This is a genomic window from Agrobacterium sp. 16-2014-1-2a (genome assembly GCF_053522705.1).
The window spans coordinates 113,782-162,775 of record NZ_JBNWBX010000012.1; the positions used below are offsets into that span (position 1 = coordinate 113,782).

Annotated in this window: 41 protein-coding genes (1 of these 41 cut by a window edge); 23 read left to right on the forward strand and 18 right to left on the reverse strand. The window is 58.6% G+C overall.

Annotation, left to right across the window (positions count from 1 at the left end):
• A protein-coding gene (locus tag ACQZ45_RS25345; RefSeq protein WP_111802023.1) for a glucose/quinate/shikimate family membrane-bound PQQ-dependent dehydrogenase crosses the window boundary here: on the forward strand, nucleotides 1-2,250 show its 3' portion. The gene continues 87 nt to the left of window position 1, outside the view; only the last 2,250 of its 2,337 coding nucleotides appear in the window; its start codon lies off the left edge, out of view; the stop codon is at nucleotides 2,248-2,250.
• A 79-nt stretch (nucleotides 2,251-2,329) separates the two neighbouring features.
• Here the strand turns inward: ACQZ45_RS25345 and ACQZ45_RS25350 are convergent, their stop codons facing one another.
• The 4 genes from ACQZ45_RS25350 to ACQZ45_RS25365 form a co-directional block, all read right to left on the reverse strand.
• Nucleotides 2,330-2,830 carry a YciE/YciF ferroxidase family protein gene (locus ACQZ45_RS25350; protein ID WP_004431986.1) on the reverse strand — a complete coding sequence of 167 codons (501 nt, stop codon included), beginning with the start codon at nucleotides 2,828-2,830 and terminating at the stop codon, nucleotides 2,330-2,332.
• A gap of 150 nt (nucleotides 2,831-2,980) precedes the next feature.
• On the reverse strand, nucleotides 2,981-4,207 hold the full coding sequence (locus tag ACQZ45_RS25355) for an NAD(P)/FAD-dependent oxidoreductase (RefSeq protein WP_448742589.1): 1,227 nt from the start codon (nucleotides 4,205-4,207) through the stop codon (nucleotides 2,981-2,983).
• 145 nt (nucleotides 4,208-4,352) lie between these two features.
• Nucleotides 4,353-4,913: a type 1 glutamine amidotransferase domain-containing protein gene (locus ACQZ45_RS25360; RefSeq protein WP_025595199.1), complete on the reverse strand. Its 561-nt coding sequence runs from the start codon at nucleotides 4,911-4,913 to the stop codon at nucleotides 4,353-4,355.
• Nucleotides 4,914-4,930: 17 nt separating this feature from the next.
• Complete coding sequence (locus tag ACQZ45_RS25365; protein WP_004431991.1) at nucleotides 4,931-5,158, reverse strand: hypothetical protein; 228 nt, start codon at nucleotides 5,156-5,158, stop codon at nucleotides 4,931-4,933.
• A 44-nt stretch (nucleotides 5,159-5,202) separates the two neighbouring features.
• Between ACQZ45_RS25365 and ACQZ45_RS25370 the strand changes: the two genes are divergently transcribed.
• The 4 genes from ACQZ45_RS25370 to ACQZ45_RS25385 are packed head-to-tail and all read left to right on the forward strand — an operon-like array spanning nucleotide 5,203 to nucleotide 9,215.
• Nucleotides 5,203-5,466 carry a hypothetical protein gene (locus tag ACQZ45_RS25370; RefSeq protein ID WP_333704555.1) on the forward strand — a complete coding sequence of 88 codons (264 nt, stop codon included), beginning with the start codon at nucleotides 5,203-5,205 and terminating at the stop codon, nucleotides 5,464-5,466.
• A complete protein-coding gene (locus ACQZ45_RS25375) occupies nucleotides 5,447-6,277 on the forward strand; it encodes an N-formylglutamate amidohydrolase (RefSeq protein WP_035199962.1) in 831 nt (276 codons plus the stop codon). The genes ACQZ45_RS25370 and ACQZ45_RS25375 overlap by 20 nt, the downstream gene beginning before the upstream one ends.
• On the forward strand, nucleotides 6,274-8,151 hold the full coding sequence (locus ACQZ45_RS25380) for a flavohemoglobin expression-modulating QEGLA motif protein (RefSeq protein ID WP_333704556.1): 1,878 nt from the start codon (nucleotides 6,274-6,276) through the stop codon (nucleotides 8,149-8,151). Before ACQZ45_RS25375 ends, ACQZ45_RS25380 begins: the two co-directional genes overlap by 4 nt.
• Before the next feature lie 17 nt (nucleotides 8,152-8,168).
• On the forward strand, nucleotides 8,169-9,215 hold the full coding sequence (locus tag ACQZ45_RS25385; protein WP_004432010.1) for a glutathione synthase: 1,047 nt from the start codon (nucleotides 8,169-8,171) through the stop codon (nucleotides 9,213-9,215).
• Between the two features lies 1 nt (nucleotide 9,216).
• Here the strand turns inward: ACQZ45_RS25385 and ACQZ45_RS25390 are convergent, their stop codons facing one another.
• Entirely contained in the window at nucleotides 9,217-10,239 is a 1,023-nt protein-coding gene (locus ACQZ45_RS25390; protein WP_333704557.1) for an NAD-dependent epimerase, read from the reverse strand.
• Between the two features lie 86 nt (nucleotides 10,240-10,325).
• Nucleotides 10,326-11,657, reverse strand: a complete 1,332-nt coding sequence (locus tag ACQZ45_RS25395) for a UDP-glucose dehydrogenase family protein (protein ID WP_013762121.1) — start codon at nucleotides 11,655-11,657, stop codon at nucleotides 10,326-10,328.
• 376 nt (nucleotides 11,658-12,033) lie between these two features.
• On the opposite strand from ACQZ45_RS25395, the gene ACQZ45_RS25400 reads away from it, so the two are divergent.
• Complete coding sequence (locus ACQZ45_RS25400) at nucleotides 12,034-12,921, forward strand: DMT family transporter (RefSeq protein ID WP_333704558.1); 888 nt, start codon at nucleotides 12,034-12,036, stop codon at nucleotides 12,919-12,921.
• Between the two features lie 105 nt (nucleotides 12,922-13,026).
• On the forward strand, nucleotides 13,027-14,007 hold the full coding sequence (locus tag ACQZ45_RS25405; protein ID WP_333704559.1) for a glutathione S-transferase family protein: 981 nt from the start codon (nucleotides 13,027-13,029) through the stop codon (nucleotides 14,005-14,007).
• A 4-nt stretch (nucleotides 14,008-14,011) separates the two neighbouring features.
• Here the strand turns inward: ACQZ45_RS25405 and ACQZ45_RS25410 are convergent, their stop codons facing one another.
• Nucleotides 14,012-14,914, reverse strand: coding sequence for a LysR family transcriptional regulator (locus ACQZ45_RS25410; RefSeq protein WP_004432029.1), 903 nt, complete (start codon nucleotides 14,912-14,914; stop codon nucleotides 14,012-14,014).
• 215 nt (nucleotides 14,915-15,129) lie between these two features.
• Here ACQZ45_RS25410 and amaB point away from each other — a divergent pair, with 215 nt between their 5' ends.
• The 4 genes from amaB to ACQZ45_RS25430 all read left to right on the forward strand — a co-directional run bounded on the left by amaB (nucleotide 15,130) and on the right by ACQZ45_RS25430 (nucleotide 19,510).
• On the forward strand, nucleotides 15,130-16,659 hold the full coding sequence (gene amaB, locus ACQZ45_RS25415; protein WP_013762124.1) for an L-piperidine-6-carboxylate dehydrogenase: 1,530 nt from the start codon (nucleotides 15,130-15,132) through the stop codon (nucleotides 16,657-16,659).
• Nucleotides 16,660-16,917: 258 nt separating this feature from the next.
• Complete coding sequence (locus tag ACQZ45_RS25420) at nucleotides 16,918-17,871, forward strand: aliphatic sulfonate ABC transporter substrate-binding protein (RefSeq protein ID WP_333704561.1); 954 nt, start codon at nucleotides 16,918-16,920, stop codon at nucleotides 17,869-17,871.
• Between the two features lie 23 nt (nucleotides 17,872-17,894).
• The gene (locus tag ACQZ45_RS25425; RefSeq protein ID WP_013762127.1) at nucleotides 17,895-18,674 is read left to right on the forward strand and encodes an ABC transporter permease subunit; all 780 of its coding nucleotides are present in this window, start codon (nucleotides 17,895-17,897) and stop codon (nucleotides 18,672-18,674) included.
• Nucleotides 18,675-18,682: 8 nt separating this feature from the next.
• Nucleotides 18,683-19,510: an ABC transporter ATP-binding protein gene (locus ACQZ45_RS25430; RefSeq protein WP_111828528.1), complete on the forward strand. Its 828-nt coding sequence runs from the start codon at nucleotides 18,683-18,685 to the stop codon at nucleotides 19,508-19,510.
• Between the two features lie 43 nt (nucleotides 19,511-19,553).
• Here the strand turns inward: ACQZ45_RS25430 and putA are convergent, their stop codons facing one another.
• A complete protein-coding gene (putA, locus tag ACQZ45_RS25435) occupies nucleotides 19,554-23,240 on the reverse strand; it encodes a trifunctional transcriptional regulator/proline dehydrogenase/L-glutamate gamma-semialdehyde dehydrogenase (RefSeq protein ID WP_333704562.1) in 3,687 nt (1,228 codons plus the stop codon).
• A 175-nt stretch (nucleotides 23,241-23,415) separates the two neighbouring features.
• Between putA and ACQZ45_RS25440 the strand changes: the two genes are divergently transcribed.
• Complete coding sequence (locus ACQZ45_RS25440; RefSeq protein ID WP_004432060.1) at nucleotides 23,416-23,886, forward strand: Lrp/AsnC ligand binding domain-containing protein; 471 nt, start codon at nucleotides 23,416-23,418, stop codon at nucleotides 23,884-23,886.
• A 66-nt stretch (nucleotides 23,887-23,952) separates the two neighbouring features.
• On the opposite strand, the gene ACQZ45_RS25445 is transcribed toward ACQZ45_RS25440, so the two are convergent.
• Nucleotides 23,953-24,519, reverse strand: a complete 567-nt coding sequence (locus ACQZ45_RS25445) for an RNA polymerase sigma factor (protein ID WP_004432061.1) — start codon at nucleotides 24,517-24,519, stop codon at nucleotides 23,953-23,955.
• Complete coding sequence (locus ACQZ45_RS25450) at nucleotides 24,519-24,725, reverse strand: NepR family anti-sigma factor (RefSeq protein ID WP_004432062.1); 207 nt, start codon at nucleotides 24,723-24,725, stop codon at nucleotides 24,519-24,521. The genes ACQZ45_RS25445 and ACQZ45_RS25450 overlap by 1 nt, the downstream gene beginning before the upstream one ends.
• A 137-nt stretch (nucleotides 24,726-24,862) precedes the next feature.
• Here ACQZ45_RS25450 and ACQZ45_RS25455 point away from each other — a divergent pair, with 137 nt between their 5' ends.
• Both ACQZ45_RS25455 and ACQZ45_RS25460 read left to right on the forward strand, forming a co-directional pair.
• A complete protein-coding gene (locus ACQZ45_RS25455) occupies nucleotides 24,863-25,657 on the forward strand; it encodes a response regulator (protein ID WP_004432063.1) in 795 nt (264 codons plus the stop codon).
• A gap of 95 nt (nucleotides 25,658-25,752) precedes the next feature.
• A complete protein-coding gene (locus ACQZ45_RS25460) occupies nucleotides 25,753-26,742 on the forward strand; it encodes a sensor histidine kinase (protein ID WP_333704563.1) in 990 nt (329 codons plus the stop codon).
• A 300-nt stretch (nucleotides 26,743-27,042) separates the two neighbouring features.
• On the opposite strand, the gene ACQZ45_RS25465 is transcribed toward ACQZ45_RS25460, so the two are convergent.
• Entirely contained in the window at nucleotides 27,043-28,767 is a 1,725-nt protein-coding gene (locus ACQZ45_RS25465) for a sensor histidine kinase (RefSeq protein WP_333704564.1), read from the reverse strand.
• A gap of 238 nt (nucleotides 28,768-29,005) precedes the next feature.
• On the opposite strand from ACQZ45_RS25465, the gene ACQZ45_RS25470 reads away from it, so the two are divergent.
• Nucleotides 29,006-29,581, forward strand: coding sequence for a PRC-barrel domain-containing protein (locus ACQZ45_RS25470; RefSeq protein ID WP_004432071.1), 576 nt, complete (start codon nucleotides 29,006-29,008; stop codon nucleotides 29,579-29,581).
• Between the two features lie 100 nt (nucleotides 29,582-29,681).
• Here the strand turns inward: ACQZ45_RS25470 and galE are convergent, their stop codons facing one another.
• The 4 genes from galE to ACQZ45_RS25490 all read right to left on the reverse strand — a co-directional run bounded on the left by galE (nucleotide 29,682) and on the right by ACQZ45_RS25490 (nucleotide 31,955).
• Entirely contained in the window at nucleotides 29,682-30,665 is a 984-nt protein-coding gene (gene galE / locus ACQZ45_RS25475) for a UDP-glucose 4-epimerase GalE (RefSeq protein ID WP_065702975.1), read from the reverse strand.
• 197 nt (nucleotides 30,666-30,862) lie between these two features.
• A complete protein-coding gene (locus tag ACQZ45_RS25480) occupies nucleotides 30,863-31,300 on the reverse strand; it encodes a hypothetical protein (protein WP_004432075.1) in 438 nt (145 codons plus the stop codon).
• 9 nt (nucleotides 31,301-31,309) lie between these two features.
• Nucleotides 31,310-31,654, reverse strand: a complete 345-nt coding sequence (locus ACQZ45_RS25485) for a DUF883 family protein (RefSeq protein WP_004432077.1) — start codon at nucleotides 31,652-31,654, stop codon at nucleotides 31,310-31,312.
• Nucleotides 31,655-31,721: 67 nt separating this feature from the next.
• Nucleotides 31,722-31,955, reverse strand: coding sequence for a hypothetical protein (locus tag ACQZ45_RS25490; protein WP_004432079.1), 234 nt, complete (start codon nucleotides 31,953-31,955; stop codon nucleotides 31,722-31,724).
• On the opposite strand from ACQZ45_RS25490, the gene nspC reads away from it, so the two are divergent.
• Together nspC and ACQZ45_RS25500 are read left to right on the forward strand one after the other, a co-directional pair.
• Nucleotides 31,954-33,051, forward strand: a complete 1,098-nt coding sequence (gene nspC, locus ACQZ45_RS25495; protein WP_013762135.1) for a carboxynorspermidine decarboxylase — start codon at nucleotides 31,954-31,956, stop codon at nucleotides 33,049-33,051. The genes ACQZ45_RS25490 and nspC overlap by 2 nt on opposite strands.
• A 59-nt stretch (nucleotides 33,052-33,110) precedes the next feature.
• A complete protein-coding gene (locus ACQZ45_RS25500; RefSeq protein ID WP_013762136.1) occupies nucleotides 33,111-34,349 on the forward strand; it encodes a saccharopine dehydrogenase family protein in 1,239 nt (412 codons plus the stop codon).
• Between the two features lie 121 nt (nucleotides 34,350-34,470).
• Here the strand turns inward: ACQZ45_RS25500 and ACQZ45_RS25505 are convergent, their stop codons facing one another.
• Nucleotides 34,471-36,318, reverse strand: a complete 1,848-nt coding sequence (locus ACQZ45_RS25505) for a DEAD/DEAH box helicase (RefSeq protein WP_112191980.1) — start codon at nucleotides 36,316-36,318, stop codon at nucleotides 34,471-34,473.
• A 390-nt stretch (nucleotides 36,319-36,708) separates the two neighbouring features.
• Between ACQZ45_RS25505 and ACQZ45_RS25510 the strand changes: the two genes are divergently transcribed.
• From ACQZ45_RS25510 to clpB, 6 genes are all read left to right on the forward strand, one after another.
• Nucleotides 36,709-37,986 carry an aspartate kinase gene (locus tag ACQZ45_RS25510; RefSeq protein WP_004432098.1) on the forward strand — a complete coding sequence of 426 codons (1,278 nt, stop codon included), beginning with the start codon at nucleotides 36,709-36,711 and terminating at the stop codon, nucleotides 37,984-37,986.
• 176 nt (nucleotides 37,987-38,162) lie between these two features.
• Complete coding sequence (ptsP, locus tag ACQZ45_RS25515) at nucleotides 38,163-40,430, forward strand: phosphoenolpyruvate--protein phosphotransferase (protein ID WP_004432101.1); 2,268 nt, start codon at nucleotides 38,163-38,165, stop codon at nucleotides 40,428-40,430.
• Between the two features lie 28 nt (nucleotides 40,431-40,458).
• The gene (gene prfA / locus ACQZ45_RS25520) at nucleotides 40,459-41,541 is read left to right on the forward strand and encodes a peptide chain release factor 1 (protein ID WP_013762139.1); all 1,083 of its coding nucleotides are present in this window, start codon (nucleotides 40,459-40,461) and stop codon (nucleotides 41,539-41,541) included.
• On the forward strand, nucleotides 41,538-42,407 hold the full coding sequence (gene prmC, locus ACQZ45_RS25525) for a peptide chain release factor N(5)-glutamine methyltransferase (protein ID WP_025595184.1): 870 nt from the start codon (nucleotides 41,538-41,540) through the stop codon (nucleotides 42,405-42,407). Before prfA ends, prmC begins: the two co-directional genes overlap by 4 nt.
• 395 nt (nucleotides 42,408-42,802) lie before the next feature.
• Nucleotides 42,803-43,609 carry a DUF4167 domain-containing protein gene (locus tag ACQZ45_RS25530; RefSeq protein ID WP_004432110.1) on the forward strand — a complete coding sequence of 269 codons (807 nt, stop codon included), beginning with the start codon at nucleotides 42,803-42,805 and terminating at the stop codon, nucleotides 43,607-43,609.
• Nucleotides 43,610-43,980: 371 nt separating this feature from the next.
• Nucleotides 43,981-46,605: an ATP-dependent chaperone ClpB gene (gene clpB / locus ACQZ45_RS25535; protein ID WP_025595183.1), complete on the forward strand. Its 2,625-nt coding sequence runs from the start codon at nucleotides 43,981-43,983 to the stop codon at nucleotides 46,603-46,605.
• Nucleotides 46,606-46,673: 68 nt separating this feature from the next.
• Here the strand turns inward: clpB and ACQZ45_RS25540 are convergent, their stop codons facing one another.
• Nucleotides 46,674-48,620, reverse strand: coding sequence for a M23 family metallopeptidase (locus ACQZ45_RS25540; protein WP_004432116.1), 1,947 nt, complete (start codon nucleotides 48,618-48,620; stop codon nucleotides 46,674-46,676).
• A gap of 193 nt (nucleotides 48,621-48,813) precedes the next feature.
• A partial coding sequence (locus ACQZ45_RS25545; RefSeq protein ID WP_448742590.1) for a hypothetical protein occupies nucleotides 48,814-48,994 on the reverse strand: 181 nt, incomplete at its 5' end.

Genomic DNA, 48,994 nt, shown 5'->3' on the forward strand with positions numbered 1-48,994 from the left:
AGCTTCTATTACGTCCTTTCCGGTATGGCTTTCCTGTTGACAGCCATTCTGCTGTTCAAGCGTAACCGGGCAGCCCTCCACGTCTATGCCGTCTTCATTGTCGCGACACTCGCCTGGGCACTCTGGGAAGTAGGTTTCGACTGGTGGCAGCTTGGGCCGCGGGGTGGCATCGTCATTCTTATCGGCCTGTGGTTACTGGTGCCCTGGGTCAGGAAGCCTCTCGGTTTTTCAAGCCCGACAGGGCTGAATTACGGCCCGAATGCCTGGCCACTCGCCCTCTCGGTTCTCGCCTCCATTGTGGTGGCGGGATATTCGATGGCGCAGGATCCGCATGACCAGGCAGGGTCCTTGCCTGAGGAGAAGGTGGCGTCAGCTCCGATCTATGGCGGCGACGTGCCGGATGGCGATTGGCATCAATACGGCCGCACGCCTTATGGCCAGCGCTATTCGCCGCTGACGCAGGTCAATGTCGATAATGTTTCGCAGCTGAAGGAAGCGTGGCGGTACCAGACCGGCGACGTGAAGCTACCGGATGATGTGGGTGAAACCACCTATCAGGTAACGCCGCTCAAGATCGGCAATACGCTTTATATCTGCACGCCGCACAATTGGGCGATCGCCATCGATGCCGCCACCGGCAAGGAAAAATGGAAATACGACCCCAATGTCGGTCTTAACCCGGACCGCCAGCATCAGACGTGCCGCGGTGTTTCCTATTATGCCGAACCCAATGCCGCACAGGGCACCGCCTGCGCCCAGCGCGTTTACCTGCCGACCTCGGATGCGCGGCTGATTGCGCTTGATGCAGCGACCGGTCAGATCTGCACATCCTTTGCGGATCAGGGCGTGCTGCATCTGGAACAGGGCATGAAATACAATCCTGCCGGTTATTATTATTCGACCTCGCCGCCCGTGATCGCGGCGGGCAAGATCATCATCGGCGGTGCGGTGAACGATAACTACTCCACGCAGGAACAGTCCGGCGTCATCCGTGCGTTCGATGTGAACAGCGGCGCACTCATCTGGAACTGGGATTCCGGCAATCCGGAAAAGACCGAGCCGATTGCCGCAGGCGAAACCTACACTACCAACTCGCCGAACAGCTGGTCCGTGTTGAGCTACGACGAGGGGCTTGGCCTCGTTTACGTACCCCTCGGCAATCAGGTGCCGGACCAGCTCGGTATGGGTCGCAGCGAGAATGTGGAGAAATATTCCTCCTCCATCGTGGCGCTCGATATCAATACCGGCAAGGATCGCTGGGTGCGCCAGACGGTTCATCACGACCTCTGGGATATGGATGTGCCGGCCCAGCCGGTGCTGCTCGACATCACCAAGAACGGTCAAAGCGTTCCTGCACTCGTCGGCCCTACAAAGCAGGGCGATATCTACGTTCTGGACCGGCGCACCGGTGAGCCGCTTCTGCCGATTACGGAAGAACCGGCACCGGGCGGTACAATCCCTGAGGACTTCAGCTCCCCGACTCAGCCAACCACCGCGCTGTCGTTCAAGCCGGAGCCGCTGAAGGAAAAGGACATGTGGGGCGTCTCCATGTTCGATCAGCTCGCCTGCCGCATCCGCTTCCATCAGCTGAACTATCAGGGCCGCTATACGCCGCCCTCGCTGAACGGCTCCATCATCTATCCCGGCAATTTTGGCACGTTCAACTGGGGCAGCGTCGCGGTCGATCCCGAACGTCAGGTCATGTTCGGCATGCCGACATACCTTGCCTTTACCTCGCAGCTCGTGCCGCGCGCCGACATCCCGCCGAAGGGCCAGGACGAGAAGGGCAGTGAGCAGGGGCTGAACCGCAATGACGGTGCGCCCTATGGCGTCTTCATGGGACCGTTCCTCGGTCCGCTGAAAATCCCCTGCCAGGCACCGCCGTGGGGTTATGTCGCGGGTGCCGACCTGCGCACCGGCGATATCGCCTACAAGCACAAGAACGGCACGGTCCATGACATGACGCCGCTGCCGTTGCCCTTCAAGGTGGGCGTACCGGGCATTGGCGGGCCGATGATCACCAAGGGTGGTGTGGCCTTCCTAGGTGCTGCCGTCGACAACTATCTGCGCGCCTACAACCTCACCACCGGCAAACAGCTCTGGGAAGCACGTCTGCCGGCTGGCGGGCAGGCAACGCCCATGACCTATGCGCTGGATGGCGGCAAGCAATATGTTGTGATGGTTGCGGGTGGTCACGGCTCGGTTGGAACCAAGCCGGGCGACTATGTGATCGCCTATACCCTGCCGTAAAACGAGGCGGATTCAATCAAACAAAAAAACCGGAATGGGTGACCATTCCGGTTTTTGCTTGTGCAGTTGGAAAAGGCGATCAGGCCGCCTTTTTTTGTGCTGCGGCATTGATCGATGTCTTGGCAAGCGCGCTCAGCGCATCGTCCGTTTTGGACTCTTCCTTCAGCGTCGCATCCAGCAGGGTAACGGCATTGGCGTGACCAAGCTTTTCGGCCCATGCCTTCAGGGTGCCATAACGGGCGATTTCGTAATGTTCGACCGCCTGAGCCGAGGAAATGAGACCGGCATCGAGAGCTGCTGTGCCCTTGAAATCGTCCATGATCTCTTCACCCTCGGCAATGATGCCCTGGATGGCCTCGCAGGTCTTACCCTGCGCCCGCTTGCCGATGATCTCGAACACTTCCTGCAGGCGTTCGATCTGGCCCTGCGTTTCTTCCTTGTGCTTTTCGAAGGCCTGTTTCAGCTTCGGGTCTGTCGCTGCCCGCGCCATTTTCGGCAGAGCTTTCAGGATCTGCCTTTCGGCGTAATAGATATCCTTCAGCGTATCGTAAAACAGGTCGTCGAGTTTTTTCTCGGCCATTGGTTCTTCTCCCATGGTGTGAAAGTGCGTGATGTACGCCATTGCGCACTGGAGACAAACCTTTCGGAGCCCCTATGGTTCCGGCTCTGTTGCGCGCAACGTTTTATATTCCAGCAGACGCTCCGCCGCATACGGGATGACGAGGGGGCATCAGTCGAAACGGAAGAGATCGGCGTCGGGGTCCTTGCCACCATTAACGGCGGCGGCGACTATTTCGGCGGCGATCTGGCTGAAGGTGATGCCGTTGCCGCCAAAGCCCATGACGGCATAAACGTTCTTCATGCCGGGAACCGCGCCGATCAGCGGCAAGCCCGTGGTGGTCGTGCCGAAGCCGGCCGCCCAGCGATATTCGGGTTCGCCGATGTCGACGCCAAGAAGCTTTTCGGTCTTGCGTTTGATTGCATCCGCCTTGTAGGCAAGCTTGCTCTCAGACAGGTAGGATGTGGAGTTCTCTTCATCCTCACCACCGGCAATAAGGCGCCCGTCCCGGTCGGTGCGCAGGTAGAGATAGGGATCTGAAGCCTCCCAGAGGATATGGTTACTCAGCCAGTCCGGCAGATCGGTACCCTTCGCACTCGCCAGCGCCCAGGTGGAGATGATCTGGTGTTTCGGGCTTTCGAGCGATTTCAGGAATTCGTATCCGGTGCAGAAAACGATATTGCGCGCGGAAATGATTTTGCCCTGTGCTGTGGCGACGACCACCTCGTCACCGAGATTTCGAAGATCGGTGATTTCAAGTTGTGAAACGATCTCCGCGCCGGCGCCTGCTGTGTGGCGCAACAGGCCCGCCGTCAGCTGCGCCGGATTGGCGGAAGCGGAGATATCGCTGAGGATCGCCCCTGTCCGCTCAATCGCATAGTCGTTTTTAAGTTCTGCGGTGTCGAGAAAGCGGGCTTCGATCCCGGCCTCTTCGCGCGCTGCCACTTCGGCCTTCAATGCACGCAAACCCATCTCGTCTCCTGCAAGATAAAGCGCCTGTTTGCGCTCCATGCTGCAGGTAATGCCAAGCGAAGAAACGATTTCCTCCAGCCGCAGCACGGCGCGCGCGGAGCGCTGCCACGCCCGATCAGCAGCATCCTTGCCGATCATCGTTCTCAGTTCGATCAGGGGTGTGTCGATCTCGTGCTGTATCATCGCAGTGCTGGCGACACTGCTGCCCATCACCGGATCACGCCGGTCGACGATCAGCATGGATTGCCCCGGTCTCTGCAACGCATGGGCGGCAAGCGCGCCGCTGATGCCGGCGCCGACGACGATCGTATCGTAATGGTCGGAACTCGGGGTGTTTCTGGTGCGGAGGCCTATGCGTGGCGTGTCGGCCCAAAGGGGTTTCGATTCCCTGAGGTCGCGTTCCTTCGTCAGTTCCGATGTGGGCATGGAGTTTTCCTGAAAGGTGCAGGGCATTTACGGTGGAAACGCCTGGCGGGTTACGTCTGGAAAATGCGAACAAACAAAGACAGAGAGCGCATCCGGCCATTTTGAATAGGCCGGATGCGCTCTGGTTTTTTCCGCTTTACTGCCCTTAGGCAGCGCGGCGCTCGTGGTTGCCTTCTTCGACCTCCTCGATGATTTTGGCGACGAAGGCGTCCAGATCATCGGGGCTGCGAGACGTGATGATGCCCTTATCGGTCACAACCTTTTCGTCCTTCCAGTTGGCGCCGGCATTTTTCAGGTCGGTTTTGATCGACCAATAGGAGGTCGCGTCGCGACCGCGCAGGGCATCTGCTTCAACCAGAAGCCAAGGGGCATGGCAGATGGCAGCCACGACCTTGCCGGATTTGACGAAATCTCGCACCACGCGCATTGCATCTTCGTCATGACGCAATACGTCCGGATTGATCTGGCCGCCGGGCAGGACGAGTGCATCGAAATCATTGGCGCTGACGTTCTTCGCGGAAATATCGACGGCGATGCTGTCGCCCCAGTTCTTTTCGTCCCAGCTCTTGATCTCACCATCCTTGATCGAGGCGATCTTGACGTCCGCGCCCTTGGCCTTCAGCTGATCATAGGGCACACGCAGTTCCGAACGCTCATAGCCGTCCGTTGCGAGAATGACGATTTTTGCAGTGTTGATGGCAGTCATGTCTGTTTCCTTCCTGTTTATCTGTTTTCGTCTTTGTCCGAATTCACGGAGGGCAGAAAAAACTCCACATCCTCCCGGCGCTCCGGATCGAGCTTTTCGATATTCGTTTGCCAGAAGGTCTCGGCTTCTGCCGGTTCGTCTTCCCATTGGCGCACGAAGGTCTTGTTGTCGTCGATCATGACCTGACGGGTGCCGCCGAGCCGCAGATATTCTTCTGCAAGTTTACGCGTTTCGGTCTTTTCCATGTCGCGGTTCCTTGTGCGTGGAAAGCGGGGACGGAGGGCGCCGGATGGGTAAGAAGCTCGGCTGCCATTTCGTTGGCCACCGGGAGAAAACGGAAAAATCCCGATGTTCTTCAGCGCCATCGTGTCCGTTTGACACGGCGGCCCTCCTGCCAGAACAACGTAAGCTTTCCGGTATGGTTCCGCATTTTTTCAGGCGGATTCTTGCCGAGGACAAATGTATCGCGCGCAATTTTTATCGGAACAAACCGGCAAGTCGTGCTGTTTTACCCCAGACGCAGGGGAGGCAGCATGACAGCCAGACACAGTGACGGCGAGTGCCGCGGCAACGACGAAAACAAGGGTTTCTGGTCGATCGACTTCGGCAATTCACCGATCATCGGCACGGCCATTCATGATGGTCATCTCATTCGCCCGGACATAGCCTCGCTGATGGCTCTTTCCGCCGACCAGCGGCTGAGAGAGGAAGACCCTTTTACCGGCGAGATGATCGCGGGGATGACAAACCGCATTGTCGTTCACCATTCACGTTTCGAAATCGATCTCAACCGTTCCGCCGATCAGGCAGTTTATCTGAAACCGGAACAATCCTGGGGGCTGGAGGTCTGGAAACAGGAGCCGCCGGAAGAAGCCACCCGACAATCGCTCGATTTTCACGCCGACTATTACGCAATGCTCGAAGCAGTTCTTTCAACCGTCGAGCGGCGGCATGGAGCTTTTGTCGTGCTGGACATACACAGCTACAATCATCGCCGGCAGGGCGCTACAGCGCCGCCAACGCCACAGGCGGAAGCGCCTGATATCAATATCGGCACATTTTCCATGGATCGCAGCCGCTGGAGTGACGTCGTCAGTGCGGTGGGCCATCATTTCGCGACAGCCACCATCGGCGGACGCCGCCTTGATGTACGCGAGAACGTCGCCTTTCAGGGCAAGGGTGAGCAGACCCGGTTTATTCACGAGCGTTTTGCGCAGAACGGCTGCGCCATCGCAGTGGAGTTCAAGAAATTCTTCATGGACGAGTGGACCGGTAAGCCGGATAAGCGCGTTGTTTCCGATATTCGCGACGCTATCACCGCACTTCAGCCGGTACTCGAAGAGTGCCTGAGGGCGCGGCGATGAACGTCTCCGCGGCGCGTAGTGAACCGTTACCGGTTATCGAGCTGGTAGACGATGTCGTCGCCTGCCTTGAGGCCGGCAAAGCCGTCCGTCGTGATGTCGGAAAGAACGGCCGGCTGCATATCGACCGGCCGCTGCCGTTTCTTTGCCTGCATCTGACCGGTGGCACGAAGGACCTTGCGGCCCGCGATATCGCCTCTGCGCATGCATCTTATCTGATCGCATCGAGCATTCAGGAGGCTGCACCCCTGATTGCAGCCGTCGGCATGGCCATGCGCGAACGTTTCGGCGCCTTCATGGTTCTCGATGTCGGCGAACTGGAACATGACATTCTGCTCGCTGACGATTCACCTTTCCTGCCGCATTATGAGGTTTCCGTCTCGGCAACATCTGAGCCGGAAACGCAAAGTGCCCGCCGTGTTTTCATTAAGGCGGTTTGTGATGCCGAAGTGCGTTTCCGCACGCCCCGCATAACCCGGCCGGAACCGGATGCCGATCCGATCCTCAGATTTCAAAATGCCGGGCTTGATTTTCCCTGCATCAGCGTGCGTTTCGCGCCGATCTACCGACAGCCTGAATCCGGCGCCGATTATCCCGGCCTGCGCGAGACGATGATTGCGGATATTTTCGATGCCGGCCTTCAGGCCTTCTCGTCATTCGCTGCCGGTAAAGATGCACTCAAGGTTACCAGCCATCGCGCGCTCGGCCGCAAGGCCTTCGTTGATGCCGTCAGACGCGCCGATCGCTCAATAGACGACATCGTCTCGTCCTTTGATTTTCTTCTGTCCGTGACGCCGATCAATGCCCGCCGGGCCTTCGAGGAATTTCGCGACGGCAGCTTCCAATATGCGCCGCGCCTGCTTTACCGGCCGCTCGGCGTTGACGTCGAGGAGCAGAAACGCAAGCTCTATTCCGTCGTTTTCGATCATCTGGAAGACCCGGTGCTCTATCATCTCTACCGGGAGAAACAGCAGGAGATCGATCTGCAACTGACCATGCTCGCCAATCTGCATCGCCGTACTTTCACCGATTTCTCCCGCGCCCTTTACGGTGCCGTCGAACCCGCGCTTCTGACGCTGGCGCTCAAGGTGCTTGCCGATTGCCCACGCAAGGATGAGAGCGGCGAAATCGCCATGGTCGATTGTTATGCGGTCGCCAAAAAATCGCGCGAGATGATCGAGACCTATCTGGCAGAGGAGCCCGAATTCAAGGCGCGTGTCGAGATCAGGGATGACCTGCCGCCTGGCCTGATGGTGACGGGCGAGAAGCTCCTGATTTCTCGCCACACCGTCATGGAACAGCGCCGGGTCGAGGCGCTGCTGTCGCATGAGATCGGCGTGCATCTCCTCACCTATTTCAACGGTTCGTTTCAGGGCCTCCGGCTCTTCCGCACCGGCCTTTCCGGTTACGAGGGCGTGCAGGAAGGGCTGGCGGTGCTGGCGGAACATCTGGCCGGCGGCATGACGCGCGAGCGCCTGCGGCTGATCGCCGGCCGTGTCGTCGGCTGCGCCGCCATGCTGGACGGCGCGACTTTTGTTGAGACGTTCCGGACTATGACCCGCGATCATGGTTTCGACGAGGCTGGCGCCTTCAACATGGTTTTGCGCATCTATCGTGGCGGCGGTCTTTCCAAGGACGCGATCTATCTGCGTGGGCTTGCGGAGGTGCTGGAGCATCTGCGCAAGGGTGGCGCGCTCGATCCGTTCTGGATGGGCAAGATTGCCGCTGCCCATTTCCCGGTGATGCAGGAGCTTGCCTTGCGCGGCCTCTTGCGTCCGCCGGGCGTACGTCCCGCTTTTCTGCTGCCGGCCAAGGCCAATGAGCGGCTGGAAAAGATACGGGCCGGATTATCCATCGCTGAACTGGCGACATTGTAATATTACAGGAGGGGCTTATGCGTATCGCATTTTTCGTCAATTCCATCGAAACTGAGGGGCCTACTTTCGCAACCGGCCTGCTGGCCATGGCGGCGCTCAATCGCGGTCACGAGGTGGTGTATCTGACGCCTGGCGATTTTACCTTGCGCTCGGATGATAGCCTGACCGTACACGCCACCGTTCTACCGAAGGCCAAATACAAGAAAGCCGATGCTTTTCACGCTGCACTTCAGGACAAAGCACTGGAACGGCGTACCATGGATGTAGAGGAAATCGACGCGCTGATGCTGCGCAACGATCCCTCGCTGGATCAGACGACGCGGCCATGGGCGGTGCATGCCGGCATTCTGTTCGGGCGGCTGGCAGAACAGCGCGGCGTTGTGGTTTTGAACGACCCGGAAGGATTGGCGCTGGCGCAGAACAAGCTCTATTTCCAGAGCTTTCCGGAAATCGTACGCCCGACCACGATCATCTCGCGCAATGTCGATGAAATCCGCGCATTTGCGGATACCCACCCTAAGGGTGTTATCGTCAAGCCGCTGCAGGGTTCAGGCGGCAAGAACGTCTTCAAGATCGGCTCCAGCAAGGAGGCCAATCTCAACCAGATTTTCGAGGCGGTCAGTCTCGAAGGTTACTTAATCGCACAGGCCTATCTGCCGGCCGCCAAGGATGGCGATATTCGGTTCTTCATGATGAATGGCAAGCCTCTAATGCGCGACGGACAATACGCGGCTTTGCGCCGCGTTCCGGCAAAAGGCGATCTGCGCTCCAACATTCACGCCAAGGGCACTGCCGAGGCCGTGAAGGTGACGGACGAGATCGTGGCGCTTGCCGAAATGATGCGGCCCAAGCTGGTGGAAGACGGTATGTTCCTGGTCGGGCTTGATATTGTCGGCGACAAGATACTGGAGGTGAACGTGTTTTCGCCCGGCGGTCTTTCCAACATTCGCGACCTCACCGATGTCGATTTCAGCGATACGATCATCGAAGCCGTGGAAACCAAGATCGCCATGCAGAGCGCCTCCGGCGGTATGCTTTCCAATCGTCTTCTAGCGACGCTTTGATTTATTCGCGCAGCTCTGTCGACTGCATGTCACGATACCAGGCGACGAGGGCCTTGATGCCCTCCTCGACCGGGGTTTGCGGCACATAGCCCGTCAAGGCTCTCAGAAGATCGGGTGAAGCGAAGGTGCGGGGGACGTCTCCCTGCTGCATCGGCAACATGTTGCGGATTGCCGGCCTGCCGACCGCCTTTTCGACCGTTTCGACAAAGTGCATCAGCTCTACCGGCTGGCCGCCGCCAATATTGACGATGCGGAACGGTGCGTGGTGCGACAGCGTGTCGGTGACGCCTTCCTCAGTTACCCGGTTTTCCTCGGACGGAATGACCTGGCTCAGCCGGACGATACCTTCAACGAGGTCATCGATATAGGTGAAGTCGCGGCTCATATTGCCTTGGCCGTAAATATCGATCGGCTCGCCGTTCGAGATGGCGTCGACGAATTTGATTGGCGCCATGTCCGGCCGTCCCCACGGCCCGTAAACCGTGAAGAAACGGAAGGCTGTGGTGGGCAATTTGTGGAGATGAGCGTAGCTGTGCGCCATCAATTCCATCGATTTTTTGGTGGCCGCATAAAGCGTCATCGGCTCGTCGGCCTTGTCGCTTTCCGCAAAGGGTATTTTTTCGTTGGCGCCGTAGATGGAGGAAGTCGAAGCCAGCATCAGGTGTTTGACACGCAGGTTCTTGGCAAGCTCCAGCATGTTCCACGATCCGATGAGATTGGAATCGATATAGGCGCGTGGATTTTCGAGGCTGTAGCGAACACCCGCCTGCGCGGCGAGGTGAATTATGATTTCCGGTTCGGCAGCCTCTGCCGCGCGCTTCAGCGCATCCGTATCTTCCAGCATGCCGATTTCGGCCCTGAAACCGTTGGAGCGGGAAAGGATCGCATGGCGTTTTTCTTTCAGGCTGACATCGTAATATTTCGTCATGCCGTCAAAACCGGTTACGAAATGGCCGGCATCGAGCAGCCGTTTGGTAACGTAAAAACCGATGAAGCCCGCGGTGCCGGTAACCAGATAACGCATGATGACTATATCCCAAATCCGTTGGTGCGTTTGCGGCCGAACCGAAGCGCAAAAACCGTTTTAATGAAACTTCGAAGCCGAAACCGCTATTGGCCCTTGTCGGAACTGCTGTCGTGTGGGCGGCCAATGCCGGCATAAACGAAGCCGTGCCCGGTGACCTCGTCCGTGCGGTAGATATTGCGCAGATCAACCAGAACGGGGTTTTTCATGATGGCCTTCAGGCGCGGCAGATCGAGTGCGCGGAACTGGTTCCATTCCGTCACGATCACGACGGCATCGGCGCCTTCGGCAGCCTCGTAGGGACCGCTGGCATAGTCGATATCCTCGATGACATGGCGGGCATTCACCATTCCCTCCGGATCGTAGCCGACCACCTTGGCGCCGCCGTCCTGGAGGGTCTGGATGATGGCAATCGCCGGGCTGTCGCGCATATCGTCGGTATTGGGCTTGAAGGTCAGGCCAAGGACGGCGATCTTCTTGCCGCGCACGTCGCCACCCACTGCGTTGATGACCTTGCGGCCCATGGCGCGCTTGCGGTTGTCGTTGATGGCGATGGTGGTCTCGATCAGCCGCACAGGCGCGTCATAGTCCTGTGCGGTCTTGGCAAGCGCCAGCGTATCCTTGGGGAAACAGGAGCCGCCATAACCGGGGCCGGCATGCAGGAACTTCGCGCCGATGCGGCCATCGAGGCCGATGCCGCGCGAAATATCCTGAACATTGGCGCCGACCTTTTCGCACAGATCCGCCATTTCGTTGATGAAGGTGATCTTCATCGCCAGAAAGGCGTTGGCGGCATATTTGATCAGTTCCGAAGTGCGCCTGGTGGTGAAGAGCAAAGGCGACTGGTTGAGATAGAGCGGACGGTAAACCTCCGTCATCACCGGGCGGGCGCGCTCGTCGGAAAGACCGACGACGATGCGGTCCGGTCGCTTGAAATCCTCGATGGCCGCGCCTTCCCGGAGAAATTCCGGATTGGAAACCACGGCAAAATCGGCCGAAGGGTTTTCTTCGCGGATGATGCGTTCCACCTCGTCCCCCGTGCCGACGGGAACGGTAGACTTGGTGACGATGACGGTGAAGCCTTCAAGCGAATGGGCGATTTCTTTCGCCGCCGCATAGACATAACCGAGATCGGCGTGGCCGTCGCCGCGCCGCGAGGGCGTGCCGACCGCGATGAAGACGACATCGGCATTGGCAACCGCGGAGGAGAGATCGGTGGTGAAGCTCAATCGGCCCGCCTTGGCGTTGTTGGCAACGATGACCTCCAGACCCGGTTCGAAGATCGGGATATGGCCGCTTTTCAGCGCTTCGATCTTCTCCGGCATCTTGTCCACGCAGATCACGTCATGGCCGAAATCGGCGAAACACGCACCGGAAACAAGGCCGACATAACCGGCACCGATCATCACTATCCGCATTCTTCTTCCTTTCGGTTCGTGAGGCGATGTTCGCGCAGCAAGCTTCAGGCGAAATCAGCGGGTGCAATCACACCACATTGTTTAGCCGCCTTCACGCTTGCCGCCAAGCGCCACGATCAACACGGGCTAACCTCTTTCCGTGACGGTGATATGATGGCGTCGGCGGGACAAATTTGCCGCACCTTGCGGCCATCTGCATCGATGCGGTCGGATCGGGTGTTTTTGCGGCTTTTGCGGCTTGCACTCATAGGTAGCCGGGTCTAGCCATAGGGTGAGGATCAAATCTGCCAGACTGTCTGTCCCTTAAGGGGCGTCCGGGTTGCTTTAAGCGACCGGGGTGCGCTTTGCGTTGCGGTCGCTGTTCGGGGAAGTTCAAATGCAAAAGGGTTTTCTGCTCGGTCTGTTCGCTTATGCGACCTTTTCCCTGGGCGATGCCACGATCAAGTCGCTTGGATCACAGATCAGCGTTTTCGAGATCGGCTTCTTCAGCATCCTGTTTTCCGGCATCTTCATCTTCTTCAGCAAGCCGCGTGAGGAAAGGTGGCGTGAATTCTGGCGCATGAGCCGTCCGTTTGCGGTGCACGGGCGGGCGATTTCCGGCCTGTTCGCCGGTATTCTCGGTATCTATGCCTTCACAACCATTCCGCTGGCCGAAGCCTATGCGCTGATCTTTCTCTCACCGCTGTTTGTGACAGTGCTGTCGGCTGTCGTATTGAAGGAAGATATAGGGCCATGGCGCTGGGCGGCCGTTCTGGCCGGCATCGTCGGTGTTCTGCTCGTCGTGCGGCCCGGCTTCCAGGCGCTGGAACTCGGGCACGTCGCAGCCATCGGTGTCGCATTCCTGGCGGCGATGACCATTGTGCTGCTCCGCTCGCTTGCGGGCAAGGAGAAGCGCACCTCGATAATGGGCGTGCTTTTGGTCTACGGCCTCACCTTCAACGGGATTGCCTCGATTCCCGAGTTCGTCATGCCCAATCTGCACCAGTTCGCCGCCTTTGCCTTCATCGGCCTCTGCACGGCGACGGGACAGATAACGCTGCTCGTCGCAACACGTATCGCGCCGGCCAGCCAGATTGCCCCCTCGCATTATTCTCAGATCCTCTGGGCCGTGGCGATCGGCATGACTTTCTTCCACGAATATCCGGATGCGATCGCGGTGCTTGGGCTGGGTGTCATCGCCGCATCGGGACTTCTGACGATGATCCGCGAAAGGATCAGGCTCGGCACGGTTCGCTGGAATCCGTTTTTCCGCAATCGGCTTTGAAGTCATCCATCGATCGGAAACAGTGCGTCAACCGAAGCGCGGCTTGCGGGGTGGGTGCAGACGGCCCCATTAGCTTTTCATCGATAGATGAATGGAGAGCCCAAAATGCTCGTGGATGGAAAGTGGACCGCCGAATGGCACCCGGTGCAGGCGACCGACAAGAAGGGTGGTTTCGTTCGCCAGACATCCGGGTTCCGCAACTGGGTAACGCCTGATGGTTCAGCAGGCCCGACGGGAGAAGGCGGCTTCAAGGCCGAGGCCGGGCGCTATCACCTCTACGTCGCGCTGATTTGTCCATGGGCCTCACGCACGCTGATCGGCCGCAAGCTCAAGAAGCTCGAGGATGTCATTTCGGTCTCAATTGTGGAGCCGGCGCTCTCCGACGAGGGTTGGAAATTCGGCGATTATCCAGGTTCGGATCGCGACGGGCTGAACGGCTTCGCTTATATGCACGAAGCCTATACCAGCGCCGATCCGCATTATACCGGCCGTGCCACCGTTCCGGTTCTTTGGGACAAGAAGACGAAAACCATCGTCAACAACGAATCCGCCGACATTCTCCGCATGCTGAATTCCGGTTTCGGCGATCTGGCCGATAACGACATCGATCTTTATCCGGAAGATCTGCGGGACGCGATTGATGCGCTCAACGACCATATCTATCCCCGCCTCAACAACGGTGTCTACAGAACCGGTTTTGCCACCACTCAGCTTGCCTATGAGGAAGCCTTTGCCGACGTCTTCGCGACACTTCAGGAACTTGAAACTCGCCTGGCATCAGGCGGTCCCTTCCTCTTCGGCGATCGCCTGACGGAAACGGATGTCAGGCTTTTCGTGACGCTGGTGCGTTTCGATGCCGCCTATTACGGCCTCTTCAAGTGCAACCTTCGCCGCATTGCCGACTATCGGGCCCTGCAGGCCTATATGATGCGGGTGCTGAACATTCCGGGCGTGCGTGACACGGTCAATATCGACCACATCAAGCGCGGTTATTATTCGATCAAGGCGCTCAATCCGACCCGGATCGTGCCGGTCGGCCCCGATCTGCCGGGGCTTGACGAGGTTTCCATCGGCGGCACTGTGTGAATATCTAGGCCGGCTTGCCGACCTGATCGAGAAGCCATGCCTGGAAGGCGCGGGCAAGGACATTGTCCTGCCGCCCTTCCGGCAGGGCGACGTAATAGCTCTTGTCGGTTTGCAGTGGAATGTCGAAGACGATTTCGAGACGGCCGGAGACGAGTTCCGCCTCGATCAGATATTTCGGCAGAAGGGCAAAGCCAATGCCGCTTATGGCTGCTTCAATGATCATCGAAAACTGGTCGAAACGGCTGCCTCTATAGGCATTCTCCGCCGTTACCCCATTCATCTCCAGCCACTCAGTCCATAGTTTCGGCCGTGTGGTCACGTGCAGCAACGGTTGGCGGTTAAAATCCTCCGGCTCTCTCATTCCCGCGCGCTGAAGCAGAGCGGGGCTGGCGACCGGCACGATCACTTCGTTGCATAAAAAGGTGCAGGTGCCGTGCGCCCAGACCGGCTGGCCGTAATGGATGGCGAGGTCGAAACCTTCCTCATCGAAATCGAAGGGGTGCGAGCGCGAGCCTATGGTGATGGTCATTTCCGGGTTGGCGTCGATGAAGCGGTGCAGACGCGGCATCAGCCAGCGGCTGCCGAAGGTTGGCAGGGTGGCGACGGAAAGTGATGCATGAGATGTTCCGGCCGAGACCGCGCGCACCATCAGCTGTTCGGATTGCTGCAACAGGCGCCGCACGTCTGGCAGGAATTTGCGACCCGCTTCCGACAGGACGACGCGCCGGCGGATGCGTTCGAAAAGCTGCATTCCGGTCTGCGCCTCGAGTTCGCCGATCTGCCGGCTGACCGCACTTTGCGTGAGGTTGAGTTCTTCCGCCGCACGGGTAAAATTCCCATGCCTTGCGGCACACTCGAATGCTTGCAGGGTTACGATATCAGGGACCAGTCTTCTGCGCGGATCCATACCATTCTCGCATCAACTTACCCGCTTTCCTCATTGGAAAAGGGTCGTTATGGCCATATATGATTACGGGAAAGAATGGAATGGTGTTTTGCCGGCTTCGACGGAGGCCCCGTTTCACAAAATGATAAATTCGGGGAAAGAACAGCGACGGGAGTTGAAAGCGACGTATCAAAAACGGCCTTTCCTCCCCTTTGAGCCAAAAAGGATAATTTGACATGGATGCGACCACGAAGCTTGACGTGAAACAGGAAGCCGCGGCCCTGCTCGACAGAATGGGCGTCGCCCGCGATCTTTATACCGGCGGCGATATGGCGTCGTTCAGCCCGGTAACGGGTGAACAGATCGCTAGCCTCAAGACCATTTCGGTCGAGGGTGTCGCAGCCGTGGTCGACAAGGCCGATGCCGCCTTCAAGATTTGGCGCAACGTGCCTGCTCCGCGCCGTGGCGAACTGATCCGGCTTCTGGGCGAAGAACTGCGCTCCTTCAAGGCAGATCTCGGTCGGCTCGTCTCGCTGGAAGCGGGCAAGGTCCCGTCCGAAGGTCTCGGCGAAGTGCAGGAGATGATCGATATCTGCGATTTCGCGGTCGGTTTGTCCCGCCAGCTTTACGGCCTCACCATCGCCACCGAACGCCCCGGCCACCGTATGATGGAAACCTGGCATCCGCTCGGCGTTGTCGGCGTTATCTCCGCCTTCAATTTTCCGGTCGCGGTCTGGTCGTGGAACGCGGCGCTCGCGCTAGTCTGCGGCAATTCGGTGGTCTGGAAGCCATCTGAAAAGACCCCGCTGACGGCACTTGCGGTTCAGGGCATCTTCGAACGTGCCGTAGCCCGTTTTGGCGATGCGCCGGAAGGGCTGTCGCAGCTTCTGATCGGCGACCGCGCCGTTGGTGAAGCATTGGTGGACAACCCCAAGGTTCCCCTGGTTTCTGCCACCGGTTCCACCCGCATGGGCCGCGATGTCGGCCCGCGTCTGGCGAAGCGCTTCGCCCGCGCCATTCTGGAACTGGGCGGCAACAATGCCGGCATCGTCTGCCCGTCTGCCGATCTCGACATGGCGCTGCGCGCCATTGCCTTCGGCGCCATGGGCACGGCCGGCCAGCGCTGCACCACGCTTCGCCGTCTCTTTGTGCATGACAGTGTTTACGACCAGCTCGTGCCGCGTCTGAAAAAGGCCTACGCCTCCGTCTCCGTCGGCAATCCGCTCGAAACATCGGCGCTTGTCGGACCGCTGGTGGACAAGGCGGCTTTCGACGGCATGCAGAAGGCGCTCGAAGCGGCCAAGGCGCATGACGGCGTGGTGAATGGCGGCGGGCGAGTGGATACGGGTGCGCCGGATGCCTATTATGTAAAGCCGGCACTTGTCGAAATGCCTGAACAGGCGGGGCCGGTGTTGGAAGAGACCTTCGCGCCGATCCTTTATGTGATGAAGTACAGCGATCTCGATCAGGCGATTGACGCGCATAACGCCGTTGCCGCTGGTCTGTCGTCGTCGATCTTCACCCGTGACATTCAGGAATCGGAACGTTTCCTGTCCTCGGAAGGCTCGGATTGCGGCATCGCCAACGTCAATATCGGAACCTCGGGCGCGGAAATCGGCGGCGCATTCGGTGGTGAAAAGGAAACCGGCGGTGGCCGCGAATCCGGTTCGGATGCATGGAAGGCCTATATGCGCCGCGCCACCAACACCATCAACTACTCCAAGGCGCTGCCTTTGGCGCAGGGCGTTTCCTTCGATATCGAGTAAATCGCTTCGCAAGTTTGCGCATTCGATAGCGATATTGATCCATCATGCCGGTGCGGCCAGTCCGCACCGGCATTCGTCTGTTAAGCAGGCTTGGTAATGCCTCCTGCGATGATTTGCGGGAAAGAGGCGTCTCTGCGGAATTTTATTCCCGCAATATCGCTCATATTGAATTATCCTCTCTCTATCGTTTTCATCGAAAACCCTAGCATTGCTCCATATCGCAAACCGGCCCCAGGGGGTCGGCGACAAGGAGCTAAGATGCCAGCCATTACCCGTCGTGCCCTCTCCGCCAGTTTTCTTGTTGCCGCTGCATTATCCGTGCTGCCCTTGCAGGTGCAGGCGGCGGAAGAGCTGAAGATCGGTTATCAGAAAACCGGCCTGCCGGTGATCGCGAGGCAACAGGGCGTCATCGAAAAGGCGCTTGAGGCCAAGGGCGTCAAGGTTTCGTGGGTCGAATTCACCGCAGGCCCGCCGCTGGTGGAGGCCTTGAATGTTGGCTCCATCAATGTCGGCTGGACGGGCGATGCGCCGCCAATCTTTGGTCAGGCGGCCGGTTCGGCCATCGTTTACGTTGCGGCTCTTCCCTCGAACGGTAAGGGTGAGGCGATCTTCACCAAGCCCGAGAGCGGTATAAAGTCGGTTGCCGATCTGAAGGGCAAGAAGGTCGGCGTCGGCAAGGGCACAAGCGCCCACAATCTGCTGGTGGCGGCAATTGAGAAGAACGGCCTGAAATTTAGCGATATCGACGTGGTCTATCTCAGCCCGGCTGACGCGGCGGCAGCCTTTGCCAGCGACAAGATCGACGCCTGGGCCGTCTGGGATCCGTTCTATGCAATTGCCGAGACGCGCTATAAGCCCGTCACTCTGGCCCGCACCAGCGAGGTTCTCAATGTGAGTACCTATTTCCTCGCCAACCGCGACTATGCCAAATCCCATGCCGACACCATCAATATCACGCTTGATGCCCTGGGCGAGGCGGCCAAATGGTCCGCCGCCAACCGCGACAAGGTTGCGGCAGCCCTGCATGAGGTGACAGGTGTACCGCTGGAAGCGCAGACGCTGGCTGCGAACCGTTCAGAATTCGGTATTTCGAAAATCGATGACAAGATCATTGCCAGCCAGCAGGAAACTGCCGACCGCTTTTATCGCCTGGGCCTGATCCCTAAGCAGATCAGCATCAAGGATGCCGTCTGGTCAGGCGCCACCAACTGATCCCGGATACGGAGGGCTTCGCGATGAGCATCAGAAGGCGTATCGAGGCTGGAAGCATCACGGGCTGGTTGCTTCCTGCCATCATTCTTGCCGGCTGGGAGCTTGCTGCCCGCGTCGGTCTCATTTCGGCAAACGTCCTGCCGGCTCCCTCTGCCGTCGCGGAAGCCTTCTGGCGGCTTTTGCTTTCAGGGGAACTCATCGCCAATATCGGTGTCAGCTCCGCTCGCGCTCTGGCCGGTTTCGCCGTTGGCGGCGCGATTGGTTTCATCTTCGGGCTGGCCAACGGACTGTCGCGGTTTTCCCGCAGCTTTACCGACACGACGCTGCAGATGATCCGCAACATCCCTCATCTGGCGCTCATTCCGCTCGTCATCCTCTGGTTCGGCATCGACGAGGAGGCAAAGCTTTTCCTCGTGGCACTCGGAGTGTTTTTCCCCATCTACATCAACACGCTGCTCGGCATTCAGGGGGTCGATCCGCAACTGGTGGAGATGGGGCGTACCTATGGCATGTCGTCCTTCACCCTGTTCCGGCGGGTGATCCTGCCCGGCGCGCTGCCGTCCATTTTCACCGGCCTGCGTTATGCGCTCGGCATCATGTGGCTGACGCTTATCGTGGCGGAAACGATTTCCTCCTCTTCCGGCCTCGGCTACATGGCCATGCAGGCGCGCGAGTTCCTGCTGATCGATGTCGTCGTGCTGTCGATCCTTATTTACGCGCTTCTTGGCAAGCTGGCGGACAGTTTCGCCCGCTTCCTCGAAAGCATCTTCCTGCAGTGGCATCCAGCCTTCAAGAAAGTCTGAGGTAACCCATGTCGACCAGCAATGTTACGACGTTGAGACGCCCCGATGCCCCATCATCCTCCCCTTCCGGGGCAGAGACCAAGGTTGAACAGCGCGGCAAGCAGAACGACAGCAAGGTCGCTTTCAGCTTCCGCAATGTGACCAAGGCCTTTGGCGATAAACCGGTTCTGCGCGGCATCGATCTCGATGTGCGGGAAGGCGAGTTTCTGGCTATTATCGGCAAGAGTGGATGCGGCAAGAGCACGCTTCTGCGTATCTTGGCCGGTCTTGATGCGCCCACAAGCGGCACCGTTTCGAAAGACGCATCGAGCCGCACTCGCATGATGTTTCAGGAGCCGCGCCTTCTGCCATGGGAGCGGATCGCAAACAATGTATCCGTGGGACTGACCGGCATCGCCAAAGGTGAGGCGGCCAACGAGCAGGCGCTTGCCATTCTCGAAGAGGTTGGGCTAAAGGACCGGGCGGGCGAGTGGCCCTATGTCCTGTCTGGAGGCCAGAAGCAGCGCGTGGCGCTGGCACGCGCGCTGGTGGCGCATCCGCAAATTCTGGCGCTGGATGAACCCCTCGGGGCGCTCGATGCGCTCACCCGCATCGAAATGCAGCTTCTGCTGGAGCGCATCTGGCGCAAGCAGAAATTCACCGCCGTTCTCGTTACGCACGATGTTTCGGAAGCCGTCGCACTTGCAGACCGCATCGTCGTGATTGATGAGGGGCGCATCGCCCTTGATCTCGATGTGAAACTGCCGCGTCCGCGCCGACACGGCACCCCGGAATTCGCGCGGCTTGAAGAGCAGGTTCTGAACCAGCTTTTCGGTCGTGGTGAAATCGGTGGGTGATGTGATGGACCGGCAGGGTCGAGACCCTGCCGGAACCAGATAATCAGCCGATGCTCATCAGGCTGGCATTGCCGCCGGCAGCCGTTGTGTTGACGCTGACGGAGACTTCTTCCACCAGCCAGTCGAGATTGTAGGGCTGGGTTTCACGGTCAAGCGCTTCCGTCGTGGCGGCCTGAACCAGAACCAGAGGACCGGGCAGGGCGGCGATTTTCTTGTTGATCGCAACGACACGTTCCGCATCGCCCTCGATCAGCGCGCCGGCGAAGGGGGCGGATTTTTCCCAGCTGTCAGCCCAGGTGATACGCGAGGTGACGGTTGCCGGCAATCCGTAAATCGACTTTTCCAGCCCCGACGCATTATCGATAACGACCGAGTTGCCGGTGGCAAGCGCTGCCGCAAGTTGGCGATAGAGCCCTTGCTCGGTGGCCGGAATAAGCAGCACCTTGCCGCGCGGATGCAGCGCATAGACGTTGCGTTCGCCGACTGGGCCTGCCAGTTCGGTTTCGAAACCGAGGCCGGAGAGGGCTGCGGCCTGTCTTGCGGCTTCGGCTGCAACGCTCTGGCCGTTTTCATCCAGCCAGCGGGCGAGATCGACAGCCGCCTGGTCCTGCTGGCTGGCAACGCGGTCGATCTTCGGCGCGGTTTGTGTGACGCGGCCGAGATAGAGCGGGCCGCCCGCCTTGGGGCCGGTGCCGGAGAGGCCTCGCCCGCCAAAGGGCTGGACGCCGACCACGGCGCCGATGATGTTGCGGTTCACATAGAGATTACCGGCCGCGACGCGCGACAGGACATGCTGGATGGTATCGTCAAGACGCGTATGCAGGCCGAAGGTCAGGCCATAGCCGGTGGCGTTGATCTCGTCGATCAGCCGGTCGAGATTGTCGCGCTTGAACCGGATGACGTGCAGCACCGGCCCGAAGACCTCCTTCTTCAGATCGGCGAGCGATTTCATCTCGATGATTGTCGGTGGCACGAAGGTGCCCTTGCCGGTTTCGCCGGCAAGCGAAATCTGCTCGATCCGGTGGCCGAGTGCGCGCATGCTGTCAACGTGTTTTTCGATAATGCCTTTAGCTTCAGCGGTGATCACGGGGCCGACATCGACGGAAAGGCTATCGGTGCGCCCGATGCGCAATTCGTGCAGCGCGCCTTTCAGCATCGTCAGGGTGCGGTCGGCCACATCTTCCTGCAGGCAGAGAATGCGAAGCGCCGAGCAACGCTGGCCGGCACTGTCGAAGGCAGAGGCGATGACGTCGGCGACGACCTGCTCGGCAAGCGCTGAGGAATCGACGATCATGGCGTTCTGGCCGCCGGTCTCGGCAATCAGGGGAACGGGCTGGCCGTTTGCGAGAACCCGGCCTGCGAGTTGACCCTGGATGAGGCGCGCCACTTCCGTGGATCCGGTGAACATCACACCCGCCGTGAGCGCTGAGCCGACAAGTGCCGCACCGGTCTTGCCGTCACCTGGCAGAAGTTGCACGGCGTCCTGCGGAACGCCTGCCTCATGCAGCAGGCGCACACCCTGCGCGGCGATCAACGGGGTTTCTTCGGCGGGCTTTGCCAGTACCGGATTACCGGCAACCAGTGCTGCCGTTACCTGACCGATGAAGATGGCAAGCGGGAAGTTCCACGGGCTGATGCAGACGACCGGGCCGAGCGGTGTCTCGTTGGCCTTGAAGGTCTTCCGGGCTTCCGCTGCGTAATAACGCAGGAAGTCAATCGCCTCGCGCACCTCGGCAATGGCGTTTGGCATGGATTTTCCGGCCTCGCGCATGATGAGGCCAAGCAGGGCCGGCATCTCGGCCTGCATCCGGTCGGCAGCGCGCTCCAGGCAGGCGGCGCGCTCCTCGACCGGCGTGGAAGACCAGTTGGAGGCTGCGGCCCTTTGCATTGCCGCCTCGACATCGGCCTCTGTCGGTTCGGTTACATAACCGACGACATCATTGTGGTCGCCGGGATTGAGGACCGGGCGTGTCTTTCCGCCTGCATGCGGTGCTGCGGCTTTCCATTCCGTCGTCGCACCTGCCTTAAGGACGTTGTCCAGCGCGGCAAGTGCCGTTTCATTCGAAAGATCGAGGCCGGCGGAATTTGCCCGTTCGGGGCCGAAGAGACCAGCGGGTGCAGCAATGCGGTCGTGCCGTGCGCCGGGAACGGGGTAAGCCTTGACCACGGTGACCGGATCTTCCAGCAGGGAAGCCACCGGCACGGCGGGATCCGCTATGCGGTTGACGAAGGAGGAGTTCGCGCCGTTTTCCAGCAGACGGCGGACAAGATATGCAAGCAGCGTCTCGTGGGTGCCAACAGGCGCATAAAAGCGGCAGGGACGATCGAGCTTCTTCTTGCCGACGACTTCGCTGTAAAGCGGTTCGCCCATGCCGTGCAGGCACTGGAACTCATAATCACCGAGTTTGAAGTCCGGACCGGCGAGATGGTAGATGGTAGCCATGGACTGGGCGTTGTGGGTCGCAAATTGCGGGAACACGACGTCACGCGCGGCAAGCAGCTTGCGGGCGCAGGCGATATAGGAGACATCCGTGTGCACTTTGCGGGTGAAAACCGGGAAGTCTTCCAGCCCGTCCACCTGTGCGCGCTTGATCTCCGCATCCCAGTAGGCGCCCTTGACAAGACGCACCATGATGCGGCGACCGGCACGTCGGGCGAGATCGATGATGTAGTCGAGAACAAAGGGGCAGCGGCGGCCATAGGCCTGCACAACGAAGCCTAGGCCGTTCCAACCGGCAAGATCCTTGTCGAGCGCCAGTTCCTCCAGAAGATCGAGCGACAGTTCCAGCCGGTCAGCTTCCTCGGCGTCAATGTTGAGGCCGATATCGTATTTCTTGCTGAGCAGCATCAGGGATTTCACACGCGGCAGAAGCTCCGCCATTACCCGCTCTGCCTGCGCACGGGCATAACGCGGATGCAGGGCCGAAAGCTTGATGGAAATTCCGGGGCCACCATAGATGCCACGCCCGGCGGAGGCCTTGCCGATGGCGTGGATGGCGTTTTCGTAGTCCTTGTAATAACGCTCCGCATCCTTGGCGGTGGTCGCTGCTTCGCCGAGCATGTCGTAGGAATATTGGAAACCCTGTTCCTCCAGCGGTTTCGAGCGCTTGATCGCTTCGCCAATCGTTTCGCCGGTCACGAATTGCTCGCCCATCATGCGCATCGCCATATCGACGCCGCGGCGAATGACGGGTTCGCCAGCCCTGGCGATCAGCTTGGTCAGCGCCGCCGAAAGGCCGCTGTCATTGACCGTCGAGGTCAGCTTGCCGGTGATGACGAGACCCCAGGTTGCGGCGTTGACGAACAGCGAGCGCCCGCCGCCAATGTGGGACTTCCAGTCGCCGCGGGCAATCTTGTCGCGGATCAGCGCGTCGCGGGTGGCGGTGTCGGGAATGCGCAGCAGTGCTTCGGCAAGGCACATCAGGGCCACGCCCTCATGGCTGGAGAGCGAATATTCCTGCACCAGCCCCTCGACGCCGGTGCCTTTCGTCTTGGCGCGCAACGCCTCGATCAGCTTGGTTGCCGTGGTGCGAATGGCTGCGGCCTGCTCGGCCGTGACGGTCGCAGCATCGATCAGAGGCGCCAGGCACTCTTCCTCTGGGCGGCGGTAAGCGGCGGTAATTGCTTTGCGCAACGGGCTCTGCTCGCGCACGGGCGGTGCAAAATTCTGGAAAATACCGTTCACCGTCTGCTGCGGGTTTACATCGGCTTTGCTTGCACCATCGGCCATTCTGAAAATCCTGAAAAAGCTGTTGAAAACAGACTGTCAGCGGCAGCGTGTCCTCCGCTCTCCGCTTGTCATTCTGCTGCGTACAATATCATTGCCGTAAAAATTGCTATGGTCCTATTTTGAGGATAGAACAGGCCATATGAACTTTTATTATTCAAAATTGGCGTTAAATCACATGGCAAATAGTCATAAAACAGACGATCTGGACCACTTCGATCTCAAGATTCTCGAGGCCCTCAGCGAAGACGGGCGCATGTCGGTGCTGCAACTGTCGAAAAGGGTCGGCCTCTCCAAGACGCCGTGCCAGACGCGGCTCAAGCGGTTGGTGGATGAGGGTTATATTCTGGGCTTCCGTGCGGTGCTCAATCCGCAGAAACTGGGCGTCGACCATATCGCCTTCGCTGAGGTCAAGCTTTCCGACACACGCGAAAAGGCACTTGAGGAATTCAACACGGCGGTGCGCAAGATCAAGGAGGTGGAGGAATGCCACATGATCGCCGGCGCCTTCGATTATCTACTGAAGGTGCGCACCAGCGATATCCGCAAATACCGAAGGGTGCTCGGCGAAAAAATCTCCAGCCTTCCATCGGTTTCCAACACTTCGACATTCGTCGTGATGCAATCGGTCAAGGAGACCGGTATCTGATAAAGCGGCGAAGAAAAACGGGCAGGCACGAGCCTACCCGTCTAATGCTTTGCGAACTCTGCCAGCTCAGCGCGCGGTGGCTGCGGCGGTAACGGCGCTCATCTGCGCGTCAGGACCGAACTCGTTTTCGTTTTCGATGCCGAGAAGTTCCTGCAGGCGCAATCGCGCGCGGCTGACACGGCTCTTGATCGTGCCAACCGGGCAACCGCAAATCTCGGCTGCTTCTTCGTAAGCAAAGCCGGAGGCGCCAATCAGCAATATCGCTTCGCGCTGATCGTCGGGCAATTTTGCAAGTGCCGTACGAAAATCCTGAAGATCTACCGAACCATGCTGTTCTGGCGGCACCGACAGGCGCGAGGTGTAAACCCCGTCGGTATCCTGTACTTCGCGGCCGGACTTGCGAATCTGGCTATAGAATTCGTTACGCAGGATCGTCACCAGCCATGCGCGCATGTTGGTTCCGGGCTGGAAACTCTCCTGTTTCGCCCAGGCCTTCATGATCGTATCCTGCACAAGGTCGTCAGCGCGATCCCTCGAACGGATGAGTGAGATCGCGAATGCGCGCAGGTTTGGCAGTGCCGCCAGCATTTCCCGTTTGAAATTGTATTCTGTCTGCTCCGGCTCTTTCGCCATCATTCCCCCGAAGCCTTGTCTTTGGCTCTGTTTTCGGCTTCATCGAGTTTCTCGAGAAGATCGAGGAATTTGTCAGGGATGCCTTCTTCCTGAACAGCATCGTAGAGTTCCCTGAGCTTGCGGGAAATCACCGCACGTCCAGAGTGCGGGACCTGAGGGTTGGCCGGATTGTCCGGAGAATCTTGGTCCGATTGAAATATGTTCATAACGTCCGGTATTCCTTTTGTGTCGTGGCAAGAATGCGCGATGAAAAAAATAGTTCCGGCGATCCGGAACTTTTTTTATGATGCGCACGTTGCTATCGTGGGTTTGCGTTGCAGACCGCATGAAAGGGGAGAATTCCATGTCAGTTTCTACACGCATCGCACCGCACCTGCCATATCTGCGCAGGTTCGCGCGTGCCGTTTGCGGCTCTCAATCCACTGGCGATGCCTATGTTGCAGCAACACTTGAAGCTCTGATCGCCGATATCAGCATCTTCCCGCCGACAAGCAACGATCGGGTTTCGCTTTATCAATTGTTCGTATCGATTTTTAGTTCCGTCACGATCAATATAAAGGCCGATGAAAACCTGTCAGGTTGGGAAAAGCGCGCTTCCGCCAACCTCTCTGCGGTACCAGCGCTCGCCCGCCAGGCTTTCCTTCTGACCACGGTCGAAGAGTTCACAGCTTCGGAAGCAGCAGAGGTTCTGAGGGTAACTGAAGCCCAGATCGGCCAGCTGATCGATGAGGCGGCCTCTGAAATCGCCCGCCAGGTTGCCACCGATATCATGATTATTGAGGACGAACCTCTGATCGCCATGGATATCGAGCAGATGGTCACCGATCTCGGCCATCGCGTTACGGGTATTGCCCGCACGCATGCGGAGGCGATCGATCTTTTCAACCGCACGCAGCCGAAGATGATCCTTGCCGACATCCAGCTTGCAGACGGCAGCTCCGGGCTTGATGCCATGAAGGAGATCCTTCAGATGACGTCTCTGCCGGTGATCTTCATTACAGCCTTCCCTGAGCGTCTTTTGACGGGTGAGCGGCCCGAGCCGACATTCCTCGTTACGAAGCCGTTCAACCCGGACATGGTGAAAGCGCTTATCAGCCAGGCCCTGTTTTTCAACGAAAGCTCTCGCGTCGCGGCGTGAAATTTGCCGAAACCGTAGACTGTCCGGGAACAACTACGGTACCCGGACGTTCGCGGTTACGGTCGTGAGGTGATCTCACGGCTTTTTGCAGGGAGATGAATTTGCATCGGCTGGCATGGCATAACGCGGAGAGGAACGAGAGCGAGCTACACGATTCGCTCGTCCTCGCTTTGCTCGATTCGGGCGAGACAGTCATGTTACAAGACTGGAACCGCGAGTATATATTCGTGGCCAATCTGCCGGATGTGTGGCGTCTGCCGACCGATAGCCATCCCACGGATGAGAATGTGTTTGGCACCGATCTTTCAGAGCGGCTTGCCGAACTTAAAAAAGATATGAATGTGGTGGGCAGTCGGGGCATGCTGGAAGTTAATGCCGGCAATGACCGGGTTTTCCAGTTCCAGATCCATTCCACCTTCAACCAGGCGAAGCAGGCGGTGATGAAAACCACCATTCGCGAGGTGACGGCGGAACGGCGGCGCGAGCAGCTTTTGCGCTCGCTGCTGCGCGAGGTCAGCCACCGTTCCAAGAACCTCCTGGCGATCATCCAGAGCCTTGCAGGCCAGACGGCCCGTTTCAGCCTCACCAAGGAAGATTTTCTGCGCAAGTTTCGGGGCCGGTTACACGCTCTTGCCCAAAGTCAGGATCTCATCACGGATTCCGACTGGAGAGGTGCTCGCATATTCGAGCTTCTTCGCCAGCAATTCGATCTCTATGTGCCGGAATATCCTAATCTCATCCACATGGAAGGTGAAAACCTGCTGCTCAATCCGAATGGGGCGCTTTATATCGGTCTGGCTTTCCATGAGCTGGTCGTCAATACGGTCAGCCACAGCGGCAATCTCGCCTATCATCCGCCAATCTCGCTGCAATGCCGACAGGAAGGCGATTTTTGTATCGTTGAGTGGATAGAGCCGATTATGCCATCGAAAGAGCCGGCGCAGGCGAGGCGCGGCAGTTTCGGCAGCGTCGTGCTGGAAAAGGTCGTTCCATCCGCATTGGGCGGGAATGCCGAATATCACCTCACGCCGGAGCGGATCGTCTACCGGCTGAAATTTCCTTCCGGGGACGTCACCGACATTTGAAATTTCGAAATAATGGCCCTCGGCTGGAGACCTGCCTCATAGGCAGTACTTCGGCCGTTTTTGCGAGAACGCAATAAAAAAGCACGGCCCATGAAAGAGCCGTGCTTTTTTATTATGACAGGTTTTCAGGGGTGAAACCTGTTTATTGTCAGCCAAGCTTCAGGCGGGGACGGGGGAATTGCTTGGCCTGCAGTAAAAATGCATCCGCCCTAATTCGGTTCCACTAAAACGTATTTTTTTTGTGGAGGGCGAAATTAGCTGCTTTTCGTCTGCTGGTACGGGGATCCAGCACGCCATTTTTCAAAGCGGGCCTGCCTGATCGGGTCGCTTGGGTATAAAATAGCGCATCGGCGCTTCAAGCGACCATTCGAACCCGGTTTCGCGATACTCCGTCACCACCTGTCCGCCGAATGCGCCTTCCGCATGCCTTTTGATGACCGTGGTACCAAAGCCCTTGCGGCTTGGTTCCTTCGCCGGTGGCCCGCCCGTTTCGGTCCAGACGATATAAATCATCTGACGTCCATCTTTTTCGAGCGGCTTCCAGCTCACCGTGATTTTTCCGAGCGCAACCGACAGGGCGCCGTATTTGATGGAATTCGTCGTCAACTCATGCACCACGAGCCCAAAATTTTGCGCCGCTTCCGGAGAAAGCATGAAATCGTCCCCAGACAGCTCGAAGCGTTCCGAAACGGTGCCGAAAACGTCGAGGTGGGTCTCGATCAGCTTACGGATCGGCAAGCCCTGCCATTGAACCTCCGCCAATGCCCGGATCGACATTCCAAGACCGCGCAGGCGGTGGTCCACCTCTTTCTGGAATTCCGGGATGCTTTTGTTTTCCCGCCCCAATTGCCGGATCATTGCCTGAACCAGCGTCAGAATATTCTTGGAGCGGTGAACCAGTTCGTGCAGCAGAAGTTGCAGCCGTTCTTCCGACTGGCTTCTGTCGAAGGAAGCATTGGAGAGCGCGACGGCAACCTGGTTGGCCTCCTTGATCTTTGTATCGACGGGCGCCACGATCTCGCCTTCACCGATGCGTTCAGCCATGAGCGTGAGATCGCGAATGGAACTGCGCAACTGCCGGCCGACCAGATAGGCGCCGCCGATGGCGATGAGCACCAGCATCGTGCTGCCGATCATCATTTGCCGCCACGTGTCGACCAATGCTGCCTGACTTGCGGCAAGTGGCCCCCACATCACGGTTCGCCATTGCCAGCCCGGCAATTGGGCATAGGCATAGAGGTTACCCTTGTCGTCGAAGAAATTACCGCTGAAGGCCTGCATTTCTGAAAGAATGGCGGGGCTGGCAAATGGCTTGCCCACTTCCACCCCATTCTGCGCACTGGAAACGACAACACGATTGTTACCGTCGATAATGGCGACCGCCCAGTTGCGCGGCAGGTTTTCCGTGGGAATGAGCCGGCTCAGGTCACTTGTATTCTGCGTCAGGATCAGGGCATCTCCGGCGGAACCCAGATTGGGGTCGAGCGGCAAGGTAACGTTGAACACCCATTCCTTGCTTGTCGCGCCGAAAAACATGTCCGAAACGGTGATGCGACGGGATTCGATTGCCTTGGCCAGATTGGCCTCGGCCGGCACCTTGCTGAGAGGCTGGCCAAATGACACCCGGGTATTGAGATACTGTTCGCCTTCCTTGGTAGCCAGAATGGCGTACAGGCCCTCCCGTTTCAGGCTTTCGGCAACACGTCCCTGAAAAGCGGCGAGATTGCCATTCTCGAGTTCCGGGAATTGCGACAGCAGATTGAGGGAGGTGGCGATTTCCTGCAGGCGCCGATCGATGTTGCGGCTAACGACCCTGACATCCTCGATCGTCTCCCGTTGCAGGTCGTCGCGCTTTTCGCTTTCAAGGCGCAGCATCAAGTAGCCGCCGAAAAGGATAAGCGGCAGGGTGATGACGGCTGCCATCACCACCAGATAGGTGCCGATAGAGGCCGTCGGAAAAAAATTCGCACTGCGTCGACGTAAAGCCGAGAACGTGTTTTTCAGTTTTTTGCCGGGTTGAGGCATGCAAAAACTCCGGCAGTTACGGCATTGTTACGTCACGGATAATACCGCGCCATCCTCCTTTAGCAATGCCTGATTTTTTCGTTCGGGAGCCGCAAAATGTCGCAATCGCGTCTATGCGACTGAAAAAATCGGAACCATTTCAATGGTCAGCCCGTTTGCAAAGCGAACCGGTCATGGAGTGGAAAGCGAAATTCGTCACCGCCCGGCCAGTCGAAAACGATGAAAGGAAGGTACGAAAATGGCAAAGAAACTTACGATACTCGTCACCGCCGCCCTGATGGGCACGACGGCTTTCGCGCCGCTTGCCATCGCCCAGGGTACAACCCAGCCAGCACCGGCAAATCCGAGTGCTCAGACCGAACCGGCAACGCCTCCCGCCACCCCGATGGCGCCAGCGGCTCCTCTGGCCAATGATAGCGCGGCCGCGACGACAGGCGGTGCTTACATCACTCAGCAGGGTGAAACGCAGATCAGCGCCAATGATTACATCGGCAAGTCGGTTTATACCGCAGCCGACGAGAGCATCGGTAACGTCACCAACCTCATCATGGAAAAAGACGGCGGTCTCGTCGCAGCCGTGATTGGTGTCGGCGGTTTCCTCGGTATTGGTGCCAAGGATGTCGCGGTGCCTATGGACAAGGTAACGATGACCCGCAACACGCAGGACGGCACCATTCGCCTGACGACGACCGAAACGGCGGAAACGCTGAAGGCTGCTCCGGAATTCAAGACGCTGGAACAGCAGGCCAGCGAAAAGAGCGCGGCAACGCCGGCAGCTCCGGACAGCACCACCACGTCCGCCACCAAGCCCTGATCCCCTTACCTGGGAGGCAGGAGCGGGATCGACCTCAACAGGCGTCCCGCGAGAGACACCGGCCATTGGCCGGTGTCTTTTTGTTTTAAATTGCGTTCGCTCAGTCCCCGGCGTTGCGCGAGGAATGCCAAGCCCAGGCGGATTTGATGATATCAGACAGGGAATAACGCGGCTCCCAGCCCAACACCGCCTTTGCCTTGTCGTTATTGGCGACAAGGGTGGTGGAATCGCCATCGCGGCGGTCGGTATATTCCACCGGGAAGGGGCGGCCGGATACGTCCGAAATCGCCGCCAGCAACTCCTTCACAGTCGTGCCGGTGCCGGTGCCAAGGTTGAGTTCAACCGTTTCACCGCCCGCCAGCAGATAGTCCACTGCACGCACATGGGCGTCGGCAAGATCGAGAATATGGATGTAGTCACGGACGCAGGTGCCGTCGCGGGTGTCATAATCCGTGCCGAACACCTTGAAGCCCTGACGCCGACCGAGTGCCGCCTCGATGGCGAGCGGGATTGCGTGGGTTTCCGGCTTGTGCCATTCGCCGATGCGGCCTTCGAAATCTGCACCTGCGGCGTTGAAATAGCGCAGCATCACCGAGCGCAGCCCCTTATAGGTGCTGTAATCCTTCAGCGCCTGCTCGACTACCCATTTGGTGCGGCCGTAAGGGTTGATCGGCGCCTGGCGGTGCGTCTCGTCAATCGGCACCTGTTCCGGCAAACCGTAGGTGGCGCAGGTGGAGGAGAAAACAAATGCCGTGACCCCGGCATCGATGGCGGCAGACAGCAGGTTGAGCGAACCGATGACGTTGTTGTCGTAGAAGGCCACGGGTTGCTTTACCGATTCGCCGACTTCAATCAGCGCCGCAAAGTGGAGTACGGCCTCCGGCTGGTGCCTGGCGAAAACCTCGTCCAGCCGCGCGCGGTCGCGAATGTCGCCCTGCTCGAAGGGTCCCCAGCGGACGAATTCCTCATGTCCATTGGACAGATTGTCGAAAACGACCGGTTCATATCCCCGCTCAGACAGGAGAAGGCAGGTATGCGAACCGATATAGCCGGCACCGCCGACGACAAGGACTTTCTTCTTCATCAATCGCCTTTCAGAAAAAAACGGGACGTGCGGGAGACTGTATTTCACTTTGTTCAAATAAGGGCGGCGTGGCACTGAGCACCATCAATCAGTCTATCCATCGCGGGTAACATAAAAAAAACTGCGCATCCATGGTCTGGATGCGCAGCAGCAAATGAGAGTTTGACGAAGAGCCTTAAACGCGCCCGAAGGCGTGCCTATTTCTTTTTCCTGGTGTTGGCTCTGGTTGCCAGAAAGCCGGCAGCCATGGCAACGGCGAGCGTCGCGTAGGGGCGCGCCTGGATCGCCAGCGTCAGCAGCGATTGCAGCGCCAGAGGTGCTGCAGTCAAGGGAGCCGCCGTCAAGGATGCGACGGGTCGTCTTGCGGCATAGGCTCTCGGACGTTTGACGATCGCAAGCGCCACCAGCATGATGACACCAAGCAGAAACGCCGTACCGGCTACCACAAGCGCGGCCGGCCCTGCGCCGACATGCCGGGCAAGATAGATGGACCCCGCCACGACAGCCGCTACGAAGGCGATCAGGAAGAATATCCCGGTTAGCACCCAAAGGATTATCGTGGCGCGCAGGCGCCGTGTCACGACGCGTCCTTCACGCTGGGTGTCTCCCAGATAGACCAGCAATGCCTCAAGCATGATGCGGCCTTATCGACGTGTGAGGAGAGCGAGCACGAAACCGACACCAACGGCGATGCCGAGGGACTGCAGCGGGTTCTTCTGGACCTGATCCGTCAGATTGTCGTTCAGCGAGGAAATTTCGTTGCGAACGCTGTCGGCCATCTCGCCGGAAGCGGTCAGTGCGTCGTCGGCCACGCGGGCGGCCTGCGCCTTCAATTCATGCGAGGCTCCAACGCCCAGCGCCTTAACGCTCTTGGCAAGATTTGCCAGATCTTCGCGAAGTTGGGCAAGCTGTGCTGCCACATCGGCTGCATCGCCGTTTTCGAGGGATTGCTGGATCTTGTCGTTGACGCTGCTACGCACGCTTGCCATGGGTGAAGTCCTTCCTGGAACATCGTTGATGGAAATGGCGTCAGGTCAAAAAGACTGCCGCCGCGGATCAATGCCGACGCTTACGAACTTTCGTTGCGGCAGCCGTAAACCCGATTGTCCGCCATTCAAACGCGCCGATGCCCGCTTGGTTCCGCGGCTTGGCGAGTTTTCTCCCGCGGATTTTGCGGCGGGGGCAATTTTCCGGGAATTCGGTGCCGGACATTTGTTTTCCTGTAACAAGCATCATATAAGGCCCATCATCCAGACGGACCTTGACTTCAATCAATATGTGAAACGCCATGCTTCAGACGCCCTATTACCTCATCGACAAGACAAAACTTCTTCGCAACATGGAGAAGATTGCCTATGTGCGGGAAAAATCCGGCGCCAAGGCGCTTCTGGCGCTGAAGTGCTTTGCAACATGGTCCGTTTTCGATTTCATGTCGCAATATATGGACGGCACCACCTCATCGTCGCTTTATGAAGTGCGTCTGGGCCGCGAGAAATTCAGCGGCGAAACCCACGCCTATTCCGTCGCTTATGCCGACTACGAAATCGACGAGGTGATTTCGAACGCGGACAAGATCATCTTCAATTCCATCAGCCAGCTTGAGCGCTTTGCAGAAAAGGCCTCCGGTATCACCCGGGGTCTGCGCCTCAATCCGCAGGTCAGCTCTTCGAGCTTCGATCTTGCCGATCCAGCACGTCCCTTCAGCCGTCTCGGCGAATGGGATGTCGCCAAGGTCGACAAGGTCATGGACCGGATTTCCGGCTTCATGATCCACAACAATTGCGAAAACGGCGATTTTTCGTTGTTCGACCGCATGTTGACGCAGATCGAAGAGAAATTCGGATCGCTCCTGTCGCGTGCGGAATGGGTCAGCCTCGGCGGCGGCATCCATTTTACCGGCGACAACTATCCGCTCGACCAGTTCTGCGATCGCCTGGCGGCCTTTTCGGAAAAATACGGCGTTCAGGTCTATCTTGAGCCCGGCGAAGCGTCGATCACCAAGAGCACGACGCTTGAAGTTACGGTTCTCGACACGCTGTTCAATGGCAAGAACCTCGCCATCGTCGACAGCTCCATCGAAGCGCATATGCTTGACCTCCTGATCTATCGCGAAACCGCCAAGGTTTTGCCGAACGAGGGCGAACATCCCTACATGGTCTGCGGTAAATCCTGCCTTGCGGGCGATATTTTCGGCGACTTCCGGTTCGACAAGGAGCTGAAGGTCGGTGATCGTATCTCCTTTGAAGATGCGGCCGGCTACACCATGGTCAAGAAGAACTGGTTCAATGGCGTGAAGATGCCGGCGATTGCCATCAAGGAACTCGACGGCAGCGTGCGTGCCGTTCGCGAATTCGACTTTGCCGATTTCGAGCAAAGCCTGTCTTAAACCCTGTTTTAACATGAAACGAAGCTGATCCCTGCGGGGAAAAGGAGGCATCACCTGAAATGAAGAAGAACGTTCTGATCATCGGCGCCGGTGGCGTAGCACAGGTCGTGGCGCATAAATGCGCCCAGAACAGCGATGTATTGGGAGACATTCATATTGCGTCACGGACTTTGGAAAAGTGCCGCAAGATTGTCGAGTCCGTACGCGAAAAGAAGAGCCTCAAGACAGATGTGAAACTTGAGGCCCATGCGCTTGACGCGATGGATATCGAGGCGACGAAAGCCTTGATTACGAAAACCGGCGTAGAGATCGTCATCAACGTCGGTTCGGCTTTCGTCAACATGTCCGTTCTTCGTGCCTGCATGGACACGGGTGTTGCTTATATGGATACGGCGATCCACGAGGATCCCACCAAGATTTGCGAGGCGCCGCCGTGGTACGGAAACTACGAGTGGAAGCGCGCTGCCGAATGCAAGGAAAAGGGCGTAACGGCACTGCTCGGCGTCGGTTTCGATCCCGGCGTGGTCAATGCCTATGCCCGCCTTGCCAAGGATGAATATTTCGACAAGGTCACCTCGGTCGATATCGTCGATATCAATGCCGGCAGCCATGGCCGCTGGTTCTCCACCAACTTCGATCCGGAAATCAACTTCCGCGAATTCACCGGTGTCGTCTATTCCTGGCAGAATGGCCAGTGGCAGACGAACCAGATGTTCGAGGTCGGCCAGGAATTCGATCTGCCGGTTGTCGGCAAGCAGAAGGCCTATATGACCGGCCATGACGAAGTGCATTCGCTATCCAAAAACATGGATGGCGCCGATGTGCGCTTCTGGATGGGCTTCGGCGATCACTACATCAACGTTTTCACCGTGCTGAAGAACCTCGGTCTTCTCTCCGAAAAGCCGGTCAAGACTGCCGAAGGTCTGGAAGTCGTGCCGTTGAAGGTGGTCAAGGCCGTATTGCCGGATCCGTCTTCGCTTGCACCCGACTATGTCGGCAAGACCTGCATCGGCGATGTCGTCAAGGGCATCAAGGATGGCAAGGAACGCGAAGTCTTCATCTACAACGTGGCCGACCACAAGGAAGCCTACGAGGAAGTTGGATCGCAGGGCATTTCCTACACCGCCGGCGTTCCTCCGGTCGCTGCCGCCATGCTGATTGCCACCGGCGAGTGGGATGTGAAGCAGATGGCCAATGTGGAAGAACTGCCACCGCAGCCTTTCCTGAACCTTCTGAACAAGATCGGCCTTCCAAGCCGTATCAAGGACGAAAACGGCGACCGCGCCCTGACGTTCTGATCCATCAAGACAATAAAAAGCCCCGCAAAAGCGGGGCTTTTTTTGTGATGAAGTTTGCCGGTTACTTGGCATCATCCTCGGCCTTAAGCCGAGGATTTACCGCACGGTAATGACCCGCGCCTCAGCCCTTTGCCGGCTTCGGTCCGCGCTTTTCGAAAGGCCGGTCCTTCTTGCCTTCGAATTTGGGCTTGTCGCCGAAAGTCCTTTTCTTTTGCCAGGGCTTGTCGTCGCCCTTGCGGTCGTCGGCTGCGCCGCCAGCATTATTGGGTTTGTTGAACTTCCGCTGGGCCGTGGCCGGGCGGGTGTCCTCACGAACACTGCCAGTCATTTCCGGCTTGCCTTCCAGCGCCTTCAGACGAATGCCCTTTTCGAGCATCATGTCCTTGCCGATGGCGGAGGTGAAACGATCAACGGCATCGGCCGCCAGTTCCACAAAGGTCTCCGTCTGCTGCATGCGGATGGCGCCGATATCCTGACGGGTGATCTTGCCGAAGCGGCAGAGCATGGGGATGAGCCAGCGCGGTTCGGCGCTCTGCTTGCGGCCCACCGAAAGCGAAAACCAAGCGCTGTCGGAAAAGTCGGAACGTTCACGGCGCGGCGCGTCGTTTTCAGGGGTTTCGAAGCTGTCGCGGCGCGGTTTGCGGGTATTGTCCAGCGCGACTTCGGTGATGTCTTCCGGGGCGGAACGTCCGGCGTGATAAAGGCGCACGAAGGCGGCTGCTACTTTTTCCGCGCCATGCTGCTCGAGCAGCTGCTTGACGAAATCACGCTCGTCATCGGCCACGGCCTCGGTGAGAGCCGGGTCGGCCAGGAGACGGGCGCCGTCGCGTTCAACGATCTCTTCGACCGAAGGCGGGCGAACCCATGCTGCGCTGACCTTGGCACCTTCCAGAAGGCGTTCGGCCTTGCGGCGCTGGTTGACAGGCACCACGATGGCGCTGACGCCCTTTTGCCCGGCGCGGCCGGTACGGCCGGAACGGTGGAGAAGCGTTTCCGAATTGGTCGGCAGGTCGGCGTGGATAACCAGTTCAAGGCCAGGCAGGTCGATGCCGCGTGCAGCAACGTCAGTCGCCACGCAAACCCGGGCGCGACCGTCACGCATTGCCTGAAGCGCATGCGTGCGTTCGTTCTGGGTCAGTTCGCCTGACAGAGCCACGACGGAAAAGCCGCGATTGTTCAGACGGGCCGTCAGATGGTTCACGGCCGCACGGGTGGAGCAGAAAACGATGGCGTTGCGGGCTTCGTAAAAGCGCAGCGCATTGATGATGGCGTTTTCGCGGTCGGAGCCGGTCACCAGCAAGGCGCGGTATTCGATGTCCACATGCTGCTTCTGTTCTGAGGCGGTGGCGATGCGAACGGCGTTCTTCTGGTAGCTTTCGGCAAGCTTGGCGATGCTGCGCGGGACGGTGGCCGAGAACATCAGCGTGCGGCGGTTATCCGGCGATTCTTCCAGAATGAATTCCAGATCTTCGCGGAAGCCGAGATCGAGCATCTCGTCGGCCTCGTCCAGTACCACGGCGCGTAGCGACGACAGATCGAGCGCGCCGCGCTTGATGTGGTCGCAGAGGCGGCCGGGGGTGCCGACGATAATATGCGCGCCGCGCTCCAGTGCGCGTCGTTCGCTGCGGATATCCATGCCGCCAACACAGGACGCAATCGATACGCCGGCGAATTCATAAAGCCATTCCAGCTCGCGCTTGACCTGCATGGCCAGTTCGCGGGTTGGTGCAATGGCGAGTGCCAGCGGCGCGGAAGCCTGGCCGAAACGGGTGTTTTCCGACAGTAGCGTGGTCGCGAGCGCAATGCCGAAGGCAACTGTCTTGCCGGAGCCGGTCTGCGCGGAAACCAGCGCGTCCTTGTCGGCGAGTTCCGGCGAAAGCATGGCCTTCTGCACGGGGGTCAAATCTTTGTAGCCGCGTTTTTCCAACGCCTGCGCGATCGCCGGGGCGATACCCTGGGTGTCTGTCATCTACCGTCTTTCGGATATGAAGCTGCCTGCATCCGCCCGAAACCAATAGGTCCTAAAGTCTCCGGGGCAGCCGATGCAGGCCATTACGGCCATTTGGCCGGTTGCATTGCCGCGCTCCATACTGCGAATAGGCCCGTTTGTACAGTGCACTGCGGTACGCTCTTTCACAGCGCCGCATGCGGTCGCCTATTCTATCCCGACATCTTCTTTCGCCGGGGCTATAAAAAAAGGCGTACCGCATGGTTCATAAACGGCATTGCGTGCCCCCCGCCTTTTCGCTAAGAGACCCGCAACTTGAGGCTCTTTATCAAAAAAAGAGCCGACTGGGTTTGTTCTTGTCCGCACCTGAAAAACGGCTGGCGGAAAAAAGGGATGGTACTGGTCAAGGCTATGGCTCGCATTGTCATGAAATTCGGCGGCACGTCCGTCGCGAACCTCGAACGCATTCACAATGTCGCACGGCATGTGAAACGCGAAGTGGATGCCGGCCATGAAGTGGCCGTGGTCGTTTCCGCCATGTCCGGTAAAACCAACGAGTTGGTGGACTGGGTGCAGAATGCTGCGAAGGTGGCTGGCGCCAACGCCGCCTCCTTTTACGATGCACGCGAATATGACGCGGTCGTTGCATCCGGCGAGCAGGTAACATCGGGTCTTCTGGCGATCACGCTGCAATCCATGGGCATCAATGCGCGCTCATGGCAGGGCTGGCAGATTCCGATCCGCACAGACAACGCACATGGTGCCGCCCGCATTCTCGAGATTGACGGTTCGGATATCGTTCACCGCATGGGCGAGGGCCAGGTTGCCGTTGTTGCCGGTTTCCAGGGCATCGGCCCGGATAACCGCATTGCGACGCTCGGTCGCGGCGGTTCGGACACATCAGCCGTTGCCATCGCCGCCGCCGTCAAGGCGGACCGTTGCGATATCTATACCGATGTCGATGGCGTCTATACCACCGATCCGCGCATCGAGCCCAAGGCTCGCCGCATGAAGAAGATCGCTTTCGAGGAAATGCTCGAAATGGCGTCTCTCGGTGCGAAGGTTCTGCAGGTTCGCTCCGTCGAGCTTGCCATGGTACACAAGGTGCGCACCTTCGTTCGCTCCAGTTTCGAGGATCCCGATGCGCCGGGCATGGGCGACCTCATCAACCCGCCCGGTACTTTGATTTGTGACGAGGAAGAAATCGTGGAACAGGAAGTCGTAACCGGCATCGCCTATGCCAAGGATGAAGCACAGATCTCGCTGCGCCGCGTGGCCGACCGTCCGGGCGTCTCCGCCGCGATCTTCGGGCCACTGGCCGAAGCGCATATCAATGTCGACATGATCGTGCAGAACATCTCCGAAGATGGGTCGCGCACCGACATGACCTTCACCGTTCCTTCTGGCGACGTTGCCAAGGCTCTGCGCGTTCTGGACGAGAACAAGGCCCAGATCGGCTTCGACGTTGCGCAGAACGAGACCGGCCTTGCCAAGGTTTCGGTCATCGGTATCGGCATGCGCAGCCATGCTGGCGTTGCTGCCAGCGCCTTCAAGGCGCTTGCCGAGAAGAACATCAACATCAAGGCCATCACCACCTCCGAGATCAAGATTTCGATCCTGATCGACGGTGCCTATGCCGAACTGGCCGTTCGCACTTTGCATTCTGCTTACGGTCTCGATAAGAACTAAGCTCGAGACATCGGTTCCCGATGCTCCGATTCTTCGGGGTTGCGTTCTTCCGATGTGGCGTTTCATGAAAGCGTGTCCCTTGCGGGACGCGCTTCTCGCGCTATAAATTTTTTAAATGACGTTTTGATTCTCGAATATTATGACATTCGGATCGGAAGCGTCGGGGAGCAAACGCGATGAGAGACCTTTCTGCAGGTCCGCGCGTCCTGCTAAAGCGGCTGCGCGAAATGATGGCGGAGCACCTTGAGCCGCAGGACCGTCTGGACCAGATCGTCCGTCAGATAGCCAGCAACATGGTGGCGGAGGTTTGCTCGGTCTACGTGCTGCGTTCCGACAGCGTGCTGGAGCTTTACGCTACCGAAGGTCTCAACAAGGATGCCGTGCATCTTGCCCAGCTGAAAATGGGGCAAGGTCTTGTCGGTACCATTGCCGCTTCCGCCCAACCACTCAATCTTTCCGATGCGCAGGCGCATCCGGCTTTCCGCTATCTTCCTGAAACGGGTGAGGAAATTTATCATTCCTTCCTCGGCGTGCCGATTTTGCGGTCCGGTCGCACTCTTGGCGTTCTTGTGGTCCAGAACAAGGTCAGCCGAACATACCGGGAGGATGAAGTTGAAGCGCTCGAGACAACCGCGATGCTCATCGCTGAAATAGTGGCGAGCGGTGAATTGAAAAAAATCACCCGCCCCGGTGTGGAGCTGGACCTGACGCGTGCCGTTTCCATTGATGGCGATGCTTATGGCGAAGGCATCGGTCTTGGTCATGTCGTGCTGCACGACCCCCGAATCGTTGTCACCAATCTGCTGAATGAGGATGCCGATACCGAAATCCTGCGTCTTGCCGACGCGATCGGTTCGCTGCGCCTGTCGATCGACGACATGTTGCAGCGCCGCGACGTCCCGACCGAAGGCGAGCATCGCGAGGTTCTCGAGACCTACCGCATGTTCGCCCACGATCAGGGCTGGGTGCGGCGCATGGAAGAAGCTATCCGCAACGGCCTGACGGCGGAAGCTGCGGTCGAGAAAGTGCAGAGCGACACAAAGGCGCGCATGATGCGCCTGACCGATCCCTATCTTCGCGAGCGCATGCATGATTTCGACGATCTTGCCAACCGGCTGCTGCGCCAGCTGATCGGTTTCGGCGGTCGAAGCCCCGAGCATGATTTTCCACTGGACGCCATCGTTCTGGCGCGCGCCATGGGTGCCGCCGAATTGCTGGATTACCCGCGTGAGAAATTGCGCGGCCTAGTGCTCGAAGACGGTGCGGTGACGAGCCACGTCGTCATCGTGGCGCGCGCCATGGGCATTCCGATCATCGGGCAGGCGACGGGCATCGTCGCCCTCGCTGAAAATAACGATCCCATCATTATCGACGGCGATGACGGCCAGGTGCATTTGCGCCCGATGTCGGATTTGCAGCGCGCCTATGAGGAAAAGGTGCGCCTGCGTGCCAAGCGCCAGGAGCAGTTCCGCGCGCTTCGCAATGTCGAGCCGATCACCAAGGATGGCCAGAAGGTCAACCTCAAGATGAATGCGGGCCTTCTCGTAGATCTGCCGCAGCTCGAGGAATCCGGCGCCGATGGCATCGGCCTGTTCCGCACCGAGCTACAGTTCATGATCGCCTCCAACATGCCCAAGGGCGAGGAGCAGGAAGCGTTCTATAGGTCCGTCTTGCGGCAGGCCAAGGGCAAGAGCGTTACCTTCCGCACGCTGGATATTGGCGGCGACAAGGTCGTTTCCTATATGCGCGGCCAGGAAGAGGAAAACCCGGCGCTCGGCTGGCGGGCGATCCGCCTGTCGCTCGACCGCCCGGGTCTGATGCGCACACAGATGCGCGCGCTTCTGCGTGCTGCCTCAGGTGCTGAACTACGCATGATGTTGCCGATGGTGACGGAGGTTTCCGAAATCCGCGCGGCGCGCGATCTGCTTCAGAAGGAAGTGCAGCATCTTTCGAAATTCAGCCATGCGCTTCCGAAAAAGCTGCAATTTGGTGCGATGCTGGAAGTACCTTCGCTGATGTGGCAGCTCGATGAGCTGATGCAGGAAGTGGATTTCGTCTCCGTCGGTTCGAACGACCTGTTCCAGTTTTCGATGGCGGTCGATCGCGGCAATGCAAGGGTTTCGGATCGTTTCGACAATCTTGGCAAGCCGTTCCTGCGCATTCTGCGCGATATCGTGCGCGCTGGCGAAAAGCACCACACCTCGGTCACGCTTTGCGGCGAAATGGCAAGCAAGCCACTTTCGGCCATGGCTTTGATCGGCCTTGGTTTCCGTTCGGTTTCCATGTCGCCGACGGCGATTGGTCCCGTCAAGGCCATGCTTCTCGGGCTTGATGCCGCGAGCCTTGCCGATGAGCTGAACGCTGCGCTCGACGATCATAATTCGCTGGAAAGCGCGCGCGAGGTGTTGTTACGCTTTGCCGCGACGCATTCCATTCCCATTTAAAAGACCTGTTTCATAATCGGAGTGACTGGTGGCGAAGCTTCCCGTCGAAAAAATGCGCGAGTTGGAAAGGCGTTTCGGAGAGATCGAAGCGCGGATGTCGGCTGGTCCGGCAGCGGATGTCTATGTGAAGCTGGCTTCGGAATATTCCGAACTTGAGCCGGTGGTGAAAAAAGTCCGCGAATACGAAAAGGCGGTCTCCGAGGCCGCCGATCTCCAGGCGCTGCTTGCCGACAAGACGACCGACAAGGACATGCGCGATCTGGCGGAAATGGAGCTGCCGGAGGTCGAGGCCCGAATTGGCGAGCTTGAGAAGGAAATGCAGGTCCTGCTGCTTCCCAAGGATGCGGCGGACGAAAAAAGCGCCATCCTCGAAATCCGCGCCGGCACGGGCGGATCCGAAGCGGCACTTTTCGCCGGCGATCTGTTTCGCATGTATGAGCGCTTCGCTTCAGCCAAGGGCTGGAAAGTTGAAGTTCTTTCCGCAAGCGAAGGCGAGGCGGGCGGTTACAAGGAAATCATCGCCACGATCAGCGGGCGAGGGGTGTTTTCCAAGCTGAAATTCGAATCCGGCGTGCACCGGGTGCAGCGCGTGCCGGAAACAGAAGCGAGCGGCCGCATCCACACCTCGGCAGCCACTGTTGCCGTGCTGCCGGAGGCGGAGGATATCGATGTCGAAATTCGCCCGGAAGACATTCGTATCGACACGATGCGCGCTTCGGGCGCAGGCGGCCAGCACGTCAATACCACTGACTCCGCCGTTCGCATCACCCATCTTCCGACGGGTTTGATCGTTACCAGTTCTGAAAAGTCGCAGCACCAGAACCGCGCCAAGGCCATGCAGGTTCTGCGTTCGCGTCTTTACGACATCGAGCGCCAGAAGGTGGAAAGCGAGCGTTCAGCCGACCGCAAGAGCCAGGTCGGTTCCGGCGACCGTTCCGAGCGTATCCGCACTTACAATTTTCCGCAGGGGCGGGTCACTGATCACCGCATCAACCTGACCCTCTACAAGCTCGACCGGATGATCGAAGGCGAGATCGACGAGCTTGTCGACGCGCTGATTGCTGATTATCAGGCCGGTCAGCTTGCCCAGCTTGGCGAACAACAGCTTTGAGTGGCGGCGCTGACGGGACCGTTTCGACCGAGCTTGCCGCAGCCCGCAAACGGCTGCAGGCGGCGGGCATCGCCGATCCGCTGCTTGATGCGCGCCTGCTGGTTGCCGACGTTACCGGTTTTTCACTGACCGATTTCGTGATGAAACCGGACCATCCCGTCACGCGGGAAGAAAGCGCCCGCATTGCCGCCATGGTCGAAAGGCGCGCAGGCGGAGAGCCAGTCCATCGCATTCTCGGCCATCGCGAATTTCACGGGCTCGATCTTCTTTTATCGACGGAGACGCTCGAACCCCGCCCGGATACGGAAGTTCTCGTCGATACGCTGTTGCCTGCGTTGAAAAAAATTGTTGCCGACAAGGGCAGTGCGCGCATTCTGGATCTGGGTACGGGCACGGGTGCGATCTGTCTGGCGCTTCTCAAGGAATGTCCGGAAGCAACTGGCGTCGGCAGCGATATCTCCGCCGATGCGCTGGAAACCGCAGCGAAAAACGCTGCCCGAAATGGTCTCGCCTCGCGTTTTGAAACCGTGCGTAGCGACTGGTTCAAAAAAATCTCTGGCAGGTTTGACATAATTGTGTCGAATCCGCCTTATATAAGAAGTGACATCGTCACAACGCTAGACCGAGAGGTTCGCTATCACGATCCGATGGCGGCGCTGGACGGAGGTCAGGACGGCCTTGCACCGTACCGCCTCATCGCTGCCGACGCAGGCCGCTTTCTTGTGGAAAACGGGATTGTCGGTGTGGAGATCGGTTTCGATCAAAGGCTTGATGTTTCCGCTATATTTGCTTCCCACGGCTTCTCTCTTCTCGACGCCGTGAAGGATTATGGCGGCAACGACAGAGTTTTGACCTTCCGGAGATAGTTGTTCGCGATACGTCTGCGGATTATTTGCAAGGATATTTTGCACAGCAAAAGAAAAGGCTTGGATTTCCGCATGAAGCGGGATAGTTTGCCGCCACATGCCGGGTGGCTTAGGACGAATTTAGATTCGTCAGGGTATGGGTCAGTCCCGAAGCGGGTTCTTTTGAGAACCCTGAAGGCTGGGCGTTTCCGGCATGTGAATCAGTAAACTTTGTTCGCAGGTGGCTCGTTGCAGCATTTTGCGCGACCGGTCGTCATACGCGGGGTCTTGTCTGGGGTTATCTCCAGCAGGGCGCGTAATGGAGCAATTTCAGGAAAAGTTTCCAGCGGTTTTCCGCCCGGAATTGCATGAAAATAACCAGATTGTCAGCAAAACAGAATTCAGGTGAGCAATTGATGAGGCCAGGACAGCAAAACAAGCGCGGCCGGGGGCGTGGAAGCAACAACAACAATAACAATGGTGGCGGTAACAACAACAACTTCAACCGCAAGGGCGGTAACCCGCTCACCAGGACTTATGACAGCTCCGGTCCCGATGTTAAAATTCGTGGCACAGCCCAGCACATAGCGGAAAAATACGCCACCCTTGCGCGGGACGCGCAGAGTGCTGGCGACCGTGTGATCGCTGAAAACTATCTGCAGCACGCTGAACACTACAATCGTATCATCGCCACCGCTCAGGCCCAGATGCAGGAGCGTTTCCAGCGCGACGACCGTGGCGAATACAATGCTTCGGATGCCGACGATATGGATATGAACGACGGTGACGATGGTGCACCGCAGCAGCAGTTCGAACAGCCGGAACGGGTTCAGCAGCCGGAGCGCCAGGAACGGCAGGAGCGCACCGAGCGTTCCGAGCCGCGTCAGGAACGTCGTGAGCGCCCGGACCGCCGTGAACGGCAGGAGCGCCAGCCGCGCCAGCCGCAGGCTTCGGACGAACGGCAGCAGCCGGTATACGACGCCAGCCAGGCGCCTCAGCCCGTCATCGAAGGCACGCCTATGGAAGTGGCCGTCGAGGAACAGCAGCAACAGACGGAAGCGCCAGCGACTGAACGCGCACCAAAGGCCCGCCGCGCCACTGGCCCACGCCCGCGTCGCCCGCGCCGCGCCGCAACCGCGGAAGGTGCTGAGGGTGCCGAAGGCGGAGATACGCCAGCCGGTGATGAGGCAACACCTGCCACGCTCGAAAACGCTGCTGAATAAGCAGGGTTTTCAAAATACCACGCGATTGAAAAAACTCCGGCTTGCCGGAGTTTTTTTGTTTTTGGGGTCGGGTGTAAAAGCTTGGGCGCTTTTCGAAGGGGGCAATCGCGGCAAACAGTCGTGACGCTTATCAAGTCCGGCTAAAATTTCCCCGGCAGTCGTTTTCCTCCCCTTTAAACCGATGAAAATGCCTCCCATATTCGTGCGGTAAGGACGGATGCCGCATGCAGCGGTAACCGTCCATCAAGAGGCGGCAATCGTGAAATCTGTAAAACGCGACTGCCGTAGCGGGGCTTGCCTTTGAGGGAGCCTCAACCCAAACACCCGGATCCGTGCCGAAAGCGGGCGGGCCGGTATATGGAGGTTCGACTATGAATATTGAAAAATACTCCGAGCGCGTTCGCGGTTTTCTGCAATCGGCGCAGACGTTTGCGCTTGCGGAAAATCACCAGCAGTTTTCTGCCGAACATGTGCTGAAAGTTCTGCTTGATGACGAGCAGGGCATGGCAGCATCGCTGATCGAGCGGGCTGGCGGCGACGCCAAGGAAGTGCGCTTGGCCAACGATGCGGCACTGGCGAAATTGCCCAAGGTTTCCGGCGGCAATGGCGGCCTTTCGCTCACGGCTCCACTTGCGAAAGTGTTCTCGAATGCGGAAGAACTCGCCAAGAAGGCTGGTGACAGTTTCGTCACCGTCGAGCGTCTTTTGCAGGCGCTGGCGATCGAAAACTCTGCTTCGACCTCGGCGTCCCTGAAAAAGGGCGGCGTGACGGCGCAGGCACTTAATCAGGTCATCAATGAAATCCGCAAGGGCCGCACGGCTGACAGCGCCAATGCCGAACAGGGCTTTGACGCGCTGAAGAAGTTCGCGCGCGACCTGACGGAGGAAGCCCGCGAAGGCAGGCTCGACCCGGTGATTGGCCGTGACGACGAAATCCGCCGGACCATTCAGGTGCTTTCACGCCGCACCAAGAACAATCCCGTGCTGATCGGTGAACCCGGCGTCGGTAAAACGGCGATTGCCGAAGGTCTTGCGCTGCGCATCGTCAATGGCGATGTGCCCGAAAGCCTCAAAGACAAGAAGCTTATGGCGCTGGATATGGGTGCGCTGATCGCTGGCGCGAAGTATCGCGGCGAGTTCGAGGAGCGCCTGAAGGCGGTCCTGAACGAAGTGCAGGCGGAAAATGGCGGCATTATCCTGTTCATCGACGAGATGCACACGCTGGTCGGTGCCGGCAAGGCCGATGGCGCCATGGATGCGTCCAATCTGCTGAAGCCCGCTCTTGCCCGAGGTGAACTGCACTGCGTTGGCGCCACCACGCTGGATGAATATCGCAAGCACGTGGAAAAGGATCCGGCCCTTGCCCGTCGTTTCCAGCCGGTGCTCGTAGATGAGCCGACCGTTGAGGACACGATCTCGATCCTGCGCGGCCTGAAGGAAAAATACGAACAGCACCACAAGGTCCGCATTTCGGATTCGGCCCTGGTTGCAGCTGCAACGCTTTCCAACCGCTACATTACCGACCGGTTCCTGCCCGACAAGGCAATCGACCTGATGGACGAAGCCGCTTCGCGCCTTCGCATGCAGGTGGATTCCAAGCCGGAAGAACTGGACGAACTGGATCGCCGGATCATTCAGCTCAAGATCGAACGCGAAGCCTTGAAGCAGGAGACGGATCAGTCATCCGTCGACCGCCTGAAGAAGCTCGAGGACGAACTGGCCGACACCGAAGAAAAGGCCGATGCCCTGACGGCCCGCTGGCAGGCGGAAAAGCAGAAGCTGGGCCATGCCGCAGACCTCAAGAAGCGGCTGGACGATGCCCGCAACGAACTGGCAAGTGCCCAGCGTAACGGCCAGTTCCAGCGCGCCGGTGAATTGACCTATGGCATCATTCCGGGCCTCGAAAAGGAACTGGCTGCAGCGGAAGCGCGTGATAGCAGCGGTGCTGGCTCGATGGTTCAGGAAGTGGTGACGGCGGACAATATCGCCCACATCGTTTCTCGCTGGACCGGCATTCCTGTCGACAAGATGCTGGAAGGCCAGCGCGAGAAGCTGCTGCGCATGGAAGACGATCTTGCCAAGTCCGTGGTCGGGCAGGGCGAGGCCGTGCAGGCCGTTTCCAAGGCGGTTCGCCGTTCGCGCGCGGGTCTTCAGGATCCGAACAGGCCGATCGGCTCGTTCATCTTCCTCGGCCCGACGGGCGTGGGCAAGACCGAGCTGACCAAGTCGCTCGCCCGGTTCCTGTTCGACGACGAGACCGCGATGGTTCGCCTCGACATGTCGGAATTTATGGAGAAACACTCCGTTGCCCGGCTTATCGGTGCGCCTCCCGGCTATGTCGGTTACGAAGAGGGCGGTGCGTTGACGGAAGCGGTTCGCCGCCGGCCCTATCAGGTCGTGCTGTTTGACGAGATCGAGAAAGCGCATCCGGATGTGTTCAACGTCCTGTTGCAGGTGCTGGACGATGGCCGCCTGACGGATGGTCAGGGCCGCACCGTCGATTTCAAGAACACCATCATCATCATGACCTCGAACCTCGGTTCGGAATTCATGACGCAGATGGGCGACAATGACGATGTGGATTCGGTTCGTGACCTGGTGATGGAGCGTGTCCGGTCGCATTTCCGGCCGGAATTCCTCAACCGTATCGACGATATCATCCTCTTCCATCGCCTGCGGCGCGACGAGATGGGTGCGATCGTGGAGATCCAGCTCAAGCGCCTCGTCTCGCTTCTGGGTGATCGCAAGATCACGCTCGAACTGGATGAGGATGCCCGCAACTGGCTTGCCAATAAGGGTTACGATCCGGCCTATGGCGCACGTCCGCTGAAGCGTGTGATCCAGAAGACCGTTCAGGACAGGCTCGCCGAAATGATCCTCGGCGGCGAGATCCCGGACGGGTCGCGGGTCAAGGTGACCTCTGGCACCGACCGGCTGCTTTTCAAGGTCAAGCCCCCAAAGGGTGAGGCCGAGACTGAAACCGCCGATGCGGCATAAAACGAAAGGGCTCCGGTAACGGAGCCCTTTTTCGTATAGCGGTCCCTATGGTCACAACGCCCTGCGGACTAGCGGCTCGCCACCTGATTGGGTTTTTCTTCGATGTTGAGTAGATTGTCGATCCGCTTTCTCTCGTCGGAGAACCGCGCGAGCGCGACGCCGGAAAGCGATTTGCCGCCTGGCAGCCGCACTTTCATCGCGTCCACTTTCGTGCCGTTAACGATCAGCTCGTAATGCAGATGCGCGCCGGTCGAAAGGCCGGTCGAACCGACATAACCGATTACCTGGCCCTGCCGGACCTTTGAACCCTCGGTGACACCCTTGGCGATGGCGCTCTGGTGGTTATAGGAGGAGACGTAGCCATTGGCGTGGCGGATCAGGGTCTGGTTGCCGTAACCGGAGGCCCAGCCGGCCTTTTCGACAGTGCCGTTGCCTGTCGCGATGATCGGCGTGCCGCGGGCTGCCGCCCAGTCGGTGCCGGTATGCATGCGGCTGAATTTCAAAACGGGGTGGCGGCGCATGCCGAAACCTGATGTCATACGGCCGTTCGGAACCGGGTTGCGCAACAGGAACTGCCGGATGCTCTTACCGTTCTCGTCGAAATAGTCGATGCTGTTATCGTCCGGGTTCTGGAACCGGTAAAACCGCGTCTCGTTATCGCCGAACTTGGCGTTGACGTAGAGCAGTTCGGACTTGTCCGTCGCCTTGCCATCCGCATCTTCCACGGAGAAGAAGGCCTCCAGCGTATCTGCCGGTTTCAACTGCGCCTGAAAATCGACGCTGCTGGCCAAAAGCTTGATGAGCTGGGAGACCATGCCCTGATTCATGCCATAGGCCAGAGCCGCCCGGTAAACGCCATCGTAGACGCTGGGCAGATCGCGGCCGGCGGCCGGTGCCGGGGTGCTGTCAAAGGCCGTCGCCACCGCGTCGAGCTTCGGCGGTTCGCTGGCCTTGATGAAATTCTTGCGATCGTCCACGGCCATGGTGACCATGTGGCGACCCTTGCGGTAAAGGCTTACACGTACGATGTCGCTTTTGTCGTCTTCCTGAATAATGCCGACGCGGAGCACATCGCCGCTTTCGACATTGTTCGACTGGAGTTGCGGTGACAACAGGCCAGCGATTTCGGAGGATTGCGCCTTCGAATAACCCGCGCCGAATAAAGCGGCCTCGATGGTTTCGGTCTGGCGGGCAGGGATAACGTCGTCGGCATATTCCTTGACCGGAACCGAGGGCGATTGAGGGGTCGAAACCGACATATTCTGTTCGACGACACGTGCGGCAAGACCGGCGGTGATATCGACATCACCCTCATCATTATCGAAACGACGGGGGTCGATGTAATAGAGCGCTGCAAGCTGCTCGTTACCATCTGTCAGGATCGAGCCGTTCGAGCGCACTGCCTCCTCCACCTCGTCGAAGCTCAGGGAGCCGGCGAAGGGATACTTGGAGTGCTGGATCGGAAAGGCGACCGTTTTCAGGCTGACTTCGGATTCGACCTCGGAGCCGTAGATTGTGCCCGTGCGGCTCGGCGCCGGCGCCGGGGCGTCCTTGTCGTCACCGCTTGCGAAAATGTTCAGGGGATCGAAGGCGGGATAATCGTCCTGTTTGGCGTAATTGGACGCCAGCGGAATCTTGACGTGGGAGAAGGGAACCTTGCGGACCACTTCCTTGTCGCCCTCGTTGATAACGGTGGAGACTTCCATGATCGACCGGTCCGAGGGCCGGGCCGCAATATTGGGCGCAATGAGGCGTGTGCCGCGGCGTGCCGCTTCCGCGGTATTGTTGCCCATATCCGCCTTGGCGAAGGCCTCGGCCGGAATGGCAAGCTGCTGGCGGCCATCGAGAGCTGCAAAGAGCGCAACACCCATCAATATGGAAGAGGTAATGCCGGTAAGGAACGTGCCGGAAAGCCATCTGAGCGAAATCTCACGGCGATCGGGTGCACGGCGCCCTTCCGCCAGAATTGGCGGTTCCGTGCCTAGCGACCGGATCACGTTGCGATCCGCAGTCATACTAGCTGTGCCCCGTCGGTCATGCGCTCTCCAGAAACTTCAGGCGAAGGTGTGCAACTTTCAAAGCCGCGAGTCAAATTGATCGGCACCCTCAAGAGATATGCCGGCAACAGGCTCGCGCGCGTGCCCGCATTAACGTTTTGTTGGCAAAGCAATTAGCGAGGAGTCGGGCCAAAACAAGGCGCAGCACCATTCATATGGGTTGAGGCTGCATTCCCTTGTTGAAAATCGGTCCGTTGGTGGAGGCCAATGGGAGGCAGAATCCCGAAAAATCAAAACTATCCTTTAAAATCAATACTTTGAATGTTTTTTTTAGAATTTGTATTTTGGTGTGTTGACTTGTTTGAGGGTGATCTCTTATAAGTCCGCTCACT

What these genes read in the sequence shown, in the direction of transcription:
- ACQZ45_RS25505 (WP_112191980.1), bottom strand. Translation starts at nt 36,318, where the DNA reads ATGACAGACACCCAGGGTATCGCCCCGGCGATCGCGCAGGCGTTGGAA.
- ACQZ45_RS25440 (WP_004432060.1), top strand. Translation starts at nt 23,416, where the DNA reads ATGGCAAATAGTCATAAAACAGACGATCTGGACCACTTCGATCTCAAG.
- ACQZ45_RS25405 (WP_333704559.1), top strand. Translation starts at nt 13,027, where the DNA reads ATGCTCGTGGATGGAAAGTGGACCGCCGAATGGCACCCGGTGCAGGCG.
- ACQZ45_RS25480 (WP_004432075.1), bottom strand. Translation starts at nt 31,300, where the DNA reads ATGCTTGAGGCATTGCTGGTCTATCTGGGAGACACCCAGCGTGAAGGA.
- ACQZ45_RS25370 (WP_333704555.1), top strand. Translation starts at nt 5,203, where the DNA reads ATGGGTAAGAAGCTCGGCTGCCATTTCGTTGGCCACCGGGAGAAAACG.
- ACQZ45_RS25445 (WP_004432061.1), bottom strand. Translation starts at nt 24,519, where the DNA reads ATGGCGAAAGAGCCGGAGCAGACAGAATACAATTTCAAACGGGAAATG.
- ACQZ45_RS25400 (WP_333704558.1), top strand. Translation starts at nt 12,034, where the DNA reads ATGCAAAAGGGTTTTCTGCTCGGTCTGTTCGCTTATGCGACCTTTTCC.
- ACQZ45_RS25530 (WP_004432110.1), top strand. Translation starts at nt 42,803, where the DNA reads ATGAGGCCAGGACAGCAAAACAAGCGCGGCCGGGGGCGTGGAAGCAAC.
- ACQZ45_RS25385 (WP_004432010.1), top strand. Translation starts at nt 8,169, where the DNA reads ATGCGTATCGCATTTTTCGTCAATTCCATCGAAACTGAGGGGCCTACT.
- ptsP (WP_004432101.1), top strand. Translation starts at nt 38,163, where the DNA reads ATGAGAGACCTTTCTGCAGGTCCGCGCGTCCTGCTAAAGCGGCTGCGC.
- ACQZ45_RS25485 (WP_004432077.1), bottom strand. Translation starts at nt 31,654, where the DNA reads ATGGCAAGCGTGCGTAGCAGCGTCAACGACAAGATCCAGCAATCCCTC.
- ACQZ45_RS25430 (WP_111828528.1), top strand. Translation starts at nt 18,683, where the DNA reads ATGTCGACCAGCAATGTTACGACGTTGAGACGCCCCGATGCCCCATCA.
- ACQZ45_RS25375 (WP_035199962.1), top strand. Translation starts at nt 5,447, where the DNA reads ATGACAGCCAGACACAGTGACGGCGAGTGCCGCGGCAACGACGAAAAC.
- ACQZ45_RS25395 (WP_013762121.1), bottom strand. Translation starts at nt 11,657, where the DNA reads ATGCGGATAGTGATGATCGGTGCCGGTTATGTCGGCCTTGTTTCCGGT.
- amaB (WP_013762124.1), top strand. Translation starts at nt 15,130, where the DNA reads ATGGATGCGACCACGAAGCTTGACGTGAAACAGGAAGCCGCGGCCCTG.
- ACQZ45_RS25490 (WP_004432079.1), bottom strand. Translation starts at nt 31,955, where the DNA reads ATGGCGTTTCACATATTGATTGAAGTCAAGGTCCGTCTGGATGATGGG.
- putA (WP_333704562.1), bottom strand. Translation starts at nt 23,240, where the DNA reads ATGGCCGATGGTGCAAGCAAAGCCGATGTAAACCCGCAGCAGACGGTG.
- ACQZ45_RS25390 (WP_333704557.1), bottom strand. Translation starts at nt 10,239, where the DNA reads ATGCGTTATCTGGTTACCGGCACCGCGGGCTTCATCGGTTTTTACGTT.
- ACQZ45_RS25450 (WP_004432062.1), bottom strand. Translation starts at nt 24,725, where the DNA reads ATGAACATATTTCAATCGGACCAAGATTCTCCGGACAATCCGGCCAAC.
- ACQZ45_RS25460 (WP_333704563.1), top strand. Translation starts at nt 25,753, where the DNA reads ATGAATTTGCATCGGCTGGCATGGCATAACGCGGAGAGGAACGAGAGC.
- ACQZ45_RS25355 (WP_448742589.1), bottom strand. Translation starts at nt 4,207, where the DNA reads ATGCCCACATCGGAACTGACGAAGGAACGCGACCTCAGGGAATCGAAA.
- ACQZ45_RS25500 (WP_013762136.1), top strand. Translation starts at nt 33,111, where the DNA reads ATGAAGAAGAACGTTCTGATCATCGGCGCCGGTGGCGTAGCACAGGTC.
- ACQZ45_RS25510 (WP_004432098.1), top strand. Translation starts at nt 36,709, where the DNA reads ATGGCTCGCATTGTCATGAAATTCGGCGGCACGTCCGTCGCGAACCTC.
- galE (WP_065702975.1), bottom strand. Translation starts at nt 30,665, where the DNA reads ATGAAGAAGAAAGTCCTTGTCGTCGGCGGTGCCGGCTATATCGGTTCG.
- clpB (WP_025595183.1), top strand. Translation starts at nt 43,981, where the DNA reads ATGAATATTGAAAAATACTCCGAGCGCGTTCGCGGTTTTCTGCAATCG.
- ACQZ45_RS25365 (WP_004431991.1), bottom strand. Translation starts at nt 5,158, where the DNA reads ATGGAAAAGACCGAAACGCGTAAACTTGCAGAAGAATATCTGCGGCTC.
- ACQZ45_RS25410 (WP_004432029.1), bottom strand. Translation starts at nt 14,914, where the DNA reads ATGGATCCGCGCAGAAGACTGGTCCCTGATATCGTAACCCTGCAAGCA.
- ACQZ45_RS25540 (WP_004432116.1), bottom strand. Translation starts at nt 48,620, where the DNA reads ATGACTGCGGATCGCAACGTGATCCGGTCGCTAGGCACGGAACCGCCA.
- ACQZ45_RS25470 (WP_004432071.1), top strand. Translation starts at nt 29,006, where the DNA reads ATGGCAAAGAAACTTACGATACTCGTCACCGCCGCCCTGATGGGCACG.
- ACQZ45_RS25455 (WP_004432063.1), top strand. Translation starts at nt 24,863, where the DNA reads ATGTCAGTTTCTACACGCATCGCACCGCACCTGCCATATCTGCGCAGG.
- ACQZ45_RS25350 (WP_004431986.1), bottom strand. Translation starts at nt 2,830, where the DNA reads ATGGCCGAGAAAAAACTCGACGACCTGTTTTACGATACGCTGAAGGAT.
- nspC (WP_013762135.1), top strand. Translation starts at nt 31,954, where the DNA reads ATGCTTCAGACGCCCTATTACCTCATCGACAAGACAAAACTTCTTCGC.
- ACQZ45_RS25360 (WP_025595199.1), bottom strand. Translation starts at nt 4,913, where the DNA reads ATGACTGCCATCAACACTGCAAAAATCGTCATTCTCGCAACGGACGGC.
- ACQZ45_RS25425 (WP_013762127.1), top strand. Translation starts at nt 17,895, where the DNA reads ATGAGCATCAGAAGGCGTATCGAGGCTGGAAGCATCACGGGCTGGTTG.
- ACQZ45_RS25465 (WP_333704564.1), bottom strand. Translation starts at nt 28,767, where the DNA reads ATGCCTCAACCCGGCAAAAAACTGAAAAACACGTTCTCGGCTTTACGT.
- ACQZ45_RS25380 (WP_333704556.1), top strand. Translation starts at nt 6,274, where the DNA reads ATGAACGTCTCCGCGGCGCGTAGTGAACCGTTACCGGTTATCGAGCTG.
- ACQZ45_RS25420 (WP_333704561.1), top strand. Translation starts at nt 16,918, where the DNA reads ATGCCAGCCATTACCCGTCGTGCCCTCTCCGCCAGTTTTCTTGTTGCC.